This is a genomic window from Nocardia sp. NPDC052001, assembly GCF_040680615.1.
In the GTDB taxonomy this organism is placed as follows: Bacteria; Actinomycetota; Actinomycetes; order Mycobacteriales; family Mycobacteriaceae; genus Nocardia.
Genome location: NZ_JBFAXC010000002.1, coordinates 346029 through 400842, shown reverse-complemented (window position 1 = coordinate 400842; position 54814 = coordinate 346029). Strand labels below are relative to the sequence as shown.

Genomic DNA, 54814 nt, shown 5'->3' with positions numbered 1-54814 from the left:
AGGATGCCGTCGTCGATCTTCACCCCGGCGGATTCGGCCAGTGCGGTATCGGGCAGCGAGCCGATGGCGACCAGCGCGGCCCCCGCGCTCCAGTGGCGGCCCTCGGCGGAGGAGGCCAGCACCCCGGCGGTCGTGCGCTCCACACCGGTCAGCACGACATCGGAGTGGATCTCGACGCCGTTGTCCGCGTGCAACTTCCGGACGAAGTCGCCGATGATCGGTGGTGCGATGCGATCCAGCGGGGCCGCACCGGCATCCAGAATCGTCACGCGCGCACCGAGTTTCGTGGCGGTCGCGGCGACCTCGCAGCCGATCAGCCCGGCCCCGATGATCAGCAGCGACCCGGTGTCGATGGCGCGGCGCAGGGCCGCGATATCGGCGTGCCCGCGCAGGGTGTGCACTCCGGTCTCGGCTCCCGGCAAGCGCCGGGCCCGCGCGCCGGTGGCGAGCAGCAGTGCGTCATAACCGATTTCGTCACCGTCGGTCAGGTGCACCAGCTTGCGCTCGGCATCGATGCTCGCGGCGGTCACGCCGACGCGCATATCGATCCGCTGTTCCGGCCAGAACTCGGCGGTCTCCAGCAGCGTGCGCCGCTCCAGCGCCGTTCCGGCCAGCAGTTCCTTGGATACCAGGGGCCGCCGGTACGGCAGCCCGCGTTCGGCGCCGAGCAGCACGATCTCACCGTCGAAGCCCGAGCTCCGCAGGGTCTTGGCGGCGGTGGCGCCCGCGACGCCGCCGCCGATGATCACCATGCGCTCGGTCACGACCGGCTGACCTCGACCATCTCGAAATCCGCCTTGGCCGCACCGCAATCGGGGCAGGACCAGTCCTCGGGGATATCGGCCCAGCGGGTGCCGGGACCGATGCCGTCCTCGGGCCAGCCCAGGGCTTCGTCGTATTCGAAACCGCAGACCAGGCAGCGGAAGAGTTTGTAATCAGTGCTCATGATCAGCTCCTGTTGTCGCGGTGACGGATTCGAAGTCGAGCTTTTCCCGCACGCCGCAGTCCGGACAGCACCAGTCATCGGGCACCGACGACCAGGGTGTGCCCGCCGGAAAACCCTCGCGGGGTGCGCCTTTGGCCTCGTCGTACACGTAATCGCAGACGGGGCAACGGTAGGCGGCCATCACCGGGTCCCGTACCGGGCGAGCACGCGATCGCGCTTGCCGGGCTGGATATTCACCAGGGTGATATCGCCGTCGTAGTGGTTCAGCACCCGGCGATCCATCACCCGCCGCCACAGTGGCGGGAAGTAAGCCAGCGTGATCATGCTCGCGTAACCGCTGGGCAGATTCGGCGCACCGTCCATACTGCGCAGCGTCTGATACCGACGGGTCGGGTTCGCGTGATGATCGCTGTGCCGCTGCAGGTGGTACAGGAAGATATTGGTGACGATATGGTCCGAATTCCAGCTGTGCTCGGGGGTGCAGCGCTCATAGCGGCCGCTCGCGGTGCGCTGGCGCAGCAGACCGTAGTGCTCGAGATAGTTCACCGTCTCCAGCAGCGCGAAACCGTAGACGGCCTGCAGGATCAGGAACGGGAGCACGATCGGGCCGAAGACCGCGGCCAGCACGCCCCACAGCACCACCGACATGAGCCAGGCATTGAGCACGTCATTGTGAATCGTCCACGGGCGCTTGCCCAGACGGTGCAGTCGCGCCGCCTCCAACTCCCAGGACGAGCGCAGGCTCCCCCAGACGCTGCGGGGCAGGAAGGTCCAGAACGATTCGCCGAAGCGCGAACTCGCGGGATCCTCCGGGGTCGCCACCCGTACGTGATGGCCGCGATTGTGCTCGATGTAGAAGTGCCCGTAGAACGTCTGCGCCAGGGTGATCTTGGAGAGCCAGCGCTCCAATTCGGCCTTCTTATGGCCGAGTTCATGCGCGGTATTGATGCCGACGCCGCCCACCACACCGATGCTCAGCGCCAGGCCGATCTTGGAGATCAGGCTCAGACCGCCGTCGATGCCCAGCCAGGACAGATCGCTCGCGGTCCACAGGTAGCAGGCGTACGCCAGGCTCAGCAGCTGGAACGGGATGTAGGCGTACACGCAGTAGCGGTAGTAGCGATCGTTCTCCAGATACTCCATCACCTCATCGGGCGGATTCTGGCCGTCCGGGCCGAAGAACCGGTCCAGGATAGGGAGCAGCACGTAGACCAGCAGCGGGCCGATCCACCACCAGACGGGCGCGACCGCGTCCCAGCCGAATTGGTTGAAGGCCGCCACCAGACCGGTGGTGAGGAAGAGCGCGGTGGGCGCGATCAGGCCGAACAGCCACAGGTAGCGCTTGCGGTCCCGCCATTGCGGGGACGGGGCCACGGGCGTCGACTCATCGATTCGAGACGTCGTCATTGTCGATCTCCTTGCATTTACACTTCTTGAAGAAGTGTATTCAGTAGATACACTCTTCGTGAGAATGTCAACGAGCGAGACGAAAGACGTGCTCATGTACCATCACGACGTGGCAGAAACGCCGAACTTCCAGACCGAGATGCGCCAGCTCCTGCGCGAACGCATCATCGACAGCACCCGCGGCATCGTCTGCGCCGAAGGCTGGGGCGCGGTGAACATGTCCCGGCTGGCCAAGGAGGTCGGGGTCAGCCGCCCGGTCATGTACAAGGAGTTCGGCAACAAGCACGAACTGGCCGAAGTGGTGATCCGGCGCGAGGTCGACGGCTTCCTGGTCGGCATCGCCGAGGCCGTGGCCGTACACCCCGAGGACGTCCTGGCGGGTTTACGCGAAGCGGTCGGCTACACGCTGCGCACCGGCGCGGACAACACTCTGCTCAAAGCCGTGCTCGCCGGACGCAACGCACCGGACACCGCACTGCTGCCGGTCCTGATGACCGAGCCCGAACCCGTGCTGGGGCGCGCCATCGAGGCGGTCACCGCACTGGTGCGGAGCCAGTACGGGCTGACCGCGCTCTCGGATACCGAGCTGGCCTCACTGACCGAAACCCTTGTCCGACTGGCCCTGAGCCATTTGTTCCAGCCGACCGGACCCATCGACAAGGCCGTCGATCAGATCATCGTGGTGATCGCGAGCGTGCTGGGTCCGGTGCTGGCGGGCTGACCGCTACGGCAGCGAGGAGATCCAGCGGCGGGTGTCGGCCGGATCGATGACATCGTCGAGTTCCAGCACGGTCGCGGCGGTGAGGGCTTTGCCACTGGCGTAAGCCATCTGGACCAGATTGTCGAAGGCGGTCTGGCGGGCGGCCGGATCCTCGATGGCGGCCAGTTCCCTCGCGAAGCCCAGGCGGACTGCGCCTTCCAAACCCATACCGCCGATTTCGCCAGTGGGCCAGGCGATCACGAAATTCGGGGCGCGGAAGGAGCCCGCCGCCATGGCCTGTGCGCCGAGGCCGTAACCCTTGCGCAGGATGATGGTGCCCCAGGGCACGGACAGGGCGGCGGCGTCGATGAACAGGCGACTGAACTTGGTGACGGTGGCGTGCGTCTCGGCTTCCGGGCCTACCATGAATCCCGGTGTATCGCACAGGGATACGACCGGCAGTCGATGGGCGTCGCAGAGTCGCAGGAAGGCGCTGAGCTTATCGGCGGCGGGGGCGTCGATCGCACCGCCGAGATGGTGGCAATCGTTGGCGATCAGGCCGTAGGAGCGGCCTTCGACCCGGACCAGGGCGGTGATGATGCCCGTACCCCAGTCCCGGCGCAGTTCCAGCACCGAATCCAGATCGGCGACGGATTCGATGGCGGCCCGGATATCGAAGGCGCGCAGGCGATCCTCCGGAATCACATGGCGGGCGAGCCGGGGATCCGGTGCGGTCCACTCCGATTCGGCACCCTGGAAGTACGACAGATAGCGACGGGCCAGGTCGACGGCTTCGGCCTCATCGGCGGCGACCAGGTGCACCACACCGTTTCGACGCTGCACCTCGATCGGGCCGATGTCCCCGGGAGCGTAGACGCCCAAGCCGCCGCCCTCGATCATGGCGGGGCCGCCCATGCCGATATTCGCGTCCGGGGTCGCGATCACCACATCGCACATACCGAGTAGCGCGGCATTTCCGGCGAAACAGCGGCCCGACACCACACCGATGAGCGGGACCTGACCGGACAGCGCGCCCATGGCGCGGAAGGTGGTGACATCGAGGCCGGAGATGCCCGGGTAATCGGTGTCGCCGGGGCGGCCGCCGCCTCCTTCGGTGAAGAAGACCACCGGAAGACGCTGGGCGCGAGCGAGTTCCAGCATGCGATCGGTCTTGGCGTGATTGCGCATGCCCTGGGTGCCCGCGAGCACGGTGTAGTCGTAGGACATCACCATCGTGCGGGTGCGGTCGGCGCCGAAGCGGTCGGCGTTGATGGTCGCCACGCCGCCGATGAGACCGTCGGCCGGGGTATTGGCGATCAAATCCTCCGGGCCGCGGCGCAGGCGCTGCGCCGCCACGGCCAATGCGCCGTATTCGAGGAAGCTGTCCGCGTCCACCAGATCGGTGATGTTCTCGCGAGCGGTCCTGCGGCCCAGGCGATGTCGTTTGGCGACCGCCTCCGGGCGGGATTCGTCCTGCCCCACCAGATGCCGGGCGAGCACCTCGGCCAGATCGGGGCGGATCGAATCCAGGTCCACCGCAACGGCATCGGCGTGCTCGCCGTCGTGATCGGCTTCGACCCACACCAGCAGGGGTGCGTGCGGATCGATCACCGCGCCGGAGGCGGTCAGTTGCCGGACCACCCGCAGCGGTTGTTCGGCGCGCAGCACATGCTGCATCTTCATCGCCTCCAGCACAACGATTTCCGCACCGGCGGGCACCACCGTGCCGGGCTCGGCCAGCGAGACCACGGTGCCGCCCATCGGGGAGCGCAGCGCCTGTTCGTCCCCGGCCAGGTCGACCGCATCGGTTACGGAGTCGATCTCGGGTCCGGCGTGCGGCGGCGGGGCGAACTCCGCTGCCCTGGAGACGAATTCGCCAACTCGGCGCTCGTACCAGGATGTCGAGACCGCACCCGCGCCGACGAGTTCGTCCAGTACCGCGCGCTGTACGGCCAGATTCGTCTCGACACCCGCGAACACCGTCTCCGCGAGCGCGTCCGCGGCCCGGCGCAGGGCAGCGGGATACGAGGGTCCGCGCGCGACGATCTTGGCCAGCAGCGAATCGAAGCGCGGGTCCTGCCGCATACCGATCCCGGCGGCCGTATCCACCCGCACTCCCACCCCGGTCGGCGCGGCGAACTGCGTGAGCGTTCCGGTACTGGGCAGCACTTCCCCACCGGCCGTGACGATTTCGGCGTTCACCCGCACTTGCACCGCGTATCCGCGCGGCGCGCTCGCGGTCAGCTCCAGATCGGCCAGACTCCGGCCGCGCGCCAACTCGAATTGGATCGCGACCACATCCAGCCCGGTCACCTCCTCGGTGACGGTGTGCTCCACCTGCAACCTCGGATTCACCTCGAGGAACCAGCATTCCGCCCCACTGACCAGGAACTCCACCGTGATCACACCCCGGCAGCCCACCGAATCGGCCAGCCGCACCGCATACCCGTGCAATGATTCCCGCAGTCCCGCATCCAGATTCGGCGCGGGTGCGATCTCGATCAGCTTCTGCTGCCGCCGCTGCACACTGCAATCGCGATCCCCCACCGCGATCGCCCGCTCGCCGTCGGCGATGATCTGCACCTCGATATGCCGGGCCTCGGTGATCAGCGCCTCGGCGTACACGGCGGCATTCCCGAACCCCGCCAACGCTTCCGCACGACAGCGCTCATACGCGTCGGCGAGTTCGCCGACTTCGCGCACCGCCCGCATCCCCCGGCCACCCCCACCGGCGGCGGCCTTCACCATGACTCCGCCCGGCCGCGCGGCAAGCAATTCCGCGATCTGTTCCACCGTCGCGGCACCCGCGGTCGCCGGAATCACCGGCAGCCCGGCACGTTCGGCCGCCGCCCGCGCCGCGACCTTATCCCCGAACAACCTCAGCACCTCGGGCGAGGGCCCCACGAAAGTCAGCCCCGCCGCGGCACACGCGGCGGCGAATTCCGCGCTCTCACTGAGGAACCCGTAGCCGGGGTGCACCAGCGCCCCATCCCCCGCCTTATGTGCCGCCCGCACCACCTCGTCCGCATCGAGGTAGGCCGCCACCCCGCTTCCGGGCAGCCGCACCGCCTCGTCGGCGAGCCGCACGGCCATCGCATCGGCCTCGTCCCCGGTATGCAAGGCGAGCGCGGAATACCCCTGTTCCCGCGCACTGCGAACGATCCGGACAGCGATCTCACCACGATTGGCCACGACGACGTACATGCCGCCATCCTCGCAGCCGGAAAACAAAACGTGCGTGCAATCCCGCGGGCGGAGTGCCCGCGCGGACTACACGCACGTGGAGAGAATCAGGCAGTGATGCCCATGCCCTGGGCCAGGATCGGCCAGGAGTTGTGCAGGGCGTCATCCCAGTACGGCCAGTAGTGGGTGCCGACCGGGGTGAACTGGTAGGTGGCCGGGATGTTCAGACCCTCGAGGCGGCCCTTGAGGTTCACGGTGCAGGCGTTGACCGCGCCCTCGATGATCATGCCGAGACCGAGGTTGACCCCGCCCATGACGCCGGGGGCGTTGCTCAGGTAGTACTGCACGTCCGCCGCGACCGGGATACCGCTGCCGCTGGAGACGTAAAGCAGTGTGCCGCGCAGCTTCTCGGCATTGATGACCGGATCGTTGGCGGCCCACAGCGGGCTGTCGTCCGGACCGTACATATTGGTGACGTCGCCGCCGGCCCAGGTTTCGGTGGCCAGCTTGACGAACTGCTTACCGGCCGGATCCGCGATCTGGGCGCAACCGCTGTACGCCGCCACGGACTTCCACAGGCCCGGCTTGGCCTCGGCCAGCTGCAACACCGAGGTGCCGGAGGTGGACAGACCCGCGAGCGCGTTCAGACCGGTGGAGTGCAGCGCGTCGTCCAGCAGCGGCGGCAGCTCCTCGGTGAAGAAGGTCTTCCACTTGTTCAGGCCCAGACGCGGATCTTCCTTGATCCAGTCGGTGTAGTAGCTGCCCAGGCCGCCGATGGGCTGGATGACATTGACCGGCTTATCGGCCAGCCAGTCCAGCGCCTTGGTCTGCGCCTTCCAGTTCGCGGTGCCCTCGCCGCCGTCCAGGCCATTGAGCATGTACAGGTTCGGCGCGGGCGTGGACTCATCGGCCGGACGCTGCACATCGACGGTGATATCGCGGCCCATGGCCTGCGAGTACACCTTGAAGTGCCAGGTACGGCCCTCCTTGACGATCGAGCTGATCGCGGAGGGCTTGGCCGCCGGTTCCGCCGAGGCGGTCGCCCCGAGCATGGTCGTGGACAGCGCAGCGGCGAGGGCCACGGCGGAAACCCGGAGGGCGGTCGCGCTGCGTAGTGCGGAGAGCTTCATCGAACAGTCAAATCCAATCCAGTGGACACCGTCGCCCGTCAGTCGACGGGGAGTTCGGTGCCTTCTTCGGCGATCTTGGCGGCTACTTCAGTTGGAAAAACGTTGCGGAACAGGAACAGGTCTCGGCCGAGCTTCCATCCGGGAGCCAGCGCTACCGCATATCGTTCGAAATAGCCGAGTTGTTTCCCCATAAGAATTAGCTGTTCCGGGCCGGATGCGCCACGCCGCTTCCCGAATTCGAGAAGACGGGCGGCGACCACACCCAAATCCAGCTTGTCCAGGCTGCCCGAGAGCACCGGACCCAGCGCCACCGCGAGCTGTCGCCCGATGGTGGCGTCGTCACCGCTGTCATCGGCGACCAGATCCAATTTGCGCAGCGCCCGGGCCACCGGGCGGAAATCGTTGTCGATGGCGCTGGCGTAGAACAGCGCCCGCACGAATTCGCGCCATTCGGTTTCCATGCGCCCGACAATGCCGAAGTCCAGCATGGCGACCCGGCCGTCGTCGAGCAGCCAGAGATTGCCCGCGTGCACATCGCCGTGGAAGAGCCCGTGCACCGCGACCGATTCCATCCAGGCTTTGACCAGGCGGCGGATCAGCAGTTCCGAATCCGGATGCACGGCGCGGATATCGTCGAAGCGATCGAGCGGCATACCGCGCATGCGTTCCATGCACAGCACGCGCGGTCCGCAGTGCTCCCAATAGACCTCGGGGATGGCGACACTGGTGTTGTCGCCGAACGCGGCCAGATTCTGCCGCGCCCGGGTCTGGTTATCGGCCTCGATCAGGAAGTTGAGTTCGGCGACCGTCGCCTCGTACAGATCGCGAACCACGGCCTGCGCGTTGGCCACTCGCGCGTTCTCGGACCGCTTCTCCAGTGCGCGAGCCAGTTTCATGGCCGCGCGCAGATCCACGATCATGCGCTTGGCGATCTCGGGCCGCTGCACCTTCACCACCGCGGGGCGGCCGTCGGCCAGCACGCACGCGTGCACCTGGGCGATGGACGCCGCCGAGAGCGGTTCATCGTCGAAGGACCGGAACAGCTCCGAAATCGGTTTGCCCAGATCGGCTTCCACGATCGCGCGCGCGTCCGCGGACGGGAACGGGCTCATATCGTCCAGGCAGCGCAGGCAGGCGTCGGCGAGTTCGCGCGGGAAAGCACCCGGTGACGAGGCGATCAGCTGACCGAGTTTGACGAACATCGGGCCCAGCGATTCGAAACCGTTCACCACGCCCTCGGCCACGGCCTGTCTGCGCTTGGCCTTGCGCAGGCCGCCGCGTAGCACGCTGCGGGTAACCGATCCGCCCAGTACCGCACCCACGATCGCGGTTCGGCGCACTTCGGAGAACCCGAAGGTGTCCAGATCCGGCCGGATCACCTCGGGCGCCCCCGCCCGCACAGTCATCGGTGAGCTCACGGGGCGCAGTGTATCTCTGTCCCACCCGGTCGGTCCGCTGTGGTGCCCGGCACAGTCGACACACCCGTTCGGTGGTTAGGACCCCGCTATGCCGGGTACCGTGGCTGGCTGGGCCGCGATCCGGCTCGACACTGATGAAGGCGAAAGGCAAGACCGAAGTAATGACGGGTACAGCGGAGAAGCTGGCGGAACTGCGCAAGCTCCTGGAAATCGCCGAAGAACCTTCGGGTGAGAAGGGCATCCAGAAGCGCCGCGCCAAAGGTATCCCCAGTGCCCGAGAACGTGCGCAGATGCTGCTGGACCCGGGCACCTTCGTCGAAATGGGCGCGTTGATCCGCCAGCCCGGCAACCCCAACGCCTATTACGGCGACGGCGTGGTCACCGGGCGCGGCTATATCGACGGCCGCCCGGTCGTGGTGATCTCGCACGATCAGACCGTGTACGGCGGATCGGTCAGCGAGATGTTCGGCCGCCGCGTGCGCGCGGTGATGGATTTCGCCTATAACAACGCCTGCCCGGTGGTCTGCATCAACGACTCCGGCGGCGCGCGTATTCAGGACGGCGTGGCCTCGCTGGCCTGGTACGCCATCATGTGCCGCCTGCAGGAGGACCTGTCCGGCTATGTGCCGATGGTCGCGGTCATGCTCGGCAAGTGCGCGGCCGGTTCGGTGTACGGGCCCATCAATATGGATGTGCTTGTCGCGACCGAGGATTCGTACATGTTCGTCACCGGCCCGGAGGTCATCAAGGCCGTCACCGGTTCGGTCGTCACCGCCGAGGAGCTGGGCGGAGCGCGTGCGCTGGAGCAGAACGGCACCGTGCACCACGTCGCCAAGACCGAATCCGAGGCCTTCCAGTGGGTCCGCGACTACCTGAGCTATCTGCCCACCAGCTGCCTGGAGCAGCCGCCGGTGGTCAACCCGGGTCTGGAGCCCGAGCTCACCGATACCGATCGCCAGCTCGACAAGCTCATGCCGGATCTGGACAAGACCGGCTATGACATGCACGAGGTGCTGCTGCGCATTTTCGACGACGGCGAATTCCACGAGATCAGCGCGAAAACCTCGGCGAATCTCATTACCGGGTTCGCGCGTGTCGACGGCCGTCCGGTCGGTGTTATCGCCAATCAGCCACTGGTGCTCGGCGGCGCGCTCGATGCCGCGTGCTCGGATAAGGCCGCGCATTTCATCCGGCTCTGCGACGCGTTCCATATTCCGCTGGTTTATGTCGTCGACACCCCGGGCGTGTTGCCGGGCGTGGACGAGGAGCGCAATCACGTCATCAAGCGCGGCGGGCGCATGTTCCGCGCGCTGATCGAGGCCACCGTGCCGATCGTGACCATCGTGACCCGTAAGGCGTACGGCGGCGGTTACGCGGTCATGGGCTGCAAACAGCTCGGCGCCGATATCAGTCTGGCCTGGCCGACCGCGCGCCTGGCGGTCATGGGCGCGGAGTCCATGATCCCGATCGTGGGCAAGCGTCAGCTCGAGGCGACCCCGGAGCAGGATCGGGAAGCCGTGCGGCAGGGCATGATCGACTTCTACAACGCCACCGTGGCGACCCCGTGGACGGCGGCCGAGCGCGGCTATATCGACGCGGTCATCGAACCCTCCGCCACGCGGCTGGAGATCCGCAAGGCATTGCAGCTGCTGCGCGATAAGGACGCGGTGCGCAAGCCCAACCCGCGCAAGCACAATCTGTTCCCGATGTGATCCGGGAGTGACGAGCCGAACCGCCCCGGTCATCACGACCGGGGCGGTTCTGGTTTCAGCATTCGTTGGGCGCGGGTTCGCCGCCGAGTCTCGCGCCGAGCCAGGCCAGGGACTCCGGATATCCGGTGAAGGCGGCGATGATGTGCTCGCCGATCACACTGCGATAGATCGCGGTCGCCCCCAGCGCGCACTGTTCGGCGTAGAGGTTCCTCGCGCCCTCCGCTGGCACCCAGAATTCCTGCTCACCGTTGTAGATGTACAGCGGCACAGCCGATTTCATACCGTCCATGCGGGTGATCGAATAGATCTGCTGGGCCAGCGGACTGTGCAGCGGATCCGGGAAATCGGCGGCGGCGTCCATGGGCAACTGCAATAGTCCGGGCACGCCGAACGAATCCATACAGGTGTCCTTCATGACCAGCGCCACCCACTGCGCAAGTTTGTTCATATGCGCCAGAATCTCCGGCCGCTCCCGGCCGATGGCGAAGGTGGCGGCCATGAACACCCCGGACGCCAGATTCGCGTTCATGCTGCGGGCCAGGATCTCGTAATCGGCGGGCACACCGCCCATGGCCGCGCCCACCACCACATCGGCCAGTTCGGGCGCGTAGTCGGCCATCAATTTGACCGCGCCCTTGGTGGCGATCGCACCGCCGGAATAGCCGATCATCCCGAATCGACTGGCGCCGAACTCATTCGGCATGGAACCGCGCACGGCGCGAATCGCGTCCAATATCGCGTGCCCGGCCACATACGGTTCGGCATAGGCCATGCGCGGACCCTCGTGGTCGGTGATCAGCACCGCGTAGCCGCGCAGCAGCGCCAACTGGGTGGTCGGCGGCAGATATTCGGCCAGATTGGTCAGATTCGAATAGCCGTGCGCCAGTGTGTAACTCGGATTGCAGTCGCGACCCAGCGAATTGATCGGCAGATTGTTCACCACCACCGGACGCTCACCGTCGCCACCCCATTGTCCGAGCGGGAGCACCAGCGAGGCGATGGCGTACGAGGCCGCGCCGTGCGCGTCGGTGGTCCGGTATTTGAGCTGCACCACCTGCCGCACCGGCATGAATAGCGCGGGGCCGCCGGTATTGGTGACATCCCGCCAGGCGATCAATTGCCCGGAGCCGAAATCCTCAAGCCGAGCGGGCCATTCGTCAACGAAACCGTCGCCGATGGGTGAGGGCATGGTGGCGGCTCGCAGGGCCGCCAGTTCGGGGGCGAGCCCGCCCGAGTCCACCAGCGGTGTGGCGGGCGCGATGGGCAGTGCGGGCGGCGGTACCACCGAATCGACCCATTGTTGAAATGCGGGAAGCAACCCGGAAACCGGGGAAGCGGATGGGGGTGCATCGGCCGGTTGGGCGTGCGCGACTCCCGCGAATCCGCCGAATATCAAGACGGCAGCGACAATTCGCAGAACGGAGAGCAAGACACCCCCAGCGGAATTCGTGGGCTCGGCGGACCTGGCGAGCGTAAACCCGGTCCGGGTGGCGACACTCCGGGGTGGTCTGTTCGAAGCCGCATCGATACCACACTGTGTCGATCGACTCGTGCGTGTCGCCGAAACGACTACAAAATGTGGCTCTGAGCGTGGAATCCGCTGTCAGGCGCCCGGGCCGCGCGGACGGCAGAATTCGACCGAAACCGGGTATCCCCCGCTCGCGGCGTCGAACGGACTCGATTGCGCGGCGAGATTCTCGGTGATGGTGTGCAATACCTGCCAGCTGAATCCGGTTTCGTCGAACGCATCGCTCCCGAGGGACACCGCGGCCATTCGAACTCGCATGCGCTCGGCATCGAATTCGAATTCGCAATCGACACAGCTGTCCGGCACCGCGCTGATAATCAGCGCGGTCGCCACCTCGTCCACGGCCACGCGAATATCGGTCAGTTCGTCGAGGGCGAAATCACCGATGAGAGCGACCGTTTCGGCGAGTGCGCGCAGCATGATCAGCTGGTCGAGTTCGGCAGGCACCCGAACGCCCACCGTGCCGGTATCCGCCGATGACCGGGTGATCGGATCGCCCATACCTGTCTCCGTCCGCTCCGAACAAGCACTTCATCGGCGAAACGTCGATCGCATGAATTTCCACCGGATAACCGCGTCCGTCATCGTCATCCGGTGCGATACCCGGTCGAGATCTGCCGAAACGTCTGCGTGGCAGATCAATCCGATGGCAGCCGTTCATGCACGGTCAGCAGCAGATGATCGAAGCGGGTGCGCAACTCCACCGCCGCGCCGCCCATTTCCGTCGCCTCGGCGATCAGCCGCTCGGAGAGCGTGCGGAGTTTGGTGTTGGTCTCCTGGGATCGCCAGGTGAGCACCCGGAAAGCCTGTTCGGCATTGATGCCGTACACCAGCATGAGCGCACCCTTGGCCTGTTCGATGACCGCCCGGGCGCGATAGAGTTCGGGCAGCGCGTCGTCGAGGGTTTCCTGCCGGTGTTCGGCCAGTGTGCCGGTGACATCGATGTAGTAGCCCGTGGTGCCGATCACCCGGCCGCGCTCGTCGACCATATGGTCGCCCACCACGATCACATGATGTTCCGCGCCGCCGGTATCGAGAATGCGGTGACGGCTGCAGAACGGCTCCTGATTCCGCACCGCGCGGTCCAGTGAGGTGGCGACCTGCTCACGATCCTCGGGGTGTTTGTGCGTGAGCAGCAATTCGGTGGTCGGCACCACGGTTCCGGGCGGATAGCCGTGCATGGCGGCCACCTCATCGGACCATTCCCAGCGCTGATCCGCGGACCAGAAGCGAAAGCTGCCGACATGCTGCCGGTGGCCGCCCACCACCTGTTCCAGCGCCGGCGCCGCGCTGCGGTGTTCACCACCCGGGATCACCAGATGATTATCGGCCGCCGGGTGTGCGCGCGGAGCGGATCGGCGACAGCGGAACCGGAATCGCTGCGCCGCTTGCCGATTCAGCTGCGCGAGGTCATCACCGCGTCGAGTTGCGCACTGCTGATCTGCCGCGCGGCGTTCGACACCGAGGTGACCATGCAGCTGCCGAACGCACCGCGCCGATCGAACAGCGTGGCGACCCCGACCGCCATACCGCGTTCGCTGAGGTGGCTGTCGGCCTCGACGCCGATCTGCGCGCCGTCCGGCATGCGGGACAGCGCCAGGGTCATATCGGTATTGATGAAGCCGATGCCGGCATCGCCCCAATTGGTCATCATGCTGGTGGCCTCGCCGACCAGGGCGGCGCGGGTGAACGGGGAGAGTTCCTCGCCGGTGATCACGCGCATGGGGCTCTGCCAGGTGCGCTTGCGCGCGGTGTTCTCGTGCTCGGTGGGCACCGAGGACCAGTAGCCCGGTTCGGCATCACTGCTGAACAGTGGGATCTGCGGCAGGTCGGTGGTGGGCGCGATATCCAATGCCGGTGGCAGCGGCTCGAATTCGCGATGCCAGAGGGATCCCGCGGGCTGTTCGGAGGGTTGCAGCAGCACCACCGAGGCGCGCGCGGCCATCTTGCCGCCCTGCATGACCGCGACGTCCGCGACGCGAATGCGTTTACCGTCGCGCACCCGGACCATCGGGGTGGTGGTGTGCTCGAAGCGCGCGGCACTGAACATATCCACGGTCAGGCGCACCGGTACGAAACCGTCGGTGGCGTGCTCGCGCTCCAGCTCCCGGGCCATCAGACCGCACAGCGCCGGGCCGACCACCTGGGCCGCGGACCATTGACTGGCCGCGATCGGTGTAGGTACGTACCCGCCGTCCACCTCGTCGAAATACGCCGGCACATCCACCACGGGTCCACCTGTCCAGTTCCGTTGATCAAACCACTGTTCCCAGACCTAACACAGGGATGGAACCGGTTTCAATACGACGGCCCACCGGCGACCGGTGGCATTTCCCACAACCGGTCCGGATCGGCCGGGCTCAATCGAGCAGGACCGGGCGCAGCCGGGTGGTGTAGACGCCCGCGCGGTCGAGGGCGTCGGTCGCGGCGGTGAGTTCGATTTCCGCCTCCTCGAAGACCTCGCGCGCACCGGCGATACAGCGGCCGGGGGTGAGCAGCGCGGCGATGCCGTCGGTGTCGACGAGCATGCCGGACTCGCCGAGGGCGGCGTAGTCGGCGCGCAGTTGGGCGACGCGTTCGCGCAGCGTGGTCAACTCGCGCAGCAATTGTGCGCGGCGGCTCTCCAGACTGCGCGGATCGGTCATGAATTCCAGTGTGCCGCAAGGACGCCCGCTACGCACACGATCATGAAAATCGCCCGGCGGTGGTATCCGCCGGGCGATTTCGGTTATCGATCACGTCATTGTGTACGCGGGCGCACTAGTCGCGCTGATGCGCGCGCTCGCGCTGCTTGTCGACTTCGGCCTGGGCGCGGGCCTTCTCGGCCTCGGCTTCGTGAGCGGCCGCCTCCCGCTGGGATTCGGCCTTGTCCTGCTGGGCCTGGCCTTCGCCGCGCAGTGCGTCATTGCCGAAGACGGTGCCGGCGGCCTCTTTGGCTTTGCCCTTGGCCCCCTCTACGACTCCTTCGACGCCTTCCTGGAAACCGCCCTTTTCGTGCTCGGACAAGAGAAACACCTCCACAGTGTCGGTATTACCTGACAATGCGGCGGTACCCGGGCCCCCGAGGCCGAAACACCGGGCGCTGCAAGGTGACTCGTGTCGATTGTCACCGCACGGGCCGTGATTGGCCCGTGCCGCCGCGGGTATCCCGCTGTAATCGGCGGCCGCGTCGCCGCGGAAAGGGTTGCGACCATGACGGGAGACCGGGGGAATTCGGGGGACGAGATTCACGACGGCCCCGGACTCGCCCTGGCCACCGCCGGAATCGTGGCGGTCGCGCTGACCATGATGGTCGCCGGATACGGTTTCACCGGCTGGGCGATTCTCAGCGGGCTGGCAGGCGGGCTCTGCCTATGGACCGGAATAGCGATGATTATCGCTGAACAACGGCATCGGACGCACTCGCGCGACGATCACAATCGTTCCTGAGGTCGCCCGGAAAAGTTAGCTCGCAAACTTTTAGCATCCCGAAATCCCTGGTGGCCGTACATATTCGAGGTTGCAGATGTACTTGCATATGCGCGCAGCACGGTCATAGACTCGAGTGGCAAGGCACCGTAGGGGACAACCAGGGAGCCGAGCGGTGGATCACCGGCGATTCCGCGCCATCGGTTTAACCCTCGGCTTGGCATCAGGGGCGTTCTAATGAATCAGCCAATCAACCTCAGCCGACTCGGGTTTGCCGATAGAACCCGGCCGGAGCAATCATGCTCACATGAGACGGCAACCGCTTTCGTCATTCATCAGGTCGAATCCACTGGAGCGGCCACTCGGTATGATTTCGATATCGAGCGAATAGTCACCACCGCACACGCGATGGTGAACGACTGGGATCTGCACATGATGCAGCCGGAAGCGTTCTGGCGTATCGCTTCCAGCTTTATCAGGCAGTAGTTCCGGGACGAACAAGAGAACATTCGGCATACGCAGGCAGGGGCCCCCAAAAGGGGCCCCGCAGCCTGTATCCGTAAGGTCCTATTCTCCGATCAGAGCGCGTCGGCGATCTCCGCCAGCAGTTTGCGGGAACGCTCCGGCGCTTCGGCCTGCACACTCAGTTGATCCATGACCTGGCGGTAGAGCTCCAGATCCGCCCGGCGGTCCAGATAGAGCGCGCTGGTCAGCTGCTCCAGGTAGACGATATCGGGCAACTCCATCTCCGCGAAGCGGAGCATCGTGAACGAACTGCCCGCTGCCGCATGACCCCCGGCCGCGTACGGCAGGATTTGAATGGTCACATTCGGCAGCTTCGACAGTTCGATCAACTGATGGATCTGATCGCGCAGCACGGCCGCGCCACCCACCGGACGATGCAGAACCGCCTCGTCGAGCACGGCCCAGAAGCTGGGCGCGCTCGGACGGGTCAGCAGTTCCTGACGGTGCCGGCGCAGCGATACGCGCCGCTCACCGTCTTCGTCATGGCCGAGTGCGACGATGGAGCGGGCGTAATCGGGGGTCTGCAGCAGGCCCGGAATCAGCTGTCCCTCATAGGTTCTGATGGACTTGGCCGCATACTCCAGGCCGAGGTAGGTCTCGAACCACTGCGGCAGCAGGTCGCTGTAGCGGTGCCACCACCCAGGCTCATTCGCCTTGCGCACCAGATCCAGGAACTGTTCACGCTCTCCGAGATCGTCGACCTTGTACAAGGTCAACAGGTCTCGGATATCGCGCTCCTTGAATCCAGTCCGCCCGAGCTCGAGACGACTGATCTTGGCATGGGAGCCGCGGATGTGTTCACCGGCGGCCTCCCTGGTGATGCCGTTCTCTTCCCTCAACTTTCGTAGCTGCCCGCCCACTGCGATACGCAAAGCGGTCGGGCCACGGTCTACGACAGCGGAATTCGCCCGACCGTGAGGAACGGGTTCTGCGATCATGGGGTCCACTCCGATGCTCGGGTTTTCCGGCAGTGGGCCACAACCGCAACCGCAACGTCGCGTTCCACCGCGCCGATTGCCAATGCTACCGCTCAGAGAGCGAGATCGTCGAACTCTCCGCTCTTGGCGCCCAACAGGAAGCATTCGATCTCGGGGCGGGTGTAGACCAGTACCGATCCTTCCGGATCACGAGAGTTTCGCATGGCCACCTCGCCGTTCGCCAGTTTCGCGAGTTCCACGCAGTTACCGCTCGGGTTGCTGAAAGTGCTCTTGCGCCAAGCGAGTTGAGCGACGTCCAGGTCGATATGGGTTGCCGGATTGTCCATCATTTCAGACTCCTTGCCAGTACCACCCGTGAGTGGTGTCCCAGTACTTGCAAATGTTCGGTCAAATGTTCTTACAGTTGCAACCGCAAGTAGAACGATAGCACGCGGGTAGCCCGCCATCGATGCCTTGATTTCCGTGAATCCTTTGCAACACAACACCTTTGATCTTGGTCAACGGCGTGGCGATGCGAAGTTGTGAAGAAATTCAGACATTTCATACCGTACGGTCTGCGCCGTAAACGCTTGTGACGTCATGGAACTCGTGCAGGGCAATCTCTGGCGAACACCCCCGGCATCCCCCGAGTCAGGCAAAGCGGATGCTCGAATCGACAGCACCCATCCACTGACGGGCGGAATAGCGAACAGTTGCCGGTCGCCCGCGGCCGCCCCCGCGCGGTATGGCAGGGTGGCCGCAAGGTCCCCGCCACCATTCCGGACATTTCGTCACAGTGGCGGATAGCGCGTAATCCCATACGCCACAACAACACCGAACCGGACCAATCCCGCCGACACGCGTGCTCGAACGTACAGATGCACTTGCATCTGCTCCTTGCAGCCTCATAGACTTCGGGACAACCATTCACCCTCGGCCAGAGGCATCCAATGACACAGATGCTCGCCCGCAGCACCGATCTCTCCGGTGACGACTGCGATTACGAACCGCGCGGTCTGAATTATCGCCGGGCCCGGACCATTCTGCGCGCACATGATCAACACTTCGCGTGCCGGCAGTATCTAGCGGCCATCGCCTATCTCTCCGCGGATAATGACGTGGACTGAATGCTTGCCCGGGTGACGCGGAACAACTGAATTCTCTTGCGCAATACGGGCTCCGGCGGGTACTCCGGATAGGAAACCGCCGTCACGTGGAGAGCGCCGAGATGATTCTTACTACCGCGCACGACCTGTTGACCCAGGACTATCTGGCCCAAGTCTTCAACCCCACGCCCGAAACCCCGCCTGTCGCAGACAAATTGCTGCGCCTGGTTCGGTATTTCACCTGGTTCGTCCTATTGGCCGGGGTGCTCGCCATCATCTACGCGGGCGGCCGATTCGCCTGGGAGAAGTGGAGCGGCGGTGCGCTCACCGCACCGAAGCAGATTGCCGGGGCACTGGTCGGTGGCGTCATCGCGACCAGCGCGGGCACCATCATGAACGCCGTCATCGGGCAGTAGCGCGGCTCCCGGAACCTCCGCACAGAACAACGCCGGGCCGGTCCTGTCGTCTCAGACAAGACCGGCCCGGCGTTCGTCTATCCGCCCGAACCTACGCCGTCGCGGCGTGCACGGTCTTCTCCACCTCCGGGATCGCGCCGGACAGTTCCTCGAACCGGGCGATCACCTTCTGGTGGTAGAGGCCGAACAGATCCTCGAACAGCGCCAGCTGCGCTTCGCTCGGCCCACTGTCCGATTCCCAGACCGCGACCAGCGCGCGCCAGACCAGCACATGCAGATCCGGCGATACCGCGAAGTAGGCGTCCACCGCCTCGGGCACCTCGAGAATCATCTCGCCGATGGAGTTGAGCACCGCGCGCTGCATACCGTGCCCGAGCGCGGTGAGCAGTCGCCGCAGCAGGTTCAACTCGATGCGCAGCATGCGGTGCGGATCCGGATCCGCGCCGCGCGCAAGGGTTTCCAATTCGTCGATATCGGCCTTGAGTTCGCTCGGATCGACCGCGCGGTCACTGCCGGTGTAGGCGAGCAGCGCCTCCAGGGCGATACCGCGCTCCTCTTCGACGATATTGCCGAACATCTCCGCGGCCACCTCGGGCTCGGGCATGGAGAGCCGGAACAGTCGCCGGTACACATCCACACCGCCCTCGGCGCGCACATCGCGGATCACGAATCCCTTACCGCGATGCGCGTCCACGAAGCCGTACGACTCGAGCCGTCCCAGAATCAGTTGCGCCGTCGCACGATTCAGATCGAACTCGTCGGCCACCTGTCGAACGGACGGCATGAGTCCACCGGGCGTGTACTGCCCGGATGCCACCCGCCGTGCCAATTCGTCGGCGACGTCGGCGACGACCGTCCGGTCTCCCATCGTGTCACCTCTCCACATTCTGATTCACGTCCCAGACAGTGTATGTGTTCAGTCGGACAACTGCACAAGTGTTCGCACTGCCCATATCAGCCAGTGACACAATCTTGTCGGTCCAGGTACTGCCGGATTTCGCCAATAGGTCCGAAATAGTGACAAAGGTGTAGCCGCGCCCCTTCAATCCGGCGGCAATCAGCGGGATAGCGGCCAGGGACGCGGCATGTTCGGCCGGCCCGTCGTTCAGGGTCAGCGCCACCACGGGCTGATCGGTGTCCACTCGGGGGACGATTCGCCCCGCCACCTGATAGGTGCGCGAATTCATCAGGACGTAGAGCCCGGCCGCGGTCAGTAATAGGACGACAGTGCCCAGGGCGGAACCGAGGAACAGCTTGCGGCGCATGCGAAATCCTTACGCGTCGTGATCGGTGACGGTCCGCTCCAGGTTCGCGCCCCAGTGTCCGGCCCACTGCCACAACGGTTTCAGCGCCATCCCGAGTTCCTTACCGGCGGTGGTCAATTCGTATGACTTATCCGCCTTCTTGACCACCACGCCGGCTTCGGTCAGGCGCTGCATGCGCACCGAGAGCATGCTCGACGAGCAATTGCCCATGCGGCGGCGCAGCTCCAGGAATCCGAGCGGGCCGGGTTCGAGCTCCCAGACCACGCGCAGCATCCAGCGCTGGCCGAACAGTTCCATGGCGGCCAGTGCGGGGGCGGGCGGTTCGCTTGCGCTTCTCATTCAGAACCACCATATTGATTCTAAATCAGAAGCACTCGTCGGGGTTGGAGGAACGGATATGAAGCGAATCGTGTTGATCACCGGTTCATCTCGCGGCATCGGCGCGGAGACGGCCCGGGTGCTGGCGGCGCGCGGCGATCACGTCGTGGTCAACTACCGAGAGAAGCGCAAGCGGGCCGAAACCATCGCGGCGGAGATCCGGAACGCCGGTGGCAGCGCGTCCACCGCGGGCGCGGATATCGCGGACCCCGGCAGCGCGACCGCGCTCATCGACGGCGTCGTATCCGAATTCGGGCGGCTGGATGTGCTGATCCTGAACGCCTCGGGCGGTTTGGAACGCGATGCCGCACCCGATTACGCCATGACACTCAACCGGGACGCCCAAGCCCACCTGACCCGCACGGCACTACCTCATCTGCCGCGCGGCGGTCGCCTGGTCTTCGTCACCAGCCACCAGGCCCACTTCTCCCCCACCCGCCCGGTCCCCACCGGTTATGAACCCATCGCCGCCAGCAAGCGCGCGGGTGAAGACGCCCTGCGCGCCATGGTCCCCGAATTCGACAGCCGCGGAATCACCTTCACCGTGGTGTCCGGTGACATGATCGACGGCACCATTATCGTCCGGCTGCTGGAACGCCGTGACCCCGACGCCGTCACCGCCCGCCGCGATCAGGGCGCGCTCCCCACCATCGAGGATTTCGCGACCGCGATAGCCGACGCGACCATCGCTCCCGCGCCGGACAACCACACCGTCTACGTCGGCGGCCAGGACTTCCCACTGCTGACCACGGCACCCTGACCTCGCGTTGCGGAGGTGTCAGCGGGCGTCGGCCGCCAGTCCGACCCCGAGGCCGATCAGCACGGCGGCCAGCGCCCGTTCGACCCGCTGCCGGATCTCGTTGCGCCGCAACCAGGTTCCCGCCCGATCGGCGGCCAGGACGATGCCGACGCACCACAGTGTGTCGATCACCAGCTGGATGGCGGCCAGAATGATGACGGTCGGCAGGACCGGGCCGGTGCTGGGCAGGAATTGCGGCAGGATCGTCAGCCCGAATACCGCGGCTTTCGGGTTGGCGGCAATCGAGACCAGTGACGCGCGGAAAGCCGCCGCCGGGGTGTGCCCGCCCGGCAATACCGAGGTGAGCGCGGTGCCGAACGCCTGCTCGGCCTTCGAACTCCGCGCGCTGCGGGCACTGCGCCAGGCTTGAATACCCAACCAGATCAGCATGGCCGCGCCGAGAATATGAATTCCCACGCTGAGCACCCGGTTCGCGACCAGCAGCGCCGACAATCCGGCCCCGCCGGCCAGCGTCCAGCCGAATACGCCGATCTCGTTTCCCGCCACCGCCGCCAGCCCAGCTTTACGGCCGTCACGCACCGAGCGCTGCAGGAACAGCGCGGTGGCCGGACCCGGCAGCGCGGCCAGAATCAGGCAGGCGAGCATGAAGGCGGGAAGGACCTGGACCCAGTGCGGCATCAGCCGATGCTGACAGGTGCGCCCGCACGCCGCCAGTCGTTTCGGTGCGACCGAGCCGAGCTCGGTGTGGTCGCCGGATCTCCGCCCGGCCCTCGTTTCGGCCGGGCGACCGGCATACGAACCACTCGAACGCTCCCGGCGAGTCCGGCTCGGGCTCGCCACGGGTGTCCCGTCAGGTCGGCCGGGCGGGAGTACGTTCGGGTTGGGATAGGCGGAGCGGAGGAGGTGCGCGGTGGTGGATGACGTGGAGAAGCGATGGCGGCATCCGCGAACCCTTCGGCGGGCGGCACGCTATGTACTGATCGTGCTGGCGCTGGCGGCGGTGGTGGGTGCGGGGGCCACGGTCTGGGCCGCCGCGCGGGAGCGGTGTCTGGACGCGGACACGATGCTCTGTGACAGCGCGTCGAAATTGGCCGTCGGGCTGGGTCCGGGGCTGGTGTTGCTGTTCGGCGGCATCGGGGCGTTCGTGCTGACCCTGCGGGAGTGGCGGGCCGGTGGGGCCTGGCCGATCTGGCAGGGAGCCGGATGGTTCCTTTTCACGCTGATGGTCGCGTATTTGGCCATCGCGGGTGGGTCCGCCTGACCGCTCAGCTGGGACAGCGCGCCGTGCTGTCCGCGGAGACATCGTGATGGTCGAACGGGGTGCCGTGAATGCCGACGCGGGCGGCCAGGAATTTCGCGACCTTGATATTGCGCCCCCAGAACGGATCCGAACCCGCCGTGCGGCGCGTCATGCGGCGGCGGGCACCGGGTAGCCGATCATCGAGCGCGCGCAGGCGTACGGCAACGGTGGTGGCGATCGCGGTCGCGTCCATCCACGGCCGGACCGGAACATCACGAAGCGGGGTGTCCGCCAACAGGGTTCGCACCAGCGGTTCGCTGCTGTAGAACGCCAGCGCCCCCACCATCGGCGCGGTGGCCGCGATGCGCGCCCGGCCCGGCAGCGATCGATCGGTGAAGACGCGGGTCGCCGCGCCTGCCATGGCGGCGGTGCGCTCGGGGGCGACACCGGCGGTGGCGACCATATAGTCGACCATTTCCATACCTTCCGCGGCCGAGCGCGGGATGAGCTCGTCGGCAACGCCGAAACAGTGCGCGATATAGGCCCAGTAGTGCATGACGGCATCGAGTTGCGCTGTGGTGCAACGCCTCCCGTGTACATGATCGAAGCAGATCGGGGTCAGGCCGAAGGTGACGGCCGCGCCCATCGTGGTGGCGTTGGAGATCGGATTGCCGTGCAGCGCGAAATGCTCCGCGCCCCAGCGGCGGCGCAGCATGGCCCGCACCTGGGCGTGCATGAGCCGCACCCGCACGGTGTCGTGCAGAATCGGTGAGCGGCGTTCCAGGGCACCGGGTTCGGTGACGCTGCCGAACCACACCGAGGTTTCGAGATTGCGGCGGTAGGGATCTCGTACGAAGCGCCCCGTCTCCCCCACCGCCGAGGCGACTTCCGCGCCGACGAAGGTGCCCATGAAGTCCTGAACGCCCATGGCCATTTTCCCGGCGGTGGAGACGTTGACCCAGAGCCGCCGCCCGTATTCCCACAGGTCCGGGTCGTACCAGTCCGGCGGATTGTCCACGCCCGCGAAGAGATTCACCAGTGCGGCGGGCGGATCGTCGACGCTGTCGATGCCGTGCGCCAGCGCCCGATTCAGCATGCGCCGCCCGCCCGCGGTACCCAGCCTGCGGAAGGCCGCCACCACCTCGTCCATGGGTTCATCGCCCTGCCAGAGGTGATCGGCCATGAGCCGGGTGCGCGGTGTCTCGCGGGGCTCGCGGAATACCGGCATCCACGGTGAGAGCATGGCCTTGCGCGGTTCGTACCAGAGGTCCGAGGCCACCGCGCGTCGCGGCGGCGGCCGCAGCGGCATGCCCGCACGGTAGTAGTAGTCGTAGGGGTGCGTGGTCGCGGGCTGGGGATCAATCTGTGGCCGCATTGCTCAAAACCCTGTCAGCTGACGGAATGTGGTGACCGCGTCCGTGCCGGAATCGGCGTGGACGGGGCAGTAGTGCTTGGGATCGGCGCGATGTTCGGGTGCGGGCCAGAGCGCCCGGGGCGCTTCCGGCGGCGGTAACTCGCCCGGCCGTTTCCCGGCGGCGCGGCGGCGCGCGGCGCGAATGCGCGGGAACGCGTAGTTCACCTCGGCCGGGGTGATCCGATTGGCCGCCGACAGGGCCCGGCACAGCCGGTCGAAGAGCCATTGATCGCGCGCGGTCCAGGTGAAGCCCATGGTGCGGCGAATCGCGGGATCACACAGTCCGACGGTGACGAATTTGACCAGTCGCCCACCGCCGGGGCGAATCAGCTTCTCCCACAGTGGTTCCGGAAGCCGCCGCAGCACCGGGAACGGCGGGACGGGCGCGTGGTCGATCAGGTTGAACACATCCCAGGCGGCCTTGGTCGGTTCGAGGGTATCCCGGCACATATCGCGCCAGTACCGCTGGAAGGCGGGCCAGGATTCCGGCACCACCCGCATGCTCATGCCGTACAGCTCGTACCAGCGGTAATGCTCTCGCCAGAGTTGTTCGCGCTCCGGCGCGCTCAGCCCGCCCATGAAGAGTTCGGCCGTGCGCAGGGTCTGCACGAAGAACACCGCGTGCGCCCAGTAGAAGGTCTCCGGATCCAGCGCGTGATAGCGGCGGCCCTGTGCGTCGACGCCTTTGATCTCGCGGTGGTATCCGACGATCTCCCGCGCGGTGCGCCGGGCGTGCGGTCCGTCGAAGACCACCCCGAGAATCGGATAGGCCGAACGCAATACGCGCTGATACGGCTCGCTCGCGATATCGGAATGGAATTCCACGCCCGCACCGAGTCCGGGGTGCATGTTCTGCACCATGCCCATGAAGAATCCGGTCGGCGCGTAATACAGCGACCCGAAGATTCGCCATGTCAGCGAGTCCGGTCCCAGCGGTTCCGGTTCGGGGTGCGGGTCGCTTCCGACCTCGGCGTGTGTCACCATGGCCACAGGCTGACACGAATATTTACTCGCATTCAATTCGCGTTCCGAACCGCAGTGGAAATGACATGCCACCGAAACGACACGTCCCGAAATCGCCTGCCGCACCCCGGAAAACGCCGCGGCAGGATCGCTCGCGCGCCATGGTCGGGCGGATCGTGGACGCCGGTGAGCTGGTGCTCATCGCGCACGGTTACGACGGCTGTTCCACCAATCGGGTCGCCGAGGCGGCGGGTATCAGTCCCGGATCGCTGTATCAGTACTTCCCGAACAAGGATGCGGTGGTGGCGGCGGTCATCGAGCGGTACACCGGTGTGGTCGCCGAGCGGGTGCGCGCCCGGGTGGTGGCGAATATGACCCGCGATCCGGAAATCGCGGTGCCCGAGACTATTTCCGAACTCCTGGACGCCCTGGGCACCCATCGTGAACTGCTGCGCGCGGTGGTGGAGCAGACCCCGCGGCTGTCCTCCGGCGCGACGGTGCTGGCGTTCGAACAGCAGATCGGCGAATTGGCGCGGCTGGGATTGTCCATGCGCTCACGCGCGGTTCCGCCCGATGTCGATTTCGACGCGGCCGCCTGGATGCTGGTGCGCGCGGTGGAACATCTCACCATTCGATATCTGCTCGATGATCCGCCGATCCCGCGCGAACGCTTCCTCGCCGATATCACCCGCCTGGTACTCAATTACTTTCGCGAACCGCGACCGCGAGCCGAACGCGAGTAATCGGCGGCACTACAGCGCGAGCAGCAGGTCCACCGCGCGGGATGCGCTCTGTGCCGCGCTCTCCATGGTGGCGGACCAGTCGGTGCTGGTCCAGTCGCCCGCGAGCACGAGCGTCGGTATCGAGGTGCGCTGGCCCGGGCGCAATCCGTCGGTGCCGACCACCTGGGAGAAGGTGGCGCGCGGCATCGGAACCACCTGCGCGTACAGCACTTCGGCGGCCGCGGCGGCCGGATAGTAGCGGCGCAGCAGTGCCATCTGCTCGTCCACCACCTCGTGACTGGGTTTGTGCACCTGCCCGTAGGCCCCGCTGGTGGTGAGGCAGTACAGCCAGCCGTGTTCGGTGCCGCGCCCGTGCATGCGCTGCCGGTCGAAGACCTGGTCGATGACATCCGCGCCGCCGATCAGCGCCTCCATCGCGGCTTCGGTGCCCAGTGGGCGATCCAGGTACAGGTTGGTGCTGACGATCGGGGTGTACCCCAATTTATCCGCGGCCGAATAGATCTCATCGTGTTCGGGCAGTTCGTCCAGCAGTCCGCCGAGATAGGAGTTGGGTACCGCGCACACCACCGCATCGGCCGGGACGAGGTCACCGTCGGCGAGCGCCACACCGGTGACGGCGCCCTTCTCGATCCGAATCCGCCGGGCCACAGCGCGATAGCGCACCTGCACGCCGTACTGTTCGAAGACCCGGTGCGCCCCAGTGACGAAGAGCGTATCGAGATCGGTGGTCGGATAGCCGATGCTGACCGCCCGGCGATGCTTGACGCCCAGGCGAATTCCGGTGGCGAGCACATCGGCGAAGACCTTGGCCGATTCCTGTCGCACCGGTTCCGCGGCGATGCCGAGCGCCAGCCAATCCCACAGCGCCTCACGCGCGGTGGCGGGCATGCCGAGCCGCCGGAACCATTGATCGGTGGTGAGATCGGCCAGATCGGCGGGCTGACGCAGACTCTGCCAGCCCATGCGCATGGTGGCCATCGCGGCCCGAGCCCGATCGCCCGCGCTCGCATCGGGATGTGCGCCGAGTAGTGAGCGCAGGGCCTGAAATCCCTTGGTGCCCATGGTCGTGGTGCGCCCGCCCGGCCAGCGCAGCACGCCTCGATGCGGGAATTCCACGTAATCGCGGGTGCCGACGCTGGTCAGGTACCGGAACAGGTGGTCATAGCCACTGGCGATGACATGCTGCCCGTTATCCGGAATATCGTGCAGCGCGGGCACTTCGAGCGCATGGGTGCGCCCGCCGAGCCGGCCGCGCCGCTCCAGCAGTGTGACCTGTTTACCGGCCTCGGCCAGCCACACCGCGGAGGCCAGGCCCGCGAGCCCGCCTCCGATCACCACATACCGTCGCGGATCGTTCATGCGCGCTCCCGGAGCCATTGCCTTCACTGGCAAGGTAGTCCTCCGGGAGCGCCGACATGCCGTGTTCGGCTGAAACGTGTTGCTGTTCAAACGCTTTCAGGCTGGGCGTTACGCCGGGTCAGCAGCGGATACGCGGCGCACACCAGCACGCCCCAGACCACGCCGACCACGACCGCGGTGCGACCCGATTCGGTGCAGAACAGCAGCACCACGACCAGCGCCAGGAAGGCCAGCGCCACCGCGGAGGTGAACGGCGCACCGGGCAGCCGGTAATCACTGGCCGGGAGCGCTCCGGCGCGCACCCGCGCGCGATAGATCATGTGGCACACCAGGATCACGCCCCAGACGAAGATGATGCCGATGGTGGACACCGAGGTGACATACCCGAACGCCTTCTCCGGCGAGAAGTAGTTCACGCCGACGCCGATCACCATGACCGCCGCCGATACCGCGATTCCGGCCGCTGGCACCGAACGAGAGCTCAACTCGCCCAGCCCCTTCGGGGCCTCATCGCGCTGGGCCAGACTGCGCAGCATGCGCCCGGTCGAGTAGATGCCCGAATTGCAGGAGGACAGCGCCGCCGTCAACAGCACGAAGTTGATGATGGCCGCCGCGCCCGGAATGCCGATCTGCTCGAACACCTCCACGAACGGACTGCGACCCGAATGGAAGGTGCGCCAGCTGGACACCGACATGATGACGATGAGCGCGCCGATGTAGAACAGGCCGATGCGGAACGGCAGCGTATTGATCGCCTTGCGCAGCGTCTTCTTCGGATCGCGGGCCTCACCGGCGGTCACGCCCACCAGTTCCACACCGACGTAGGCGAACAGCACGATCTGCAGCGCCAGCAGGGCCTGACTGAACCCGTTCGGGAAGACGCCGCCGTCGTTCCACAGATTGCTCACGGTCGGGTTGGCGGCGTGGCCGAACCCGAACAGCAGCACCCCGATGCCGATCAGGATCATGGCGATGATGGCGGTGACCTTGATGGTGGAGAACCAGAACTCGCCCTCGCCGAAGAGCTTCACCGACACCAGGTTCGCCACGAACATGATGCCGAGCACCACCAGCGCGGTCACCCACTGCGGGATGTCGAACCAGTACTGCACGTACTTGCCCGCCACGGTGATCTCGGCCATGCAGGTGGCGACCCAGACCGCCCAGTAGGTCCAGCCGGTGGCGAAGCCCGCGAAGCGGCCCAGGAATTCATTCGCGTATTCGGCGAAGCTGCCGGTGACCGGGCGATAGGTGAGCAGTTCGCCCAGTGCCCGCATGATGACGAAGATGGCCAGGCCCGCCGCGAGGTAGGCCAGAATGAGTGCGGGACCGGCCTGTTCGATGGCGCCGCCCGCGCCGTAGAACAATCCGGTCCCGATGGCCCCGCCGATCGCGATCATCTGGATGGTGCGCGGGGATAGTCCGCGCGAATAGCCCTCGTCGGTGGTGGCCGCGCCGGTCTCGGTGACCCGCGCCTGCCTGTCCGATGCAGTCATACGTTCCTTCCACGAGCGAGCGGCCGCACCGCTGAGCGGTGTGGTTCACACCGCGTCACGTGGGCCGCGCCGAGCTAACCGGCGGGTTGCCGCACTCGGTCCAACGGCGTGTCACGCTACCGCAGAGGTATCGCGCGTCACAGGCGGCGGGCCGCCAGCGCTGGTGAGGAAGGTGCGGGATCTACCGATCGGTAACCTCAGGCGTCGAGATCGTCGACCAGTTCGAGTCCGGTGACGATCTCGGTCTCGATCCGAATGACATGGTCCATCGGCATATTGATCCACGGGTCCAGCAGCGTCTCGTAGCGCTGGGTCTGTTCGGGATCCATCACCACCCGGGCCACGCCGGTGACGATGACGCTCCAGCCGCGCCGGGTGTGCTCATCGAAGTCGTCGGCCTCGTACGCCACGATCTGCCCGTCACCTCGCAGCAGACTTGCGCCCAGATTCGCCCGCACTACGACAGCGTCCGGTTCGACAATATGGTTCACGGGCCTGATGATCGGAAGTCCGCGACGCGAGAAAACGATTCGGCCGTATTGTGCGCTTGCCAACCGCTCGAGTGAATCGGCAGCCGAGAGTTCGCGCAGCCTTCGTGACCCTTCGCCGCCCATTCCTCCGATTGTGGTCGCTTCTTCGGAATTTGGCCAATTGTGTTGCCGCAACGCAATGTTCATAGGCCGGGCTCAGTGCACCGGAGGTACCTCCACCTGCGCCGGAGCCTTGTCCGTGCGCAGACCTTTCCAACTCGGCATACGGAGCCGGGCGCCCGCGAATTCGCGATACTGCACATCGCCCACCAGGATCGGATCCACCCAGTGCCAGCGGCCCGCCGCGGCTTCCGGCGGCGCGGGGTCGAAAGGGCTTGTGACGACCTCGATTTCATCGAGGGTGCGGCGAATAATGCGCCGGGCGGTCTGGGTGAAGCCGGTGCCGACATTGCCGATGTAGGCGAATCGACCGGTCTCGTCGTATGCGCCGAGGACCAGTGAACCGAACGTGGGAGCCATCGCACCGGTCCCCGGCGTCCAACCGGCAACCACCACTTCGGTATTGCGCCGCAGCGGTGTCTTGATCCAGGCGGGCGATCGACGGCCGGGCAGATACACCGAATCGACGCGCTTGGACACGATGCCCTCGAGGTGATGGTCACGAGCCGCATTCAGCAAACTGTCCGCATCCATATCGAGCCAGTGCGGCGGGGCGGAGAGCGGGTCGGTGAACTCCAGTCCGGCCAGTATGTCCCGGCGCGTCAGATACGGCTCGGGCATGGTGTCGCGATCCCCCAGCGTGAGGATGTCGAAGGCGAAGAACCGCACCGGAACCTCCGCGACGAGCTGTTCACCCGGCCGCGCCACATGCATGCGCCGCTGCAGCAGCCCGAAGGAGGGCGCGCCGTCCGGCCGCTGCGCCACGATCTCGCCGTCCAGGATCAGAGATCCCATACCCGCCAAGGTCTTCAGCGCGGCCACCAACTCCGGATAGGACGAGCCGACGGAGTTGCCGTTGCGACTGTAGAGCGCGCACTCCCCCGCCGCGCACACCGCGATGATCCGCACCCCGTCCCATTTCATCTCCACCGCCCATCCGGGCTCGTCCGGCGGCGTACCGCCGACCGCCAGCATGGGGGCCGGGACACCGGACAGCGGCCAGACCACGGCGGGCCGCTACCCGCGCAGACAATCGGGCAATGGGGACATGCCCCGGAGTTTGCCGTTCGATTGCCATTCCGGGCGGGCGACCCGCCGGGAGCGATCCCTTCGTTACCGCGGCACCGCGCTACTGGGCCGAGATGCCCTGCTGACGCAGCACATCCAGCACCTCGCCGTAGCTCAGCGAGGAGTTCACGGTGAGGGTCTCCGAGGACTTGTCGGCATTCACCGCACTGGTCGAGTCCATCCCGCGCAGTGCGCGTTCGGCCTGATCGGCATCGGCGGAGAAATGCGGGAGTTGGAATGTGTAGGCGCTCATACTGTCTGCCTTCCGGGTGGATTTCGCGAACACTTCCGCAATGACCGGCGAGCCGCCCGGCAAACCCCGGCGCGTCGCCCAGCCAACCCGGACAACCCCGCGTCCTGCGGGTTTGTTGTGCCGTACCGCGGGAATAGCGACAGTATGTTCACCATCATCGGGCTCATCGCGCTGGTCGCGGCCGTGGCCGTAGGGGTCGCGGGGATAGTCGCCAACAGCGGCGAAAGCCATCTGCTCTCCGGCGGTTTCACCGTCTTCGGTCATAACTACACGGGCTCCTCGGGCCTACTTTTCGCGTACGGCATCCTCATCGGCGCCGTCGGTACCTGCGGGCTCATCATGCTGCTGGCGGGCACCTGGACCACCTCCCGCCGCGGTATCGCCGCACGCCGGGACCTGAGACAGTCGCGGCGCGAAATAGCCGCCGCGCGAAAGGAATTCGGTACACCCGTCCCGGATACCGCGCCCGCCAGGCCGGTCGCGGCGCAGCCCGTGATGGCGAAGCCGGCGCCGGCCGCCGCCCCCGCGCAGCAGCCGCAGTGGTCGATGAACCGCTTCCTGCGCCGGCCGTCGGCCGACACTCCGGCCAACCCCGCAACAACCTCCAAATAGGAATTCGTCATGATTGTTCTCGGACTCGTCCTGCTCGTCATCGGCTGGCTCGTCGGCATTCCGCTGCTGACCACGCTCGGCATCATCGTGCTGGTGGCCGGTCTGGTGCTCTGGGCGCTCGGCTCGGTCGGCCGTCCGGTCGGCGGCAGGCGCTGGTATTACTAACCCTCATTGACAGCATTGAATAGACAGCATTGACAGCTCGCGACCGCCGCGAGGCCCATCCGATAACGTCACCACCATGAGTGTGACTGTGCTCGTTCCGGATGATTACGGCCTCGCGGCGGTCGCGCGTCTGGAGGGCGTGCGGGCGTTGCGTTTCCGGCTCGGGGAGCCCTTGCCCGCCGGGGCCGAGGAGGCCGAGGTGCTGGTGCCCGGGTTCCTGGTCGGCCCCGAAGCGGTGCATATGACCTGGGAGCTGCCGAAACTGCGACTGGTGCAATTGCTCACCGCCGGTGCGGAGGCGTGGGTCGGGAAGGTGCCCGAGGGGGTCATGCTCTCGATCGCGCGCGGTGCGCACGGGGCGAGCACCGCCGAATGGGCGATGACCGGATTGCTCACGGTGTATCGGGAATTCGTGGAGTTCGCGGCGGCGCAGCGCGAGCATCGGTGGACCCAGCATCAGACCGACACCCTGTCCGGCAAACGGATTCTCATCGTGGGCGCGGGCGATCTCGCCAATGAGCTGGAACGCAAGCTGCTCGCGTTCGACGCCACGGTCGCCAAGGTCGGCACCCGGGCACGGGCGGGCGTGCACGGGGTGGACGAATTGCCCGGGCTGCTGGGCGATTTCGACGTCGTGGTGCTGATGGTGCCGGTGACCGCCGCGACCACCGGCATGGTGGACGCGCGATTCCTGTCCCGCATGGCCGATGGCGCGATCCTGGTGAACGCGGCACGCGGTCCGGTGGTGCGCACCGACGCCCTGCTCGCCGAGCTCGAATCCGGCCGTCTGCGCGCGATTCTCGATGTCACCGATCCGGAGCCGCTGCCCGCGGGGCATCCGCTCTGGGATGCGCCGGGTGTGCTCATCACCCCGCACGTGGGCGGCAGCAGCCGGGGCAGTCAGCAGCGCGGCTGGGCCATCGCGGTCGAGCAGATCGGCAGATATCTCGCGGGTGAGGCGCCTCAGCACCTGGTGCACGGCGAATACTGAACCGCGGGTCACCGCGAATACCGCTCCGCGCCCGTACATCTCGCGATCAGCGGCTGTCCCTGGCAGCTCAGCGACCGTCCCCGCCTGATCAGCGGCTGTCCCTGCCGGATCAGCGGCCGTCCCCGCCGGATCAGAGGCTGTCCTTGCCGATCGGCCGGTTCATCGACCGCCATTCCCGGTCCCAGCGCGAATTGCGCCGGGTTTCCAGCACGGTCCCGGTGATCCACACCGTCGCCGCTGCGGCACACCAGCTTTCGACCAGAATGGCGAGTCCGGTGCCGACGCCCTCGGCCGCGGCCGCACCCGGCCGTGCGGGTGCGATGGTGGGGTTGCCGTCATTGCCGATCCACAGCGGCACCGTACTGCCCACGGTCTGCGGTGCGGGCACGTCGATGGTCGCGATCACGGTGTGCCCGTCGTGATTCCAGGTCGCGGGCGCCTGATACCGGTCCTGGTGCACCCCGTACCGGTCGGCCGCCGGCAGCCGCAGCGTCTCCCCGGTGAGCGTGGCGTCCACGTGTTCCTTACCCGCGTCCTGTGCCGCGATCCGAGCCGCCGCCCCGGTGTAGCTCACGGTCCCGATCGCACCCGATACCGGTATCGCCACCACGACGGCCGCCACCGCCAGCGCCCGGACCACCACCTCGAATCGATCCGAAAACCGCATGAGCGGATTGGGATTCCACGGCCGGACCCGCCAGGCCCGCACCGACGTGGGAGGACTCTCCGACACCAGGACCACCTCCTCCACGGCGTCGCACTACCTTGATATCGGTAGCCATACCCACTCTGATACCCCTCGAAAAGCGGATTGTCCAGCGGGAACTCAGATTCGGCGGGTGAGGCGGACAATCGGCGCGCGGATCACCATCGTGTTCGCGATTCGGGCCCCGCGCCGAGCGGCCGATCCCCGGACGGACGCGACCACCACATGCCCTCGCCCCGGGTCAGACCCGGCAATCGCTGTTCGGCCGAGCGCACCCGGCGCGCGGGAAGGGTTCCGATGAGCTGCCAGCCGGTCGCGCCGGGCACGGTGTCCTCGATCTCCGCGCCGAGTTCGGTGAGACAGGACAGGACCGGTGCGATCGTGTCGGCGGGTACTTCGGCCTCGAAGGCGTGGCAGGGCTCGTAGATCTCGGTTCCCGCGGCGTCGAGGGCGCGGGCCAGCACCACCGGTGTCAGCGCGCGAAAGTCACCGGCGGTGCTGAGCGGGCCGACGAAACCCGAACGGGTCAGGGTGACAACGCAATCGGTGACGGGCCTGCCGTGTGGTCCGGTGCGCAGCGTGGCGTGCACCGTCTCCTCGATGGCGCAGTGGAAGGCGTGCGGTAGCGCGCCCAGTTCGGTCTCGTAACGGAAGGCGGTACCGGATCCGATGGGTGCGGGTTCGACGCGTAGGCCGATGGTGGCCCACCAGCCGCCGGGGCTGGGTGCGCGTCTGCCCATTTCCTCGCATGATTCGCCGCTGTCGCGCGGTCGCTCGACATAGGCGGGGCGGAACGGTTCGAAGATCGCGGCTATGCCGAATTCCTGTGCCAGGGTCGCGGCGATGATCTCCTGCTGGATCTCGCCGTACAGCAGTAGTGCGGTGCCGCCGCCGGGTGCCGCGGTCGCGTGGATGAAGGGGTCCTGTTCGGACAGTTGTCGCAGGGCCAGGTGCAGTCGGGCCGCCGCGCTCGGATCGGCGGAGCTGACCACGGTGCGGAATGTGGGTGCGGGAAAGTGTTGTGCGGCACTGTTTTCCGAACCCTCGGCACCGAGCCGGTCCCCCACCCGTAGCTCGGCCGGGCCGCTGATTCTGGCGATGCCGCCCGCGCGCAACCGGTCGGCGGCAGGCTCGCCGATGACCTCGACGGCGGTGATCCGGCCGGTGTACGAACTCTCGGTGCCATCCGGGTCGCGGCGACGCATGATCACCTGTTGACGCGGGATCACCGTTCCCGCGAACAGCCTCAGATAGGCGGTTTTGGCACCGGATGGTCCGCGTTCGAGCGCGAACACGATGCCCTCGGGATCGGCGGTCTCATCGCCGGGGTGCGGGCGCAGCAGCGCGGTCATTCCGTCGATGAGCGCGTCGATGCCCTGGCCGCTGATGGCCGAACCGAAGTACACCGGATGGGTACGGCCCGCGTCGACGCTGTCCGCGAACGCGGTCCACAGTTCGGCGGCGGTAGGGTCCGGCCCGTCGACCAGGCGATCCAGCCAGGCGTCATCGGTGTCGGCGAGCAACTCCGACAGGCGAGCGGTGAACTCCGGGGCCGCAGGTGAGACCGCGAGTGCGCGGGCCGACCGGGTGCCGAGGTCGCACACCTCCGTCATGGGGATCAGATGCGGTGTCAGCCACCGCCGAATATCGTCGAGCAGTTCGTCCCGGCGCGCACCGCGCCGATCGATCTTGTTGACGAAAAGTACTACCGGCACGCGCATTTCGCGCAGCGCTCGCATCAGGCGGCGGGTCTGCGCCTGGACGCCCTCCACCGCGGACAGCACCAGGATCGCGCCGTCGAGCACCGCGAGCGCGCGATCCACCTCCGCGATGAAATCGGAGTGCCCGGGAGTGTCGACCAGATTCACCTGGACGTCGTCGGCGGTGCAGGACACCACCGAGGAGCGCACGGTGATACCGCGCTGACGTTCGATCGCCCCGGTGTCGGTGCGGGTATTGCCCGCGTCGACCGCACCGAGCACGTCGATGACGCCGGTATCGAACAGCAGGCGTTCGGTCAGGCTGGTTTTACCGGCGTCAACGTGCGCCAGGATGCCGATATTGAGGGTGTGCCGAATATGCATGGGAGTCGAAGTCCTCGAAAGTCACCGTCCGGTAAGGGATTTGGGGTGTATCGAGGAATCGGCGCATGGCATCTCCCGCTGTGAATGGACCGGACACCAGCACGTTTCCACCATCGGCGGCGACCGGCAACTGATTTTCGGCGTCCCCGGCAACACCCGGGCGAACCATGCGCCCGGCCGATCCGGCGGGCTCGTAGGCTTGACTCTCATGGCGCTGGACGAGGTTGCGGCCGAACTCTACGGGGCGGCGCCCGCGGACTTCGTGGCGTTGCGCACCGAACGGGCCGGTCAGGCGCGGGCCGACGGGGACAGGGCGCTGGCCGCGGAGATCGGGAAGTTGCGGCGGCCCACCGTGGCGGCGTGGGCGGTGAACCTGCTGGCCCGCGCAGCCGCCGAGGATGTGGCCGCGTTACTGGATCTGGGCGCGGCCCTGCGCGAGGCGCAGCGCCGACTCTCGGCCGAGCAATTGCGCGCGCTCAGCGCTCAGCGGCAACAGGTGATCAGCGCACTCACCCGCAAGGCCGGTGATCTGGCCGCCGCACACGGACAGCAACTCACCGAATCGGTGCTGCGGGATATCGGCGGCACCCTCCAGGCCGCGCTGGCAGATCCGGAGATCGGCGATCAGGTCAGCGCCGGAACGCTCACCGCCGCGGCCAGTTACGAAGGATTCGGTCCCGCCGGGCTCGTCGCCGTCCCCGATACGGGCGGTGCCGCAGAGGATTCCGGAGCGGCCGGGACACCTGACAGCCCATCGCACGTCACACGGACCGGTCGTACACCCCGCAGGCAATCCACCGAGTCCGCACCCCGGACCGCTTCAGGCCGCAGCGATAGTGCGTCCAAGGCGCAAGCCAGAGCGCAGGCCGAGGCGCGCCGCGAACTGAAGGAATCGCTCGCCGAGATCGAATCCGCCCGCGCCACGGTACTTTCCACGCGTTCCGAACACGACACCGCCGCCGCCCAACTGACAGACCTCGATTCCCGCATCACCGAACTCCGCGACGAATTGGCGCAGGCCCAGGAACAACGCCGTTTCACCGCCGCCGCCGAAAGGTCAGCCAAGGAGTCCCTGCGACACGCAGAACAGCAGCTCGAGGCCGCCGAACGCCGAGCGGAAGCGGCCCGGAATCGACTGCCCTGACACCGATTTCGCCACGGTTGAGCCGAATGACCGACTGCTCGTTCACCGTTCCCGCCATCGGGCGAGGGCATCGGCGATCACCTATCCGGCTGCCGAATTCGCCGCGGCGTCGGCGATCACTCGCTCGACTACAGCTATTCGACGGCGAGGCCCGCGATCAGCTGTTCGATCACCGCTCGGATGGCCGGGGTCTCGGCGTCGGAATCGGTGGTGTTGGCCAGGCATTGCGCCGCCTCGTCCAGTGCCCCGACGATGATCAGCGCCAGCGGCCGAACCGGTTGCGCGCGTACCCGTCCCGCCGCGATGGCACCGGCCAGCGCGTTCTCCACCAGGCCGATGGTGTGCCGCAGTTCGATCTCGCGCCAGCGGCTCCACCCCAGTACCGCGGGTGCGTCCAGCAGCGCGATGCGCCGGACATCCGGTGCGGTGGAGGCGTCCAGCCAGGCCAGGCACCCCACGGTCAGGCTCGCCAGCGGGTCGGTGGCCCGGGCTCCCGCGACGGCCGCACCGATCACCTGGACCAGATCGCGTTCCAGGTCTTCGAACGCCGCCTCGAACAGTTCGCGCTTCTCACCGAACTGGTGGTAGAGCGCACCCCGGCTGACCCCGGCGGCAGCCGCTACCGCGACCGTGCTGACCGCCCCATATCCGTACTGCCCGAACAGCTCTCGCGCCGCGCGGATGACCGCGCCGCGGGTGGAGGCCGAGCGTTCGGCTTGGGTTCGGCGATCAGCGTTCATGGCGACGTCGAAGTCTAGGGCAGCACCGTCGCGTCTTCGATTCGAGGCATATCGCGCTCCCGCCGGTGCTACCGTTACATACAGTCATCCTGTTTGTATCTTAGAAGGATTTCGCATCATGTCCGATGCCACCAGAGACCTTTTCGAGCGCTATCACGCCTGCTGGGCCGACCACGATCCGGACCGCATCGTCGAATTGCACACTCCCGATTCGATATTCCACCTGCATTCGGGCAGTGCGCCCGCACGCGGCCGCGATGAGATCCGCGCCTCCGCCGCCGGAACCTTCGCCCTGGTCCCGGATCTCACCTTCGAACAGGTCAGTCTCCGTGTCGGAGAGGATTTCTGGGTGGTGCAGTGGGTGCTGCGCGGCACCTCTGTCACCGGATCGCCGGTCGCGGTGGATCTGGCGGATGTGGTCTTCGTCGAGAACGGCCTGGTCCGGGAGAAGCATTCGTACGTGGACGGCGTGGCTATGCGGGCGGCCCTGGCCGCACCGGCGGAAGTATCCTGAGCTCGAAATCGCTTGAGCCGGTGGCATGATCATCGGGGTGAGTGATAAGCACCTGGTGTACTGCCGGATCGAGCGCGACGGCGCGGTCCTGCTGATCCGTCGCGCGCCGGGCGTCTTCCTGGCGGGCCGCTGGGAATTGCCCGGTGGGGGTATCGAACCCGGTGAGCGACCGGAACAGGCCGCGGTCCGCGAGGTGTGCGAGGAGACCGGGCTGACGGTGACGGTCACCCGCGAGCGCGCCGAACATTCCTGGATGGATGTGGCCGGTCGCCCGCTGCGCATTCACGCCCGCGTCTACGAGGTGGCCGAAACCGGTTCCGGCCCGGTCACTCTCAACCCCGAGGAACATGACGACCACGCCTGGTTCACCCCGGAACAGGCCGCGGCCCTGGATCTCGCCGCGCATTTCCGGGCTGCGCTCGCGGGCTGAGCCCACTGTCACCCGGTCCTTCTACAATCGCCGCGTGACGCTCACCCTCACCGATCTCACCGGCTATATCGATCGCGATCTCGACGCCGATCTGGCGCGCTGGTTCCCCGCTGACGACCCGGTTCACGTTCCCGCGGAAACCCGTTCGGTAGCACCGTTTCTCGCTCGTTTGCAGCCCGCGGACGCGGCGGCGCTCGCCGCCCTGGATCGGCGGGTGCGCTCGGATGCCATGCCGCGGTTCCTGGATATCTTCGACTGGTCCTACGGCTTCGATTTCGCCGGGAACGACTGCGGCATCCTGGATTCGGACTACACCACCGAACTCACCGATGACGATCTCTACTCCATCGGCGCGGACGGTGGCGGTAACCTTTACGTCGTACTCACCAATGGTCAAGTGGCCGTGTGGTTTCACGAGGAAGAGGTTGTCGAAGCCGGGACGCGCTTCGACAACCTCGATGTCTTCATCTGGTCCTATGTGCGATATCAGGCGGTGCGGGCGGGCAGGCTGGAGCGCGCGGCGGTGGAATCCGATTTCCTGGCCCTGGGCCAGGACGGCGTGCTGAATCCGAACCTCGGACTGCTCAGATACCTGAAATAGCCCGTACCCCTTGCGAATACCGGGTCACTGCGCCGCCGCCCTGCGCAGGCGCAGGACCTGGTCCACCCCGAACAGCCGCAGCCCCAAGCGCTCCGAGCGCGATTGGTACCGGGCCACCGAGGCCACGGGCACCAGTTCGGGCTCGGTGATCCGGTAGGTCGTGCCCTCGTGCACGACCTCGGCGGTACCGGCCGCCAGCACATTCTTGAGCCAGTCCGGCGTGGTGCCGTAGGGCAGTGAGATCAGGAAATCCTCGCCAGCCGCGGTGATGCCGACCGGCGTCGCGTACTCCTTCCCGCTGGAGCGGCCGATGTGCCGGACCACCGAGGCATCCGCCCCGCGCTGTCCGGCGGTCTTCATGACCCGCCGATTGGTGACCCGCCGGTTGAAGCGGCGCACCAGCGCGAGCCCGGGTTCATATCCCGTCTGCATCACCGCCAGCAGGAAGAACAGCGCTCCCAGGGCTAGGCCCACCGGCGTGCCCACCCCTATCGCGATCACGATCCACATGGTTCTCATCACTCTCCCTTACGACGTAAGTCTGACGGAACCAGCGAAACATTACGTTGTAAGGCTGTCAAGACCTGTGAGACTTACGACGTACGGTAAATTTGTCCGTCATGGTCACCGATCAACGTCCCCGCCTGAGCCGGGAGCAGATTTTCCGCACCGCGGTCGCGCGGGCCGACCGGGACGGCGTCGAAGCGGTCACCATGCGCAATATCGCGACCGACCTCGGCGTCGAGGCGATGTCGCTCTACCACCACGTGGCCAATAAGGCCGAATTGCTCGACGGCATGGTCGAAGTCGTGCTCGACAGCATCACCGCGGCCGTCGGATCACCGGTCGTGAACGACCCCTCCGACTGGAAACCTTTGCTGCGCAAGCGCATTCTCATCGCCCGCGACATTCTGCTCGGCCACCCCTGGGCCCCCGCGCTGATCGGCACCCGCTCCCCCATGACGCTCTCGATCGTCGCCTACTTCGACGGCGTCATCGGCCTGTTCCGCGGCGGCGGCTTCTCCTACGAACTCGCCCACCACGCCATGCACAGCCTGGGCAGCCGCGCCCTCGGCTTCACCCAGGAACTCTTCGGCCCCCCGGCCGATCAGAGCGAGCCGGACGCGGTCGCCGCCCTCACCGCCGTGGCCGACCGCTTCCCCAATATCGTCGGCATGATGGCCGCCGACACGCACGATGACACCGGCGCACTGCTGGGTTGGTGCGATGACCAGACCGAATTCGAGTTCGGCCTGGACCTCATCCTCGACGGCCTGGAACGGCTGCGGTCGGCGGGCTGAGCCTCACCGGCGGCGGCGCGGTGCGCGCCCGGCGGGTGCGGAGACCGGGGGTGGGGTCGGTGCGGGCGGATTCGACAGGGTCAGTGCGGAATCGGTGAGGGTGTGGGCGATGCCGTGGTGACGCAGGCCGACCGGATCACCCGACAGCAGGCGATAGGTGGTCTGCCGCGGCAGGATCTCGACCGCTATTCGACTGGCGCGCCAACTGATTCGGAAGGCCAGCCGGTCGAGCTGTTCGGGCAGGCGGGGCGCGAAGGCGGGTTCGCCCTCATGATCACGCAGACCGCCGAAACCGCCGACGCAGCTGATCCAGGTGCCCGCGAGCGCCGCGATATGCAGTCCCTCACCGACATTGTGGTGCAGATCGTGCAGATCGGTGAGGGCCGCCTCGGCGAAGTGATCGAAGGCCAGGTCCAGATGTCCGACCTCGGCGGCCATGACAGCCTGCATGCACGCGGACAGCGAGGAGTCCCGGACGGTCAGTTGCTCGTAATAGCCGAAGTTCCGGGTCTTCTGCTCCAAGTCGAAGATGCTGGGGCACAGGTACATCGCGAGCACCAGGTCGGCCTGTTTGACCACCTGTAGCCGGTACAGGTCGAAATAGGGGTAGTGCAGCAGCAGCGGATACTTCTTCTCCGGTGTGCCGTCGAAATCCCAACGGGCATAACGGGTGAAGCCCTCGGATTGTTCGTGCACGCCGAGTTCGGGGTTGTAGGGCAGCACCATGGCGTCCGCGTATTTCCGCCAGCGGCCGTACTCCTCGGCGGATACGCCCAGGCCGTCGGCGACCTCCGGGCGGCGCTCACAGGCATCGGCGGCGGCGCGCAGATTCCGCTGGGCCATCAGATTGGTGTAGAGGTTGTTGTCCGCGAGCGCGGAGTACTCGTCGGGACCGCTGACACCATCGATTCGGAAGCCGTCCGATTCCAGGTGTCCCAGACTGGCCCACAGCCGGGCCGTCTCCGCCAGCAGCTCTACGCCGCAATCGATGTCGAATTGCTCGTCCCCGGTCGCGGCCAGATAGCGTACGGTCGCGTCGGCGATATCGGCATTGACGTGCACGGCGGCGGTCGCGGTCGGCCAATAGCCGGACGCCTCCACGCCATTGATCGAACGCCACGGGAACATGGCCCCGGACTGCCCGAGCTCCTGCGCGCGCTTGCGCGCCTGATTCAGGGTGGAGTGCCGCCAGCGCAGTGCGTCGCGCGCGGCCCGGGGCATGGTGTAGGTGAGCATCGGGAGCACATAGGTTTCGGTGTCCCAGAACGCATGTCCGTCATAGCCGGGTCCGGTCAGGCCCTTCGCCGGGATGGCACGGGCCTCACCGCGCGCACCCGCCTGCAGCACATGGAACATCGCGAAGCGGACGGCCTGCTGCAACTCCGGATCGCCGTCCACTTCGATATCGGCCTGCGCCCAGAAGTCGTCCAGGTAATCGCGCTGACGCGCGCACAACTGGTCCCAGCCGGTCTCCATGGCGGACGCCAGCGCGGCATCCACCTGTGCGCGCAGAGCGGGCGACGAGCGCCGCGCGGACCAGCCGTAGGCCAGATATTTGGTCAGCCGCAGCCGGTTTCCGGCGGCGAGGTCCACCGCGACGGTCACCCGGGCCAGATCCCCCTCGGCGTGTACCCCGCAGCGCGCGGGTTCGCTCACCTCCAGCTCATGGTTCATGGCGGCCGCCAGCCGTAGCCCCGACTCGCGGGTCCGATGTACCAGCACCGCGGCGAGATCGTGCGCCACCGCGTCCTCGGCGACCAGCGGCCGGTCCAGCGCCGCGCCCAGTCGCGGATCTCCCTGCGCCGCCGAAATTGGTTCATTGGCAAGCAGATCCGACTGCACGACCAATTCGATATCGCCGTCGAGGGATTCCACCTCATAGCGAATGGCGGCCACCGCGCGATCGGTGAAGGACACCAGGCGTTCGGAGTGGACGCGCACCCGCCGCCCGGTCGGCGAGGTCCATTCGGTGCTGCGCCGCAGCGTGCCGGAGCGGAAGTCCAATACCCGCTCGTGCGGCCCGGTGTGCCCGTACCGCAGATCCATCGGCTCATCGCCGACCAGCAGCCGAATGATCTTGCCGTCGGTCACGTTCACCACGCTCTGGCCCAGCTCCGGATAACCGAACCCGACCTCGGCGTAGGGCAGCGGGCGGGATTCGTAGAATCCGTTCAGATAAGTTCCCGGCAGCCCCACCGGTTCGCCTTCGTCGAAACCCCCGCGCAGACCGAGATGCCCGTTGGCGAGCGCGAAGATCGACTCGGTGCGGCGCAGCGCGTCGAGATCGAGTCCGCACCAGCGCAATTCCCACGGCGCCAGCTGAAATCCGTTCTCCCCCATCAACGCTTCACCAGCTCGGACAGATCGGCGACGACCACGTCCGCCCCTGCGGTTCGCAACGCCTCGGCGTGCTCGTGCGCACCGCTGCGCTCCACCCCGACCACGAATCCGAACTTCCCCGCATGCCCGGCCGCCACGCCGGAGATGGCATCCTCGAATACGGCGCACTCGTCCGGTCGGACACCCAATTCGGCGGCACCGGCGAGGAATCCGTCCGGTTCGGGTTTGCCGGCCAGACCGCGTTCCGCGAAAGTCTTTCCGTCGACACGGATTTCGACGAAGCCGGACAGATCGGCCGCGGTCAACACCGCCGCGGCATTGGCCGAGGAGGACACCACCCCGATCCGCAGCCCGGCCGCCCGCACCGCGGTCAAGTAGTCCGCCGAGCCCGGGTAGACGTGCACGCCTTCCCGCTCGATCAGCCCCCGCAGCACCCGATCCTTCCGGTCACCGATCGAGCGCACGGTCCAGCCGTCGGCGGGGTCACCGCTCTCTCCCTCCGGCACAGCGATATTCCGTGATTGCAGGAACGCGCGCACACCGTCCAAGCGCGGCAGCCCGTCCACATGATCGCGATAGTCCGCGCCCGAGAACAGCGGTGTCCCCGCTCCGCACCACTGCACCAGGAATTCGTCGAAGACCTGTTTCCAGGCCCGTTCGTGCACCGCCGCGGTACTGGTCAGCACCCCGTCCAGATCGAACAGCACCGCCGAGATCGTCTCGGGCAGACCCACTCGCGCATCCACATGAACCATGCCCCGGCGGTACCCGGACCCGGAACGATCAAACGGTGACGCTCTCGCGCACGGACCGGCGCAGGCGGGCGGCCAGCCACAGTACGACGCCATAGCCGAAAGCCGCGTCCGCGTTCGAGACCAGCGCCGACGATGGGAAGATAATGGCGTGCCGCAGACCGGCGTCGGCGAGTTCGCGTACCCGGGACAGGATTTCGGCCGGGGTGCCGATGATCAGCCATTCGTACAGCACCGCATCGGGCACCTCGGCGATGGCCGCCTGCACCTCGGCGCGACTCAGGCGATGCGGCAGCAGATCGATGAGCCCCCGGAAATTCTCTCCCAGTGGATGTTTCGCACCGTGCCGCGCCCAGAGTTCGGCCGAGGCGAACAGACCGAGGTAGCGCACTCCCGGTGCCCGCAACAGCCGCTTGATATCGGAACGGGTACGCGCGGGCAGGATCTGGACCATGGCGGCGGGAACTATCGCATCGGGATCCCGGCCCGCCGCGCTCGCGGATTTGCGCACCAATTTCCAGCGGCGTTCGTATTCGTCCGGCGCCATCGACTCCCACGGGTACCAGCCGTCGGCGTAGCGGCCGGTCAATTCCAGCATGCGGGGACCGTGCGCGCCGATCCAGATCTGCGGCATGCGATCCGGCGGAGCGACCAGATCCATTGGCGCGTGGTCGATCCGGTAGTACTTACCGGTGAATTCGATGGGCTCGGTCGACGTCAGCGCCAGGCGCAGCACCTGCAATGCCTCTTCGAGCCGATCCACCGGGCGGTTCCAGGTGAATCCATACGGATCGAGATTCTCCGTCTCACCGGAGCCGATCCCGAGAATGGGCGGCGTCCTGGTCATATGCGCCAGGGTGAGAAAGGTCTGCGCCAGCAGTACCGGATGCCGCCGATGCGGATCGGTCACGCCGACCCCCAACTGCACCTTGCCCGCGCCCGCGGCGAGATGCGCCAGCAGCGGGGCGTAGTCGAATTGCTCATCGGGACTGCGCACCGTCTTGGCCTGCGGGGTGAAATCGGTGTCCCACACCGATTTCGGGAAGACGCTGATCAGATGATCCGGCGCGAGAATCGAATCCAGCCGTCCCAGGCGCGCCGCCTTCACCATGAAGCGCGCGGTCGCCAGGGGCGGATTGACACCGGCGAGCGTGCCCACCGCGAATGATTTGCCTTGCTGCGAGTCCGGCACGGCCGTCTCCTCTCGGCGGGCGCACCCCCTGCGAGCCCCCACCGATTATCACGTCGACCCCGCCGTCGCATGCGAGAAACGGCGCGCATTGGCCCGGCACTCCTGTTCGGCGGTCCGGCACTCCTGTTCGGTGGTCCGGCACAGCCACACTCGCTATGGTTCGGCGATGTACAGCGCAGAGTTCGTCGAACACGGCAGCTCGATCGTGGATCGACTGACCACCACCCAGTCCGCGCCGCCCTGGCAATTGGTGATCGGAACCGGAGTGGTCGCGCTGCTATTGGTGGCGTTCCGCCCGAGCTGGCGGCTGATGCGCAATGTGGTGACCATCGCGCACGAGGGCGGTCACGCCTTCACCGCCCTGCTCACCGGACGACGGCTGAACAGCATCCGCCTGCATTCGGACACCTCCGGGCTCACGGTGTCCAGCGGAAAGCCGTACGGCCTGGGCATGATTCTGACCACCGCGGCCGGATATCCCGCGCCCGCGCTGCTGGGCCTGGCCTACGCGGGCCTGCTCGGCGCGCATCGGATCACGCTCATGCTCTGGCTCACCGTCGTACTGCTGTTGATTCTGCTGGTGAAGGTGCGTAACGGGTACGGCCTGCTGACGGTGCTGGTGATCGGCGGCATCATCGTGGTGGTGTCCTGGTTCGGCACCGATGACACCCAGGCCGGATTGGCCTATCTGGCGGCGTGGTTCCTGTTGCTGGCGGCGGTGCGCCCGGTGATCGAGTTGCAGCGTAATCGCCGCCACGAGCCGAATTCCGATGCCGATCAGCTGGCGCGCCTGACGCATGTGCCCGGACTAGTGTGGGTGCTGGTGTTCGGTGCGGTGGCGGTGGGCGCGCTCGTGGTCGGCGTGCGTTTGCTGCTGGCGGGCGTACCGCTGTCCTGAGATCGGTACCGCTACAAGATTTCTGGAGAACGCGGGCTAACATCGCGGGTGTGCACCGGCCGGGTGATCGCCGAACACGGGGATCCGCGGCCGGGTTCTTTGATTGCAGGAGGGTGCAGGATGGACAGACCGGCATGGGCCCCGGAGGGCGTGGATATGTCGCAGGCGAGCCCCGCTCGCATGTATGACGCACTGCTCGGCGGTTCGCATAATTTCGAGATCGACCGCCGGGCCGCAGAACTGGGCAAATCGCTCGTACCGGACCTGCCCCGGGTTGCCCTGAGCAATCGCGCCTTCCTGCGCCGCGCTGTGCGATTCCTGGTGGATTCCGGCGTCACCCAATTCCTCGATATCGGCTCCGGCATTCCGACCGCGGGCAATGTGCACGAGGTCGCCCAGGAGATCGATCCGACCTGCCGGGTGCTGTACGCCGATATCGATCCGGTGGCCGTGGCGCACGCGCGCGCCATCCTGGGCGGCAATGACCATGCCGCCGCCATCGAGGCGGATCTGCGCAAACCCGCGGATCTGCTCACCGCCGCCCGCGAGGTCGGCCTGCTCGATTTCGATCAGCCGGTGGGCGTGCTGCTGTTCGCGGTGCTGCATCTGCTCGGTGATGAGGACCGGCCCGGCGAGACGGTCACCGCCCTGCACGCCGCCGTTCCGTCGGGCAGCTATGTCGCCATCTCCCATCTCACCACCGCCACCCGGCCCGAGGACGCCGCCAAACTCGGCGCGAACGCCGCCAATGAGAGCAAGGTCGGCATTCATTTCCGGTCCCGCGAGGCCATCACCGGTTTCTTCGACGGCTGGGAGCTACTGGAGCCGGGCGTGGTGGAGCTACCGCTGTGGCGCCCGGAATCCGAGCGCGATCAGCATGAAACCCCCGGGCGCTCACTCGGTTTGGCCGGCGTAGCCCGGAAAGCCTGAGTCCGAGTAGGGCTTTCGGGGCGGCAGGGGGTCAGCGATGGGAGCGGCACACGAACTGGCGGTGCGCTGGGCGAGCATGCTCGACGGCGCGGTCGCGCCGACCCTGAACCGCGACCAGGTCGAAGCACTGCTGACCCCGTACGCCGAGGGGCTCATCGCCGCCGTGCGGGGCACCGCCGACTCGGATGTGGCGCGCGCGGCCGCCGCCGCGCTGGTGGCCGCCAATTACCGTGACCCCCTTGCCGTGCACCGGTCGGTACTGGTGCTCTGCAGGGATCTGGTGGCCGCCGTCTGCCCGGATCCGGACTGCCCGGATTTCGGCCCGGTGCGCGAACGCGCCATCGATGTGGCCGCGGAATTCGCCGCCGAGTTCACCGCCGGATTACGCGGCGCCGCACTCGCCGAGCAGGAAGCCACCATGGCCGCGGCGTTCATCGCGGCCCGCGAGGCCGAGGCCCGGCGGCAACTGTCCGAGGCGCGCTTCCAAGCCATTTTCGCGGGCGCGTCGGTGGGCATCGGCACCATCGATATCACCACCGGCCGCGTGGTCGATGTCAATAACGCCATGGCCGAAGTCCTCGGCGTCCCAGCCGAATCCATGCCGGGCCGATCGGTGGCCGACATCCTCGGACCGGTCAATATCGGCAATGCCTTCGAACAGTTCCAGCAGCTGCTCAGCGGCGCGGTGGACAGCTTCCGCACCGAGACCGTGCACACCCGGCCCAATGGCACCGTCACCATCATCGACCTGTCCATGTCGGTGGTGCGCGATAGCGACGGGAACCCGCGCTTCCTCATCGGGGTCACCGTCGATGTCACCGAGCGCAAGCAGCTGGCCGATCAGCTCTGGTACGACGCGCACCATGATTCGCTGACCGGGCTGCCCAATCGTCTGCTCTTCTTCGACCGGCTCGCCGCGGCCAATGGTCAAGTGGGCGTGTGCTATCTGGACCTGGACGGGTTCAAGGAGATCAACGACCGGCGCGGGCATACCGCCGGGGATCGGGTGCTGTGCGATGTGGCGCTGCGCCTGCGCGCCGCGCTGCCGGACAATGCCGTGGCGGCCCGGCTGGGCGGGGACGAATTCATCGTGCTGGTCGAGGATTGCACGGGCAGAACGGAATTGACCGCCGTCTCGGATCGCATTCTGGCGGCGCTGCGCGAACCCTTCGATGTGGCCGGGCTTTCGGTGACGGTGGGCGCGAGTATCGGTACCGCACTGGTGGATACCCACTCCACCGCCATCGACGAGCTCATGCATGCCGTGGACACCGCCATGTATCGCGATAAGGCGGCGCGCCAGGGACGCTAGATGGTGAAGGGCACCAGTGCTTTTCGCTCGGCCGGATAGTCCGCGAACTTCTCCCGGTACCACTTGTGCGTGGCGAAGGCGCGCGGCACCAGGTTCCCGAAGGTGATGAGGAAGATGACCACGCCCGGCAGCGCCCAGGTCAGGATGGCGAAGCCCGCCCAGGCGATCAACTCGCCGAGATATGTTGGGCTGGTGACGAATCGGAAGCCCAGCCCGAATGGAATCTTGTATTCGGTCGCGCCCGGATTGTTCTTGTCGCGCAGGTTCCGCACGATCCACTCCGAGCTGGTCAGCAGGGCGAAACCGCTCAGGTAGATGACCAGCCCGATCAGGAATCGCGGATCGGTGAGCCAATCGGTTCCGTACTGCCCCAGATAATCATGGCTGAACAGCGCACCATTGAGATAGCCGTGCAGGGCCGTGACGAACATGCCCATACCGAGCACCGAGACATTGAAACTGCTGGTCTTGCCCGGCACCTGACGAATCGAAAGGGGGAAGAGCCAGCCGCGATTGGCGTAGTGCAGAATCCAGATGGCCGCCAGCACCAGCGAAGTCGGCTCGAATCGATTCGGACCGCTGAGGTAGGCGACCGCGAAGACGACCGTGGCTGGAATCTCCATGAGCCACCAGCCGAGCTTCGGATTGAGGTTCAGCCCCAGCTTGGCGGTGGCGAAGCGGCCGTAAGGGCTCTGCCCGAACAGTCCGCCCACCAGCACGAATGCCGCGAATCCGAACGCGATCGTCAAGACGGTGTCATAGACGGTGTTACCGGTATACCAGTTCATTCAGGGTCCTTCGTAGTAAAACTAGAACAGGTTCTACCACGCGGGGTGGTCCGTTCGATACCCGTACGGGGCATCGATCTCTACTGCCCGGTAGGTTGGCGGACAGCCTGGAGGGAGGCGAGGATGGGTACACAGGGTTGGGATGTACTGCTGAAGTGGATGCCGTTCTTCCTGGAGGAGGAAGACGAGGAGGCCGATCGATTCGGCCTGGAATGGAATCCGCGCTTCATCCAGGTGCGCGACGAAAGTAGCGGGCGGCACGCGCATTTCGCGCAGCAGGGCAGCGATATCGAGGTCGTCGTCGCGGTGCCGCCGAACCCGGCCGAGGCCGAACGACTGCTCGCGGTCTTGCGCACCCAGCCCGAGGGCGTCTGGGATCCGTGCCCGCTGCCGCTCGAATCCGATAGCACCGCACCGGATGCGCAGTGGCGCGCCGTGCAACGGGTGCGCGAGCGCCCCGAGACGGCCCGGGAGTGGAGCACCGGCTGGCGGCGCACCGCCACCGTGGCACAGCGCAAACAGGTCGCCGAATCGGTGGTCGCGGTGCTCTCGCGCGGCCTCACCATGCGTCCGGAACGGCTGCGCTTCAGCGCCTGGAGTCTGGACGCACCCGATACCGTCGGCGATTACGGCCTGGCGGCCGAGCGGCCCAGTGAGCGCGACGCGCCCGTACTCTGTTCGGACTGGGACGATTTCGAGACCCGGCTGGCCTGGTCGCTCACCACGCTGCCGTGGGATGGCGTGATCAATCTCAGCACCCCGCATCCCGGTCCGGATCCGTGCTTCGTGCAATTCCTGCACGGGCGGCAGCTGTTCAACGAGGCCAGCGGCTGGGATGTGGCCGGACTCGGGGCGGGCGAATTCGACCGGCGCATGCGGGATCTGGGCTGGAGCTTCGCCCCGCACAGCGTGCCGGGCGGGGCGGCGCTCATCTGGGAGGGACCGGTCGCGCAGACCGGGTACAACCCGCGGCTGCTCGGCACACCCCGGCGCACGGTGACCACCTTCCGCGAGGTGTTCGCGGTGCGGCATCCGCAGGACCTGGTGTTCCGGGCGTTCCGCAACGGCAAGCGCCGGGACCCCGAATTGCGTTATCTCGATGTGGAACTCGGGGTACCGCGCGATGTGCGCTAGAGCCGTTCCAGGGTGATGGGCAACCCGTCCGCCGGTTGCGGACCGGTGCCCGCCACCAGCGGCACCTCGTATCCCTGCGGCACGCTCCAGCGGTAGTTCAGCAGCATGCGATGCATGACGGCCTTCACGGTCATCCCGCCGAAGTATCGGCCGATGCACTTGTGCGCGCCACCGCCGAACGGTGGCCACGCGAAGCGATGCGATTTATCTTCCGCGCGTTGGGGTTCGAACCGCTCGGGATCGAAGACATCCGGATCATGCCAGTACTCGGCGGAGCGCATCATGACGTACGCGCCGCAGATGGCCACCGTGCCACGCGGAATGTAGTAGCCCGAGATCTCGGTATCGGCGACGGATTCGCGCACCACCTGGCCGACCGGGGAGTACATCCGCAGCGTCTCCTTGAACGCCAGATCCAATCCGGTGAGCTGATCCAGATCCGCGTAGTCGAGGGTCGGTTTGCCCAGCGCCTGGGACTCCTCGCGTAATCGGTCCTGCCACTTCGGATTCCGCGCGAGCTCATAGCTCAGCATGGAGATGGCGTTGGTACTGGTGTCGTGCGCCGCCATCATCACGAAGATCATGTGATCGACGATGTCCGCGTCGGTGAAGGATTCCCCCTCCTCGGTGCTGGCCTGACACAGCACGCTGAACAGGTCGTCGCCCTCCCCTGCGCGTTTGGCGGGGAGTTCGCGGCGGAAATACTCCTCCAGCAGCTGCCGCCCGTGCAGACCCCGATTCCAGATACCGCCCGGCATGGGGAATCGCAGCATGGCCTGTCCGCCCTTGACGGCGTCCTCGAAGGCATGCCCCAAACGCGTTGCCTCCGGGCCGAGTTCGGCTCCGGCGAACACCGCGGTGGCCTGTTCCAGCAGCAGCGCCTTGACGTGATCGTAGAGCGGGAATCGGGGCCCGGGCTGCCAGCCGTCCACGCCCCGGGTGATGCGCGGTGTGGTGAGATCCAGATATCCGATCAGCCGCGAGCGCGTGAACGCCTGTTGCAGAATACGGCGGTGATAGGCGTGTTCCTCGAAGTCCCGCAACAGGATTCCGCCCCGGAAGAACGGCCCGATCAGGAAGTCGTAGCCGCGCTGGGCCGACCACGCGTGCTGCCGGTCCAGCACCAGTTCCTCGAGCGCCTGCGGACTGAGCAATCCGACGATCGGGCGGCCGAACGCCCCGGACCACTGCACCGGGCCGAAGCGCCGCATGCGCCGGCGCGAGAAGCCGATCGGATCCGCGAGCTGGCTGACGATATGACCGACCCCCGGCGGCCCGAAATCACCCATGACGGGTTTGAGGCCGCTCCCGGGCGGCGGGGTGGCCAGGGCGCGCGGTGCGGAGGGGTATCGCTCCAGCACCCCGGCCGCATGAGCTTGAATCCTGTGGTTCAGCACGGCTTTTCGAGGCACCATGTTCCAACGGTAGCGGAAACGATTGTTTCCGTAAACGATTGTTTCCCGATATCTGTGCGAAGCTGTGTGGGTGACGCGAGCTTTCAACGGGACCTATCGCGGAACCTCCACCGATGAGCGCAGGGAACAGCGGCGGCGCAGACTCCTGGACACCGCCCTGGAGATCGTCGGCACCCAGGGCCTGGCCGCGCTGACCGTGCGCGGGGTGTGCGAACAGGCCAAGGTGGGTCCGCGCTTCTTCTACGAATCCTTCAGCGATCTGGACGCTTTGGCGGCCGCGCTGCTGGACGAGGTGCAGTCGGCCGCGCTGGATCAGGCCCGCAGCACCATGGCCGAGACCCCCGGCGATCCCGAGACCAAGATCCGCGCGGGAGTCGCCGCCCTCATCATCGCGATGACCGATGATCCGCGGCGCGCCAATATCGCCTTCGCGCAGGCGTACGGCAGCGAGGCGCTGATGCGCATGCGGTTCGACGGTATGCGCAAGGTGGCCGCCACCATCATCGAGCAGACCCGCACGCTGCTCGATATCCCCGCGGGCGATGACACCGCGCTCACCGCGCTGGCGCAACTCATCACCGGCGGGGCCGCCGAACTCATCCTGGTATGGCTGGACGGCGGGCTGAAGGTCGAGCGGCCCATGCTCATCGAGATCGTGGCCGACTATGTGGTGGCTATGGTGGATCGACTACCGGGGACGGCCGCGAAGCTGCGCTGAGCAGGATCTTGTCCACCACGATCTTGGCGGTTTCGGCACAGGCGGTGGTGCCGCCGTGCGCGTATTCCTTCACCGCGTCACCGACATTCCAGAGATTGGGGATCGGTGTGTCGTGGGGCATGTCGTAGCCCGCGACCGTGCGCTGGGTGGGCCAGTCGTCCCGGGTTACGGCGATGGAGAGCAACCGGGCCTCATCGAAGCCGTCGATCTCGTGGCGCAGATCCTGCAACACCAGCGCCGCTTCGGCCTCCACATCGAAATCACCGACCGAGGGTTTGGGGACGCCGGTGCCGACGTACAGATGCCAGCCCTCCGGGGCCATCTCCGGGCAGGTGGCGGTGAACTCCGCTGCGTAGCAGAGCCTTCGGGTATTGACGAAGCTGAGCAGACCGGGCGCGTCCAGCAGCTTCTCGCGACTGGTGAAGTTGACCGAGATCATGGCGCTGGGCAGATCGCCCTGTAGAACGGTGCCGATGTACTCCGACGGGAAGTGTTCGGGGCCGACCAGATCCAGGGTTGCCGACGGCCCGATATCGCTGACCGCGAAATCGCAGGTGATTTCCCGGCTTTCACCACCCCGCCGCAGGGTCGCCCCCGTGATCCGGCCGTCCTCGACGTGCAGGCGCAGCGCCTGCGTGCTCAGCAATACCTGTCCCCCATTGCGTTCCACGACCTCGGCGAGCGCCTTCCACAATCCGATCGTGCCCTCGGGGCAGAAACCGAAATTGTCGAACGCCGCCGTGCTGGAGAAGTGCGTCAGGAAGACCCGCGCGGGCAGCTCCTCGGGCGCGGCCGCGAACACCGTCCCGCACATGGCGCGGAAGATCCCGTGTACCGCAGCGTTTTTGGTGTGCCCGCGCACCCAATCCGCGGTGCAGAGCTCGCGGTCGGGCATACCGCCGCCACGCTCGGCCGTGTCCTGGATCAGCGGCGCGCCCTGGCGAATCAGCTGGGAGATAAGCAATTGCCAGCCGCCGGTGGCGATATCGACCGTGCGCCCGCCGATCCGGTACAGGATCGGCGGATTCGCCGGTCGCACTTCGAATTTCGCGCCCACCTCGGTGAAGGTCTGCTCGGTGATACCGCCCAACTCGACGCCGATGGCCCCGGTGTTTATCTTGAAGCCGTAGACGTCCTCGGTGGAGGCGCGCCCCCCGACCCGATCCAGACATTCGACGACGAGGGTGCGGTAGCCGTGGTGTGAAAGCCGGGCGGCGGCGCAGAGCCCGCCGGCCCCCGCTCCGACAACCAGTGCGTCCCAATGGTTCTCGCTCATGGCGAGGCTCCTTAGGAAAGCTCAGCCGACGGGATTCCCCCGGTTGAGCGTCGGCCATATCGGTGATACGACCCAATTGTCCCGCACTTCGCCGATACGCGGGACATCCGGGAACAACACCGGTTTATCGGCGCGCGGCCGAATACGCTGCGCCGAACCGCCGTCGGCGCCGCGAACCATTCCGGTGTCGCCATCGTCCCGGGTGAGCGGATCAGCAGTGCACCCCGGTGATCGCGAAACGCTCCACCGCCTCGACGTGGCCGCCGGTCGCGACCGCGACGGTCAGCGTGCCCGGGCAGGTCGCGGTGAACGGCACGCTGCCGGACCACGGACTGTTCTGCCCGCCCGCGGGGATTCCGGGAATCTCACCGACCGCTTGCGCTTTGTCGAGTTGCCGGACCTGTACCCGCAGACTCTCGTCGACGCCGGTGACGTGACCGCCCACCGCCAGCGGCGAATTCACCTTCGCCCCGTACACCGGATTGTCCAGGGACAGGGTGAGGTCATCGGTGCCGATGACCTCCCAGGGCGCGTCCGCTCCGGTCCCGATCCGGGCCAGATGCAGCATGGCGGCGACGATGGCGACACCGTTGGGATTGTCGAAACCGACTGTCACCCAGGATTCTTCACCCTTGGTCGTAGTCAATACGGCCTTGTTCAGATTGCCGTAGCCGAGGTAGCCCCGAGTGAAATTCAGTGCGGTGGCGGCGGGATCCAGATGCCAGGGCTGATGCCCGCCGTCGCGATAGGACTGCTGCCACAGGGCTGCCGCCGCCTCATCGGCGAACGGCCACAGCGCCTGATGGGCGAAGCCCGGGGCGGGCGCGGTCGAGGGCGCGGTGGTGCCCGGCTGCGGGGCGATCGTCGAGGGCACGGGCTGTCCGGCGGTCACGCCGCCGGGCGGAGGGGGCACTCCCGCGGAGTTCTGGACGACCGTCGTCCCCGGCGGCAGGGTGACGGATTCGGGCGTGCCCCCGCCGCTGTCGCGATGAGCAATGAAGTATGTGGTGGCGGCAATGGCGAGTACGAGCGCCACCCCGACCACCACCAGCGCGAGCAGCGGTCCGGTGCGTCGACCGGGCGGCTCCGAATTGGTGGTCATGCTCCAGCATGACTCATGTGCGCCTCGCCACGCTCGTATCTGGACTGGGCAGTCGATACGTTGGTGTGTGTGACGCCGCATCTGCATCAGCAGTACCCCGAACTCGAGAGCACGCTGCCGCATATCGAACTCGGTAAGAGTCCGACCTCGGTGCGGCGGTTGTCCGCGTTGGATTCGGTCGCGGCGGAGCTGTGGATCAAGGATGACAGCGAATTCGGCGACGGCGGCTGGGGCGGCAACAAGGTCCGCAAACTGGAATGGCTGCTGCCGGACGCGCTGCGGCTGGGGCGGCACACGATCGTCACGGTTGGCGGGCTGGGCACCAACTGGGGGCTGGCGACCGCACTGTACGGCCGCGAGCTGGGACTGAAAACCGTACTGGCACTTATCGATCAGCCGGTCGACGACCATGTGCGCGGCCAGCTGGAACGACTGCGGCGTTCGGGCGCGAAACTGTACTTCACCCGGAACAAGACCCGCACGATCCTCAGCGCTCCCTACATTCTGGCCCGCAATTTCTCGGGCAGGCGGCCACCGTATTTCCTGCCCGCGGGCGGATCGTCACCGGTGGGCGCGCTCGGCTACGTCGAGGCCGCACTCGAGCTCGCCGCGCAGGTGCGAGCGGGCGAACTGCCCGAGCCCACCCATCTGGTCGCCCCGGTCGGGTCCGGCGGCACGGTCGCCGGGCTCTCCCTCGGCTTACGACTGGCGGGCCTATCCACCCGGGTGGTCGGTGTGGTCGTCAATGACACTTTGCGCCTGGACGCGGCCACCCTGTACCGGCTGGCCGATCGATCCGCGCAGGTGCTGCGCGAGCGCGGGGCGCGACTGCCCGAAAATATCTCGGCCCTGACCAATCTCGATATCGTGACCGACTATCTGGGCCCGGGCTACGGCCGCACCACCATGGAAGCCACCACCGCGCAGACGCTTTCGGCCGATCTGGAACATCTCACCCTGGAGCCGGTCTACACCGCCAAGGCCATGGCCGCCCTGCTGGAGATGAACGGGCAGGGCCGGTTCGGCACCGGCACCGTCGTATTCCTCAATACCAACGGCCCACGCTGACAGGCGATTTCACGCCCGGACCGAAGCACCGAGGTGCTCGGCCAGGAATTCTTCCCAGGTCTGCTCACCGACGGCGCGATCGAGGTTGAGGTTGCCGCCCGCCTTGTAGATCTTGGCGGCCTTGCCCGGAGCCTTCAGGCTCAGGATGGGACGGCGCTTGCCGATGGCGTCCTGATAGCCGCGCAGCACCTCCTTCATCGTGTACACCTTGGGCCCGGCCAGCTCCGGCACCAGTCCGGCGGGCTCGCCCAGGGTCAGGCGCACCAGTTCCGCCGCCACCTCGGCCGCCGCGATCGGCTGGAACCGGAAATCGAAGGCCGGTGCGATCGGCAGCTTGCCCAGTGCCCGCACCATGGTGAACAGCAGTTCGTGGAACTGGGTGGCGCGCAAGGTGGTCCAGGGCAGACCCGACTCCTGCACCACGATCTCGGCCTCCCGCTTGGAGGCCATGTAGCCGAGCATCGCGCGATCCAGCGCGCTTTCGCAGACCACCCGCTCCGCGCCGACCACCGAAATGTAGACCAGATGCGGGGTGACGCCCGCGGCCTGTGCGGCCGTCACCAGGGCGCGCGCCTTATCGCCGTCACCCTTCTGGGTGCCCGCCAGATGCAGGATG

Annotated in this window: 61 protein-coding genes (2 of these 61 only partly in view); 23 read left to right on the top strand and 38 right to left on the bottom strand. The window is 66.7% G+C overall.

Going from position 1 to position 54814, the window contains the following annotated elements:
• The 4 genes in view from AB0L82_RS10150 to AB0L82_RS10135 are tightly spaced (each overlapping or abutting the next) and all read right to left on the bottom strand, a layout consistent with a single transcriptional unit that may run on beyond the window.
• Positions 1–764 carry the 5' portion of an FAD-dependent oxidoreductase gene (locus AB0L82_RS10150; protein WP_364633512.1) on the bottom strand. It extends 385 nt beyond the left edge of the window, so the window shows 764 of its 1149 coding nt (coding positions 1–764); its start codon is at positions 762–764; its stop codon lies beyond the left edge, outside the window.
• A complete protein-coding gene (locus AB0L82_RS10145) occupies positions 761–946 on the bottom strand; it encodes a rubredoxin (RefSeq protein ID WP_364633510.1) in 186 nt (61 codons plus the stop codon). The genes AB0L82_RS10150 and AB0L82_RS10145 overlap by 4 nt, the downstream gene beginning before the upstream one ends.
• Positions 936–1127, bottom strand: coding sequence for a rubredoxin (locus AB0L82_RS10140; protein ID WP_364633508.1), 192 nt, complete (start codon positions 1125–1127; stop codon positions 936–938). The genes AB0L82_RS10145 and AB0L82_RS10140 overlap by 11 nt, the downstream gene beginning before the upstream one ends.
• Entirely contained in the window at positions 1127–2353 is a 1227-nt protein-coding gene (locus AB0L82_RS10135) for an alkane 1-monooxygenase (protein WP_364633506.1), read from the bottom strand. The genes AB0L82_RS10140 and AB0L82_RS10135 overlap by 1 nt, the downstream gene beginning before the upstream one ends.
• A 109-nt stretch (positions 2354–2462) precedes the next feature.
• Here AB0L82_RS10135 and AB0L82_RS10130 point away from each other — a divergent pair, with 109 nt between their 5' ends.
• On the top strand, positions 2463–3074 hold the full coding sequence (locus AB0L82_RS10130) for a TetR family transcriptional regulator (RefSeq protein ID WP_364633505.1): 612 nt from the start codon (positions 2463–2465) through the stop codon (positions 3072–3074).
• A 3-nt stretch (positions 3075–3077) separates the two neighbouring features.
• Here the strand turns inward: AB0L82_RS10130 and AB0L82_RS10125 are convergent, their stop codons facing one another.
• From AB0L82_RS10125 to AB0L82_RS10115, 3 genes are all read right to left on the bottom strand, one after another.
• Positions 3078–6257 (bottom strand): carboxyl transferase domain-containing protein, encoded by a 3180-nt coding sequence (locus tag AB0L82_RS10125; protein WP_364633503.1) that lies wholly within the window; start codon positions 6255–6257, stop codon positions 3078–3080.
• Positions 6258–6343: 86 nt separating this feature from the next.
• Positions 6344–7366 (bottom strand): alpha/beta hydrolase family protein, encoded by a 1023-nt coding sequence (locus AB0L82_RS10120; protein ID WP_364633502.1) that lies wholly within the window; start codon positions 7364–7366, stop codon positions 6344–6346.
• A 38-nt stretch (positions 7367–7404) separates the two neighbouring features.
• Positions 7405–8784 (bottom strand): AarF/ABC1/UbiB kinase family protein, encoded by a 1380-nt coding sequence (locus tag AB0L82_RS10115; protein WP_364633500.1) that lies wholly within the window; start codon positions 8782–8784, stop codon positions 7405–7407.
• A 161-nt stretch (positions 8785–8945) separates the two neighbouring features.
• Between AB0L82_RS10115 and AB0L82_RS10110 the strand changes: the two genes are divergently transcribed.
• The gene (locus AB0L82_RS10110) at positions 8946–10496 is read left to right on the top strand and encodes an acyl-CoA carboxylase subunit beta (RefSeq protein WP_364633498.1); all 1551 of its coding nucleotides are present in this window, start codon (positions 8946–8948) and stop codon (positions 10494–10496) included.
• 55 nt (positions 10497–10551) lie between these two features.
• Here AB0L82_RS10110 and AB0L82_RS10105 read toward each other — a convergent pair whose 3' ends face one another.
• From AB0L82_RS10105 to AB0L82_RS10080, 6 genes are all read right to left on the bottom strand, one after another.
• On the bottom strand, positions 10552–11781 hold the full coding sequence (locus AB0L82_RS10105) for a lipase family protein (protein ID WP_364633496.1): 1230 nt from the start codon (positions 11779–11781) through the stop codon (positions 10552–10554).
• Positions 11782–12099: 318 nt separating this feature from the next.
• On the bottom strand, positions 12100–12525 hold the full coding sequence (locus AB0L82_RS10100; RefSeq protein WP_364633494.1) for an anti-sigma factor: 426 nt from the start codon (positions 12523–12525) through the stop codon (positions 12100–12102).
• Between the two features lie 137 nt (positions 12526–12662).
• On the bottom strand, positions 12663–13301 hold the full coding sequence (locus AB0L82_RS10095) for a PAS and ANTAR domain-containing protein (protein ID WP_364635944.1): 639 nt from the start codon (positions 13299–13301) through the stop codon (positions 12663–12665).
• 119 nt (positions 13302–13420) lie between these two features.
• Positions 13421–14254: a thioesterase family protein gene (locus tag AB0L82_RS10090; protein WP_364633493.1), complete on the bottom strand. Its 834-nt coding sequence runs from the start codon at positions 14252–14254 to the stop codon at positions 13421–13423.
• A 130-nt stretch (positions 14255–14384) separates the two neighbouring features.
• The gene (locus AB0L82_RS10085) at positions 14385–14669 is read right to left on the bottom strand and encodes a hypothetical protein (protein ID WP_364633492.1); all 285 of its coding nucleotides are present in this window, start codon (positions 14667–14669) and stop codon (positions 14385–14387) included.
• A 115-nt stretch (positions 14670–14784) separates the two neighbouring features.
• Positions 14785–15030: a CsbD family protein gene (locus AB0L82_RS10080; protein ID WP_364633491.1), complete on the bottom strand. Its 246-nt coding sequence runs from the start codon at positions 15028–15030 to the stop codon at positions 14785–14787.
• 186 nt (positions 15031–15216) lie between these two features.
• On the opposite strand from AB0L82_RS10080, the gene AB0L82_RS10075 reads away from it, so the two are divergent.
• Both AB0L82_RS10075 and AB0L82_RS10070 read left to right on the top strand, forming a co-directional pair.
• On the top strand, positions 15217–15453 hold the full coding sequence (locus AB0L82_RS10075) for a hypothetical protein (protein ID WP_364633490.1): 237 nt from the start codon (positions 15217–15219) through the stop codon (positions 15451–15453).
• A 216-nt stretch (positions 15454–15669) separates the two neighbouring features.
• On the top strand, positions 15670–15918 hold the full coding sequence (locus AB0L82_RS10070; RefSeq protein ID WP_364633488.1) for a hypothetical protein: 249 nt from the start codon (positions 15670–15672) through the stop codon (positions 15916–15918).
• Positions 15919–16010: 92 nt separating this feature from the next.
• Here AB0L82_RS10070 and AB0L82_RS10065 read toward each other — a convergent pair whose 3' ends face one another.
• Together AB0L82_RS10065 and AB0L82_RS10060 are read right to left on the bottom strand one after the other, a co-directional pair.
• Positions 16011–16895 (bottom strand): helix-turn-helix transcriptional regulator, encoded by an 885-nt coding sequence (locus tag AB0L82_RS10065; protein WP_364633486.1) that lies wholly within the window; start codon positions 16893–16895, stop codon positions 16011–16013.
• Positions 16896–16987: 92 nt separating this feature from the next.
• Positions 16988–17224 (bottom strand): DUF397 domain-containing protein, encoded by a 237-nt coding sequence (locus AB0L82_RS10060; protein ID WP_364633484.1) that lies wholly within the window; start codon positions 17222–17224, stop codon positions 16988–16990.
• A gap of 609 nt (positions 17225–17833) precedes the next feature.
• On the opposite strand from AB0L82_RS10060, the gene AB0L82_RS10055 reads away from it, so the two are divergent.
• Complete coding sequence (locus AB0L82_RS10055) at positions 17834–18001, top strand: hypothetical protein (protein ID WP_364633482.1); 168 nt, start codon at positions 17834–17836, stop codon at positions 17999–18001.
• Between the two features lie 101 nt (positions 18002–18102).
• Positions 18103–18396 (top strand): hypothetical protein, encoded by a 294-nt coding sequence (locus AB0L82_RS10050; RefSeq protein WP_364633481.1) that lies wholly within the window; start codon positions 18103–18105, stop codon positions 18394–18396.
• 91 nt (positions 18397–18487) lie between these two features.
• Here the strand turns inward: AB0L82_RS10050 and AB0L82_RS10045 are convergent, their stop codons facing one another.
• From AB0L82_RS10045 to AB0L82_RS10035, 3 genes are read right to left on the bottom strand one after another with little or no spacing between them, the layout of a single operon-like run.
• Positions 18488–19264 (bottom strand): GntR family transcriptional regulator, encoded by a 777-nt coding sequence (locus tag AB0L82_RS10045; protein WP_364633479.1) that lies wholly within the window; start codon positions 19262–19264, stop codon positions 18488–18490.
• 4 nt (positions 19265–19268) lie between these two features.
• Positions 19269–19661 (bottom strand): hypothetical protein, encoded by a 393-nt coding sequence (locus AB0L82_RS10040; protein ID WP_364633477.1) that lies wholly within the window; start codon positions 19659–19661, stop codon positions 19269–19271.
• A gap of 9 nt (positions 19662–19670) precedes the next feature.
• Positions 19671–20000: a helix-turn-helix domain-containing protein gene (locus tag AB0L82_RS10035; RefSeq protein WP_364633475.1), complete on the bottom strand. Its 330-nt coding sequence runs from the start codon at positions 19998–20000 to the stop codon at positions 19671–19673.
• Positions 20001–20058: 58 nt separating this feature from the next.
• Here AB0L82_RS10035 and AB0L82_RS10030 point away from each other — a divergent pair, with 58 nt between their 5' ends.
• Positions 20059–20799, top strand: a complete 741-nt coding sequence (locus tag AB0L82_RS10030) for an SDR family oxidoreductase (protein WP_364633473.1) — start codon at positions 20059–20061, stop codon at positions 20797–20799.
• An 18-nt stretch (positions 20800–20817) separates the two neighbouring features.
• On the opposite strand, the gene AB0L82_RS10025 is transcribed toward AB0L82_RS10030, so the two are convergent.
• Positions 20818–21477, bottom strand: a complete 660-nt coding sequence (locus tag AB0L82_RS10025; protein ID WP_364633471.1) for a LysE family translocator — start codon at positions 21475–21477, stop codon at positions 20818–20820.
• A 232-nt stretch (positions 21478–21709) separates the two neighbouring features.
• Here AB0L82_RS10025 and AB0L82_RS10020 point away from each other — a divergent pair, with 232 nt between their 5' ends.
• Positions 21710–22060 (top strand): hypothetical protein, encoded by a 351-nt coding sequence (locus AB0L82_RS10020; protein WP_364633469.1) that lies wholly within the window; start codon positions 21710–21712, stop codon positions 22058–22060.
• Between the two features lie 4 nt (positions 22061–22064).
• Here the strand turns inward: AB0L82_RS10020 and AB0L82_RS10015 are convergent, their stop codons facing one another.
• Together AB0L82_RS10015 and AB0L82_RS10010 are read right to left on the bottom strand one after the other, a co-directional pair.
• Entirely contained in the window at positions 22065–23414 is a 1350-nt protein-coding gene (locus tag AB0L82_RS10015; RefSeq protein ID WP_364633467.1) for an oxygenase MpaB family protein, read from the bottom strand.
• Between the two features lie 3 nt (positions 23415–23417).
• The gene (locus AB0L82_RS10010) at positions 23418–24437 is read right to left on the bottom strand and encodes an oxygenase MpaB family protein (RefSeq protein WP_364633465.1); all 1020 of its coding nucleotides are present in this window, start codon (positions 24435–24437) and stop codon (positions 23418–23420) included.
• Between the two features lie 65 nt (positions 24438–24502).
• Between AB0L82_RS10010 and AB0L82_RS10005 the strand changes: the two genes are divergently transcribed.
• The gene (locus AB0L82_RS10005; RefSeq protein WP_364633463.1) at positions 24503–25159 is read left to right on the top strand and encodes a TetR/AcrR family transcriptional regulator; all 657 of its coding nucleotides are present in this window, start codon (positions 24503–24505) and stop codon (positions 25157–25159) included.
• A 9-nt stretch (positions 25160–25168) separates the two neighbouring features.
• On the opposite strand, the gene hpnE is transcribed toward AB0L82_RS10005, so the two are convergent.
• The 5 genes from hpnE to AB0L82_RS09980 form a co-directional block, all read right to left on the bottom strand.
• Entirely contained in the window at positions 25169–26518 is a 1350-nt protein-coding gene (gene hpnE / locus AB0L82_RS10000) for a hydroxysqualene dehydroxylase HpnE (protein WP_364633461.1), read from the bottom strand.
• Positions 26519–26604: 86 nt separating this feature from the next.
• A complete protein-coding gene (locus AB0L82_RS09995; protein WP_364633459.1) occupies positions 26605–28014 on the bottom strand; it encodes an amino acid permease in 1410 nt (469 codons plus the stop codon).
• Positions 28015–28211: 197 nt separating this feature from the next.
• Complete coding sequence (locus tag AB0L82_RS09990) at positions 28212–28628, bottom strand: pyridoxamine 5'-phosphate oxidase family protein (protein WP_364633457.1); 417 nt, start codon at positions 28626–28628, stop codon at positions 28212–28214.
• Between the two features lie 72 nt (positions 28629–28700).
• On the bottom strand, positions 28701–29672 hold the full coding sequence (gene ligD / locus AB0L82_RS09985; RefSeq protein ID WP_364633455.1) for a non-homologous end-joining DNA ligase: 972 nt from the start codon (positions 29670–29672) through the stop codon (positions 28701–28703).
• A gap of 121 nt (positions 29673–29793) precedes the next feature.
• On the bottom strand, positions 29794–29985 hold the full coding sequence (locus tag AB0L82_RS09980; RefSeq protein ID WP_364633453.1) for a hypothetical protein: 192 nt from the start codon (positions 29983–29985) through the stop codon (positions 29794–29796).
• A 144-nt stretch (positions 29986–30129) separates the two neighbouring features.
• On the opposite strand from AB0L82_RS09980, the gene AB0L82_RS09975 reads away from it, so the two are divergent.
• The 3 genes from AB0L82_RS09975 to AB0L82_RS09965 all read left to right on the top strand — a co-directional run bounded on the left by AB0L82_RS09975 (position 30130) and on the right by AB0L82_RS09965 (position 31753).
• Positions 30130–30597 (top strand): hypothetical protein, encoded by a 468-nt coding sequence (locus tag AB0L82_RS09975; protein ID WP_364633451.1) that lies wholly within the window; start codon positions 30130–30132, stop codon positions 30595–30597.
• 9 nt (positions 30598–30606) lie between these two features.
• Entirely contained in the window at positions 30607–30762 is a 156-nt protein-coding gene (locus AB0L82_RS09970; RefSeq protein ID WP_364633449.1) for a hypothetical protein, read from the top strand.
• A 76-nt stretch (positions 30763–30838) separates the two neighbouring features.
• Positions 30839–31753, top strand: coding sequence for a 2-hydroxyacid dehydrogenase (locus AB0L82_RS09965; RefSeq protein ID WP_364633448.1), 915 nt, complete (start codon positions 30839–30841; stop codon positions 31751–31753).
• A gap of 130 nt (positions 31754–31883) precedes the next feature.
• On the opposite strand, the gene AB0L82_RS09960 is transcribed toward AB0L82_RS09965, so the two are convergent.
• Positions 31884–32486, bottom strand: coding sequence for a hypothetical protein (locus AB0L82_RS09960; RefSeq protein ID WP_364633446.1), 603 nt, complete (start codon positions 32484–32486; stop codon positions 31884–31886).
• Positions 32487–32617: 131 nt separating this feature from the next.
• Positions 32618–34543: a translation factor GTPase family protein gene (locus AB0L82_RS09955; protein ID WP_364633445.1), complete on the bottom strand. Its 1926-nt coding sequence runs from the start codon at positions 34541–34543 to the stop codon at positions 32618–32620.
• Between the two features lie 208 nt (positions 34544–34751).
• Between AB0L82_RS09955 and AB0L82_RS09950 the strand changes: the two genes are divergently transcribed.
• Entirely contained in the window at positions 34752–35687 is a 936-nt protein-coding gene (locus AB0L82_RS09950; RefSeq protein ID WP_364633443.1) for a hypothetical protein, read from the top strand.
• Positions 35688–35821: 134 nt separating this feature from the next.
• On the opposite strand, the gene AB0L82_RS09945 is transcribed toward AB0L82_RS09950, so the two are convergent.
• Positions 35822–36427 carry a TetR/AcrR family transcriptional regulator gene (locus AB0L82_RS09945; protein ID WP_364633441.1) on the bottom strand — a complete coding sequence of 202 codons (606 nt, stop codon included), beginning with the start codon at positions 36425–36427 and terminating at the stop codon, positions 35822–35824.
• Between the two features lie 118 nt (positions 36428–36545).
• Between AB0L82_RS09945 and AB0L82_RS09940 the strand changes: the two genes are divergently transcribed.
• Genes AB0L82_RS09940 through AB0L82_RS09930 form a run of 3 tightly spaced genes read left to right on the top strand, consistent with a single transcriptional unit; the run spans position 36546 to position 37972 of the window.
• Positions 36546–36941, top strand: a complete 396-nt coding sequence (locus tag AB0L82_RS09940; RefSeq protein WP_364633439.1) for a nuclear transport factor 2 family protein — start codon at positions 36546–36548, stop codon at positions 36939–36941.
• Between the two features lie 37 nt (positions 36942–36978).
• The gene (locus AB0L82_RS09935; RefSeq protein ID WP_364633437.1) at positions 36979–37371 is read left to right on the top strand and encodes an NUDIX hydrolase; all 393 of its coding nucleotides are present in this window, start codon (positions 36979–36981) and stop codon (positions 37369–37371) included.
• Positions 37372–37405: 34 nt separating this feature from the next.
• Positions 37406–37972, top strand: coding sequence for a hypothetical protein (locus tag AB0L82_RS09930; RefSeq protein ID WP_364633435.1), 567 nt, complete (start codon positions 37406–37408; stop codon positions 37970–37972).
• A 24-nt stretch (positions 37973–37996) separates the two neighbouring features.
• Here the strand turns inward: AB0L82_RS09930 and AB0L82_RS09925 are convergent, their stop codons facing one another.
• Positions 37997–38491 carry a nitroreductase/quinone reductase family protein gene (locus tag AB0L82_RS09925; RefSeq protein WP_364633433.1) on the bottom strand — a complete coding sequence of 165 codons (495 nt, stop codon included), beginning with the start codon at positions 38489–38491 and terminating at the stop codon, positions 37997–37999.
• Positions 38492–38592: 101 nt separating this feature from the next.
• Between AB0L82_RS09925 and AB0L82_RS09920 the strand changes: the two genes are divergently transcribed.
• On the top strand, positions 38593–39273 hold the full coding sequence (locus AB0L82_RS09920) for a TetR/AcrR family transcriptional regulator C-terminal domain-containing protein (RefSeq protein ID WP_364633431.1): 681 nt from the start codon (positions 38593–38595) through the stop codon (positions 39271–39273).
• 3 nt (positions 39274–39276) lie between these two features.
• Here AB0L82_RS09920 and AB0L82_RS09915 read toward each other — a convergent pair whose 3' ends face one another.
• From AB0L82_RS09915 to AB0L82_RS09905, 3 genes are read right to left on the bottom strand one after another with little or no spacing between them, the layout of a single operon-like run.
• On the bottom strand, positions 39277–41613 hold the full coding sequence (locus AB0L82_RS09915) for a glycosyl hydrolase family 65 protein (RefSeq protein ID WP_364633429.1): 2337 nt from the start codon (positions 41611–41613) through the stop codon (positions 39277–39279).
• Positions 41613–42368, bottom strand: a complete 756-nt coding sequence (locus AB0L82_RS09910; protein WP_364633428.1) for a beta-phosphoglucomutase family hydrolase — start codon at positions 42366–42368, stop codon at positions 41613–41615. The genes AB0L82_RS09915 and AB0L82_RS09910 overlap by 1 nt, the downstream gene beginning before the upstream one ends.
• A gap of 28 nt (positions 42369–42396) precedes the next feature.
• Positions 42397–43557 (bottom strand): LLM class flavin-dependent oxidoreductase, encoded by a 1161-nt coding sequence (locus AB0L82_RS09905; protein ID WP_364633426.1) that lies wholly within the window; start codon positions 43555–43557, stop codon positions 42397–42399.
• Between the two features lie 166 nt (positions 43558–43723).
• Here AB0L82_RS09905 and AB0L82_RS09900 point away from each other — a divergent pair, with 166 nt between their 5' ends.
• The 3 genes from AB0L82_RS09900 to AB0L82_RS09890 all read left to right on the top strand — a co-directional run bounded on the left by AB0L82_RS09900 (position 43724) and on the right by AB0L82_RS09890 (position 46697).
• Positions 43724–44455, top strand: coding sequence for a M50 family metallopeptidase (locus tag AB0L82_RS09900; protein WP_364633424.1), 732 nt, complete (start codon positions 43724–43726; stop codon positions 44453–44455).
• Between the two features lie 120 nt (positions 44456–44575).
• The gene (locus AB0L82_RS09895; RefSeq protein WP_364633422.1) at positions 44576–45385 is read left to right on the top strand and encodes an SAM-dependent methyltransferase; all 810 of its coding nucleotides are present in this window, start codon (positions 44576–44578) and stop codon (positions 45383–45385) included.
• Positions 45386–45422: 37 nt separating this feature from the next.
• Positions 45423–46697: a sensor domain-containing diguanylate cyclase gene (locus tag AB0L82_RS09890; RefSeq protein ID WP_364633420.1), complete on the top strand. Its 1275-nt coding sequence runs from the start codon at positions 45423–45425 to the stop codon at positions 46695–46697.
• Here the strand turns inward: AB0L82_RS09890 and AB0L82_RS09885 are convergent.
• Positions 46694–47485 carry a 3-oxo-5-alpha-steroid 4-dehydrogenase gene (locus tag AB0L82_RS09885; protein ID WP_364633418.1) on the bottom strand — a complete coding sequence of 264 codons (792 nt, stop codon included), beginning with the start codon at positions 47483–47485 and terminating at the stop codon, positions 46694–46696. The genes AB0L82_RS09890 and AB0L82_RS09885 overlap by 4 nt on opposite strands.
• Before the next feature lie 123 nt (positions 47486–47608).
• Here AB0L82_RS09885 and AB0L82_RS09880 point away from each other — a divergent pair, with 123 nt between their 5' ends.
• On the top strand, positions 47609–48619 hold the full coding sequence (locus tag AB0L82_RS09880) for a hypothetical protein (RefSeq protein ID WP_364633416.1): 1011 nt from the start codon (positions 47609–47611) through the stop codon (positions 48617–48619).
• Here AB0L82_RS09880 and AB0L82_RS09875 read toward each other — a convergent pair.
• Complete coding sequence (locus AB0L82_RS09875) at positions 48616–50034, bottom strand: cytochrome P450 (protein ID WP_364633414.1); 1419 nt, start codon at positions 50032–50034, stop codon at positions 48616–48618. The genes AB0L82_RS09880 and AB0L82_RS09875 overlap by 4 nt on opposite strands.
• A gap of 70 nt (positions 50035–50104) precedes the next feature.
• On the opposite strand from AB0L82_RS09875, the gene AB0L82_RS09870 reads away from it, so the two are divergent.
• Positions 50105–50752 (top strand): TetR family transcriptional regulator, encoded by a 648-nt coding sequence (locus tag AB0L82_RS09870; RefSeq protein WP_364633413.1) that lies wholly within the window; start codon positions 50105–50107, stop codon positions 50750–50752.
• Here the strand turns inward: AB0L82_RS09870 and AB0L82_RS09865 are convergent.
• Positions 50709–52028, bottom strand: coding sequence for an FAD-dependent oxidoreductase (locus tag AB0L82_RS09865; protein ID WP_364633411.1), 1320 nt, complete (start codon positions 52026–52028; stop codon positions 50709–50711). The two genes, AB0L82_RS09870 and AB0L82_RS09865, sit on opposite strands and share 44 nt — an antisense overlap.
• A gap of 211 nt (positions 52029–52239) precedes the next feature.
• The gene (locus AB0L82_RS09860; protein WP_364633410.1) at positions 52240–53130 is read right to left on the bottom strand and encodes a hypothetical protein; all 891 of its coding nucleotides are present in this window, start codon (positions 53128–53130) and stop codon (positions 52240–52242) included.
• A 69-nt stretch (positions 53131–53199) separates the two neighbouring features.
• On the opposite strand from AB0L82_RS09860, the gene AB0L82_RS09855 reads away from it, so the two are divergent.
• Entirely contained in the window at positions 53200–54198 is a 999-nt protein-coding gene (locus tag AB0L82_RS09855; protein WP_364633408.1) for a pyridoxal-phosphate dependent enzyme, read from the top strand.
• 9 nt (positions 54199–54207) lie between these two features.
• Here the strand turns inward: AB0L82_RS09855 and AB0L82_RS09850 are convergent, their stop codons facing one another.
• A protein-coding gene (locus AB0L82_RS09850; RefSeq protein ID WP_364633406.1) for an SDR family oxidoreductase crosses the window boundary here: on the bottom strand, positions 54208–54814 show its 3' portion. The gene runs 197 nt beyond the window's last position; 607 of the gene's 804 nt are visible here — the last part of the coding sequence; its start codon lies off the right edge, out of view — the gene reads right to left on this strand; the stop codon is at positions 54208–54210.

Bases quoted from the DNA above. Each gene is read 5' to 3' on its own strand.
- AB0L82_RS09980 (WP_364633453.1), bottom strand. From the start codon at position 29,985: ATGAGCGCCTACACATTCCAACTCCCGCATTTCTCCGCCGATGCCGAT.
- AB0L82_RS09965 (WP_364633448.1), top strand. From the start codon at position 30,839: ATGAGTGTGACTGTGCTCGTTCCGGATGATTACGGCCTCGCGGCGGTC.
- AB0L82_RS09950 (WP_364633443.1), top strand. From the start codon at position 34,752: ATGGCGCTGGACGAGGTTGCGGCCGAACTCTACGGGGCGGCGCCCGCG.
- AB0L82_RS10135 (WP_364633506.1), bottom strand. From the start codon at position 2,353: ATGACGACGTCTCGAATCGATGAGTCGACGCCCGTGGCCCCGTCCCCG.
- AB0L82_RS09995 (WP_364633459.1), bottom strand. From the start codon at position 28,014: ATGACTGCATCGGACAGGCAGGCGCGGGTCACCGAGACCGGCGCGGCC.
- AB0L82_RS10140 (WP_364633508.1), bottom strand. From the start codon at position 1,127: ATGGCCGCCTACCGTTGCCCCGTCTGCGATTACGTGTACGACGAGGCC.
- AB0L82_RS09925 (WP_364633433.1), bottom strand. From the start codon at position 38,491: ATGAGAACCATGTGGATCGTGATCGCGATAGGGGTGGGCACGCCGGTG.
- AB0L82_RS09940 (WP_364633439.1), top strand. From the start codon at position 36,546: ATGTCCGATGCCACCAGAGACCTTTTCGAGCGCTATCACGCCTGCTGG.
- AB0L82_RS09895 (WP_364633422.1), top strand. From the start codon at position 44,576: ATGGACAGACCGGCATGGGCCCCGGAGGGCGTGGATATGTCGCAGGCG.
- AB0L82_RS10075 (WP_364633490.1), top strand. From the start codon at position 15,217: ATGACGGGAGACCGGGGGAATTCGGGGGACGAGATTCACGACGGCCCC.
- AB0L82_RS10145 (WP_364633510.1), bottom strand. From the start codon at position 946: ATGAGCACTGATTACAAACTCTTCCGCTGCCTGGTCTGCGGTTTCGAA.
- AB0L82_RS09875 (WP_364633414.1), bottom strand. From the start codon at position 50,034: ATGGTGCCTCGAAAAGCCGTGCTGAACCACAGGATTCAAGCTCATGCG.
- AB0L82_RS09880 (WP_364633416.1), top strand. From the start codon at position 47,609: ATGGGTACACAGGGTTGGGATGTACTGCTGAAGTGGATGCCGTTCTTC.
- AB0L82_RS10040 (WP_364633477.1), bottom strand. From the start codon at position 19,661: ATGCGCCGCAAGCTGTTCCTCGGTTCCGCCCTGGGCACTGTCGTCCTA.
- AB0L82_RS09915 (WP_364633429.1), bottom strand. From the start codon at position 41,613: ATGGGGGAGAACGGATTTCAGCTGGCGCCGTGGGAATTGCGCTGGTGC.
- AB0L82_RS09860 (WP_364633410.1), bottom strand. From the start codon at position 53,130: ATGACCACCAATTCGGAGCCGCCCGGTCGACGCACCGGACCGCTGCTC.
- AB0L82_RS10010 (WP_364633465.1), bottom strand. From the start codon at position 24,437: ATGGTGACACACGCCGAGGTCGGAAGCGACCCGCACCCCGAACCGGAA.
- AB0L82_RS10030 (WP_364633473.1), top strand. From the start codon at position 20,059: ATGAAGCGAATCGTGTTGATCACCGGTTCATCTCGCGGCATCGGCGCG.
- AB0L82_RS09910 (WP_364633428.1), bottom strand. From the start codon at position 42,368: ATGGTTCATGTGGATGCGCGAGTGGGTCTGCCCGAGACGATCTCGGCG.
- AB0L82_RS10045 (WP_364633479.1), bottom strand. From the start codon at position 19,264: ATGGGAGACCGGACGGTCGTCGCCGACGTCGCCGACGAATTGGCACGG.
- AB0L82_RS10055 (WP_364633482.1), top strand. From the start codon at position 17,834: ATGCTCGCCCGCAGCACCGATCTCTCCGGTGACGACTGCGATTACGAA.
- AB0L82_RS10035 (WP_364633475.1), bottom strand. From the start codon at position 20,000: ATGAGAAGCGCAAGCGAACCGCCCGCCCCCGCACTGGCCGCCATGGAA.
- AB0L82_RS10100 (WP_364633494.1), bottom strand. From the start codon at position 12,525: ATGGGCGATCCGATCACCCGGTCATCGGCGGATACCGGCACGGTGGGC.
- AB0L82_RS10015 (WP_364633467.1), bottom strand. From the start codon at position 23,414: ATGCGGCCACAGATTGATCCCCAGCCCGCGACCACGCACCCCTACGAC.
- AB0L82_RS09885 (WP_364633418.1), bottom strand. From the start codon at position 47,485: ATGAACTGGTATACCGGTAACACCGTCTATGACACCGTCTTGACGATC.
- AB0L82_RS10065 (WP_364633486.1), bottom strand. From the start codon at position 16,895: ATGATCGCAGAACCCGTTCCTCACGGTCGGGCGAATTCCGCTGTCGTA.
- AB0L82_RS09970 (WP_364633449.1), top strand. From the start codon at position 30,607: ATGATTGTTCTCGGACTCGTCCTGCTCGTCATCGGCTGGCTCGTCGGC.
- AB0L82_RS09920 (WP_364633431.1), top strand. From the start codon at position 38,593: ATGGTCACCGATCAACGTCCCCGCCTGAGCCGGGAGCAGATTTTCCGC.
- AB0L82_RS10070 (WP_364633488.1), top strand. From the start codon at position 15,670: ATGAATCAGCCAATCAACCTCAGCCGACTCGGGTTTGCCGATAGAACC.
- AB0L82_RS10050 (WP_364633481.1), top strand. From the start codon at position 18,103: ATGATTCTTACTACCGCGCACGACCTGTTGACCCAGGACTATCTGGCC.
- AB0L82_RS09955 (WP_364633445.1), bottom strand. From the start codon at position 34,543: ATGCATATTCGGCACACCCTCAATATCGGCATCCTGGCGCACGTTGAC.
- AB0L82_RS10120 (WP_364633502.1), bottom strand. From the start codon at position 7,366: ATGAAGCTCTCCGCACTACGCAGCGCGACCGCCCTCCGGGTTTCCGCC.
- AB0L82_RS10060 (WP_364633484.1), bottom strand. From the start codon at position 17,224: ATGATGGACAATCCGGCAACCCATATCGACCTGGACGTCGCTCAACTC.
- AB0L82_RS09945 (WP_364633441.1), bottom strand. From the start codon at position 36,427: ATGAACGCTGATCGCCGAACCCAAGCCGAACGCTCGGCCTCCACCCGC.
- AB0L82_RS09900 (WP_364633424.1), top strand. From the start codon at position 43,724: ATGTACAGCGCAGAGTTCGTCGAACACGGCAGCTCGATCGTGGATCGA.
- AB0L82_RS10110 (WP_364633498.1), top strand. From the start codon at position 8,946: ATGACGGGTACAGCGGAGAAGCTGGCGGAACTGCGCAAGCTCCTGGAA.
- AB0L82_RS09865 (WP_364633411.1), bottom strand. From the start codon at position 52,028: ATGAGCGAGAACCATTGGGACGCACTGGTTGTCGGAGCGGGGGCCGGC.
- AB0L82_RS10025 (WP_364633471.1), bottom strand. From the start codon at position 21,477: ATGCCGCACTGGGTCCAGGTCCTTCCCGCCTTCATGCTCGCCTGCCTG.
- AB0L82_RS09990 (WP_364633457.1), bottom strand. From the start codon at position 28,628: ATGGGCGGCGAAGGGTCACGAAGGCTGCGCGAACTCTCGGCTGCCGAT.
- AB0L82_RS09975 (WP_364633451.1), top strand. From the start codon at position 30,130: ATGTTCACCATCATCGGGCTCATCGCGCTGGTCGCGGCCGTGGCCGTA.
- AB0L82_RS10085 (WP_364633492.1), bottom strand. From the start codon at position 14,669: ATGACCGATCCGCGCAGTCTGGAGAGCCGCCGCGCACAATTGCTGCGC.
- hpnE (WP_364633461.1), bottom strand. From the start codon at position 26,518: ATGAACGATCCGCGACGGTATGTGGTGATCGGAGGCGGGCTCGCGGGC.
- AB0L82_RS10005 (WP_364633463.1), top strand. From the start codon at position 24,503: ATGCCACCGAAACGACACGTCCCGAAATCGCCTGCCGCACCCCGGAAA.
- AB0L82_RS09890 (WP_364633420.1), top strand. From the start codon at position 45,423: ATGGGAGCGGCACACGAACTGGCGGTGCGCTGGGCGAGCATGCTCGAC.
- AB0L82_RS10125 (WP_364633503.1), bottom strand. From the start codon at position 6,257: ATGTACGTCGTCGTGGCCAATCGTGGTGAGATCGCTGTCCGGATCGTT.